At 37.9% G+C, this 57,671-nt stretch carries 39 protein-coding genes and 4 pseudogenes (1 of these 43 only partly in view); 18 read left to right on the top strand and 25 right to left on the bottom strand.

The features are described from left to right. Positions 1-37 precede the first annotated feature (37 nt). From G0028_RS07195 to G0028_RS07185, 3 genes are all read left to right on the top strand, one after another. On the top strand, positions 38-946 hold the full coding sequence (locus G0028_RS07195) for a pseudouridine synthase (RefSeq protein ID WP_180045337.1): 909 nt from the start codon (positions 38-40) through the stop codon (positions 944-946). A gap of 102 nt (positions 947-1,048) precedes the next feature. After that, complete coding sequence (locus G0028_RS07190) at positions 1,049-1,360, top strand: type II toxin-antitoxin system RelB/DinJ family antitoxin (protein WP_180045336.1); 312 nt, start codon at positions 1,049-1,051, stop codon at positions 1,358-1,360. Between the two features lie 92 nt (positions 1,361-1,452). Next, entirely contained in the window at positions 1,453-1,896 is a 444-nt protein-coding gene (locus G0028_RS07185) for a GNAT family N-acetyltransferase (RefSeq protein ID WP_130072638.1), read from the top strand. 34 nt (positions 1,897-1,930) lie between these two features. Here G0028_RS07185 and G0028_RS07180 read toward each other — a convergent pair whose 3' ends face one another. Continuing rightward, a complete protein-coding gene (locus tag G0028_RS07180; RefSeq protein WP_180045382.1) occupies positions 1,931-2,656 on the bottom strand; it encodes a pseudouridine synthase in 726 nt (241 codons plus the stop codon). 138 nt (positions 2,657-2,794) lie between these two features. Here G0028_RS07180 and G0028_RS07175 point away from each other — a divergent pair, with 138 nt between their 5' ends. Further along, positions 2,795-3,256 carry a DUF441 domain-containing protein gene (locus G0028_RS07175; protein WP_174492909.1) on the top strand — a complete coding sequence of 154 codons (462 nt, stop codon included), beginning with the start codon at positions 2,795-2,797 and terminating at the stop codon, positions 3,254-3,256. A 95-nt stretch (positions 3,257-3,351) separates the two neighbouring features. On the opposite strand, the gene G0028_RS07170 is transcribed toward G0028_RS07175, so the two are convergent. Then, positions 3,352-4,335, bottom strand: coding sequence for an ion transporter (locus tag G0028_RS07170; RefSeq protein WP_180045335.1), 984 nt, complete (start codon positions 4,333-4,335; stop codon positions 3,352-3,354). A gap of 224 nt (positions 4,336-4,559) precedes the next feature. Here G0028_RS07170 and G0028_RS07165 point away from each other — a divergent pair, with 224 nt between their 5' ends. Further along, positions 4,560-5,906, top strand: a complete 1,347-nt coding sequence (locus tag G0028_RS07165; protein ID WP_180045334.1) for an amino acid permease — start codon at positions 4,560-4,562, stop codon at positions 5,904-5,906. Between the two features lie 350 nt (positions 5,907-6,256). Here G0028_RS07165 and G0028_RS07160 read toward each other — a convergent pair whose 3' ends face one another. Then, positions 6,257-7,276 (bottom strand): sensor domain-containing diguanylate cyclase, encoded by a 1,020-nt coding sequence (locus G0028_RS07160; RefSeq protein ID WP_180045333.1) that lies wholly within the window; start codon positions 7,274-7,276, stop codon positions 6,257-6,259. Positions 7,277-7,499: 223 nt separating this feature from the next. Here G0028_RS07160 and G0028_RS07155 point away from each other — a divergent pair, with 223 nt between their 5' ends. Next, on the top strand, positions 7,500-7,985 hold the full coding sequence (locus G0028_RS07155) for an Lrp/AsnC family transcriptional regulator (protein ID WP_130072648.1): 486 nt from the start codon (positions 7,500-7,502) through the stop codon (positions 7,983-7,985). Positions 7,986-8,110: 125 nt separating this feature from the next. Here G0028_RS07155 and G0028_RS07150 read toward each other — a convergent pair whose 3' ends face one another. From G0028_RS07150 to G0028_RS07100, 11 genes are all read right to left on the bottom strand, one after another. Further along, complete coding sequence (locus G0028_RS07150) at positions 8,111-8,854, bottom strand: SDR family NAD(P)-dependent oxidoreductase (RefSeq protein ID WP_180045332.1); 744 nt, start codon at positions 8,852-8,854, stop codon at positions 8,111-8,113. A gap of 243 nt (positions 8,855-9,097) precedes the next feature. Then, positions 9,098-9,313 carry a hypothetical protein gene (locus tag G0028_RS07145; RefSeq protein ID WP_130072652.1) on the bottom strand — a complete coding sequence of 72 codons (216 nt, stop codon included), beginning with the start codon at positions 9,311-9,313 and terminating at the stop codon, positions 9,098-9,100. Positions 9,314-9,399: 86 nt separating this feature from the next. Continuing rightward, a complete protein-coding gene (locus G0028_RS07140) occupies positions 9,400-10,497 on the bottom strand; it encodes a hypothetical protein (RefSeq protein WP_180045331.1) in 1,098 nt (365 codons plus the stop codon). A gap of 123 nt (positions 10,498-10,620) precedes the next feature. Beyond that, positions 10,621-11,205 carry a hypothetical protein gene (locus G0028_RS07135; protein WP_130072656.1) on the bottom strand — a complete coding sequence of 195 codons (585 nt, stop codon included), beginning with the start codon at positions 11,203-11,205 and terminating at the stop codon, positions 10,621-10,623. 68 nt (positions 11,206-11,273) lie between these two features. Beyond that, positions 11,274-13,913, bottom strand: coding sequence for a bifunctional aconitate hydratase 2/2-methylisocitrate dehydratase (locus G0028_RS07130; RefSeq protein ID WP_180045330.1), 2,640 nt, complete (start codon positions 13,911-13,913; stop codon positions 11,274-11,276). 305 nt (positions 13,914-14,218) lie between these two features. Beyond that, on the bottom strand, positions 14,219-14,488 hold the full coding sequence (locus G0028_RS07125) for a hypothetical protein (protein WP_174492915.1): 270 nt from the start codon (positions 14,486-14,488) through the stop codon (positions 14,219-14,221). 162 nt (positions 14,489-14,650) lie between these two features. Next, entirely contained in the window at positions 14,651-15,874 is a 1,224-nt protein-coding gene (locus G0028_RS07120) for a tetratricopeptide repeat protein (protein WP_227554787.1), read from the bottom strand. Positions 15,875-16,088: 214 nt separating this feature from the next. Further along, positions 16,089-16,994 (bottom strand): tetratricopeptide repeat protein, encoded by a 906-nt coding sequence (locus G0028_RS07115; RefSeq protein ID WP_130072662.1) that lies wholly within the window; start codon positions 16,992-16,994, stop codon positions 16,089-16,091. A gap of 112 nt (positions 16,995-17,106) precedes the next feature. After that, on the bottom strand, positions 17,107-17,481 hold the full coding sequence (locus G0028_RS07110; protein WP_174492916.1) for a hypothetical protein: 375 nt from the start codon (positions 17,479-17,481) through the stop codon (positions 17,107-17,109). 186 nt (positions 17,482-17,667) lie between these two features. Further along, positions 17,668-22,206: a translocation/assembly module TamB domain-containing protein gene (locus tag G0028_RS07105; RefSeq protein ID WP_180045329.1), complete on the bottom strand. Its 4,539-nt coding sequence runs from the start codon at positions 22,204-22,206 to the stop codon at positions 17,668-17,670. 33 nt (positions 22,207-22,239) lie between these two features. After that, positions 22,240-24,957 (bottom strand): autotransporter assembly complex protein TamA, encoded by a 2,718-nt coding sequence (locus G0028_RS07100; protein ID WP_180045328.1) that lies wholly within the window; start codon positions 24,955-24,957, stop codon positions 22,240-22,242. A gap of 180 nt (positions 24,958-25,137) precedes the next feature. On the opposite strand from G0028_RS07100, the gene G0028_RS07095 reads away from it, so the two are divergent. Then, on the top strand, positions 25,138-26,457 hold the full coding sequence (locus G0028_RS07095) for an MFS transporter (protein ID WP_174492920.1): 1,320 nt from the start codon (positions 25,138-25,140) through the stop codon (positions 26,455-26,457). Between the two features lies 1 nt (position 26,458). Next, the gene (gene coq7, locus G0028_RS07090) at positions 26,459-27,094 is read left to right on the top strand and encodes a 2-polyprenyl-3-methyl-6-methoxy-1,4-benzoquinone monooxygenase (RefSeq protein ID WP_180045327.1); all 636 of its coding nucleotides are present in this window, start codon (positions 26,459-26,461) and stop codon (positions 27,092-27,094) included. A gap of 84 nt (positions 27,095-27,178) precedes the next feature. On the opposite strand, the gene G0028_RS07085 is transcribed toward coq7, so the two are convergent. Beyond that, positions 27,179-36,181, bottom strand: coding sequence for an ESPR-type extended signal peptide-containing protein (locus tag G0028_RS07085; RefSeq protein WP_180045326.1), 9,003 nt, complete (start codon positions 36,179-36,181; stop codon positions 27,179-27,181). Positions 36,182-36,432: 251 nt separating this feature from the next. Here G0028_RS07085 and G0028_RS07080 point away from each other — a divergent pair, with 251 nt between their 5' ends. Together G0028_RS07080 and G0028_RS07075 are read left to right on the top strand one after the other, a co-directional pair. Further along, positions 36,433-37,128, top strand: coding sequence for a response regulator (locus G0028_RS07080; protein WP_130072676.1), 696 nt, complete (start codon positions 36,433-36,435; stop codon positions 37,126-37,128). Then, complete coding sequence (locus tag G0028_RS07075; RefSeq protein ID WP_218946276.1) at positions 37,125-38,993, top strand: ATP-binding protein; 1,869 nt, start codon at positions 37,125-37,127, stop codon at positions 38,991-38,993. The genes G0028_RS07080 and G0028_RS07075 overlap by 4 nt, the downstream gene beginning before the upstream one ends. A 76-nt stretch (positions 38,994-39,069) precedes the next feature. Here G0028_RS07075 and G0028_RS07070 read toward each other — a convergent pair whose 3' ends face one another. Further along, positions 39,070-39,402, bottom strand: coding sequence for a hypothetical protein (locus G0028_RS07070; protein ID WP_130072680.1), 333 nt, complete (start codon positions 39,400-39,402; stop codon positions 39,070-39,072). 328 nt (positions 39,403-39,730) lie between these two features. On the opposite strand from G0028_RS07070, the gene trmB reads away from it, so the two are divergent. Together trmB and G0028_RS07060 are read left to right on the top strand one after the other, a co-directional pair. Beyond that, on the top strand, positions 39,731-40,447 hold the full coding sequence (trmB, locus tag G0028_RS07065) for a tRNA (guanosine(46)-N7)-methyltransferase TrmB (protein WP_174492924.1): 717 nt from the start codon (positions 39,731-39,733) through the stop codon (positions 40,445-40,447). Between the two features lie 193 nt (positions 40,448-40,640). Further along, positions 40,641-41,450: a tyrosine-type recombinase/integrase gene (locus G0028_RS07060; protein WP_180045325.1), complete on the top strand. Its 810-nt coding sequence runs from the start codon at positions 40,641-40,643 to the stop codon at positions 41,448-41,450. On the opposite strand, the pseudogene G0028_RS07055 reads toward G0028_RS07060, so the two are convergent. The 3 genes and pseudogenes from G0028_RS07055 to G0028_RS07045 form a co-directional block, all read right to left on the bottom strand. Further along, a pseudogene (locus G0028_RS07055) lies at positions 41,401-41,895 on the bottom strand (IS3 family transposase); the annotation flags it as partial. The gene G0028_RS07060 and the pseudogene G0028_RS07055 overlap by 50 nt on opposite strands. A gap of 64 nt (positions 41,896-41,959) precedes the next feature. Next, the gene (ltrA, locus tag G0028_RS07050; RefSeq protein WP_180047752.1) at positions 41,960-43,201 is read right to left on the bottom strand and encodes a group II intron reverse transcriptase/maturase; all 1,242 of its coding nucleotides are present in this window, start codon (positions 43,199-43,201) and stop codon (positions 41,960-41,962) included. A 513-nt stretch (positions 43,202-43,714) separates the two neighbouring features. Next, positions 43,715-44,415, bottom strand: a pseudogene (locus G0028_RS07045) (IS3 family transposase); the annotation flags it as partial. Between the two features lie 229 nt (positions 44,416-44,644). On the opposite strand from G0028_RS07045, the gene G0028_RS07040 reads away from it, so the two are divergent. Beyond that, positions 44,645-45,232 (top strand): hypothetical protein, encoded by a 588-nt coding sequence (locus G0028_RS07040; protein WP_180047983.1) that lies wholly within the window; start codon positions 44,645-44,647, stop codon positions 45,230-45,232. Positions 45,233-45,463: 231 nt separating this feature from the next. On the opposite strand, the gene G0028_RS07035 is transcribed toward G0028_RS07040, so the two are convergent. Then, the gene (locus G0028_RS07035; protein ID WP_180047981.1) at positions 45,464-46,447 is read right to left on the bottom strand and encodes a TniQ family protein; all 984 of its coding nucleotides are present in this window, start codon (positions 46,445-46,447) and stop codon (positions 45,464-45,466) included. 21 nt (positions 46,448-46,468) lie between these two features. Beyond that, on the bottom strand, positions 46,469-46,822 hold the full coding sequence (locus G0028_RS07030) for an ATP-binding protein (protein ID WP_180047979.1): 354 nt from the start codon (positions 46,820-46,822) through the stop codon (positions 46,469-46,471). Here G0028_RS07030 and G0028_RS07025 point away from each other — a divergent pair, their 5' ends adjacent. Beyond that, positions 46,823-47,755, top strand: a complete 933-nt coding sequence (locus tag G0028_RS07025) for an IS5 family transposase (protein WP_180047977.1) — start codon at positions 46,823-46,825, stop codon at positions 47,753-47,755. It abuts the gene before it with no gap. 53 nt (positions 47,756-47,808) lie between these two features. Here the strand turns inward: G0028_RS07025 and G0028_RS07020 are convergent. Together G0028_RS07020 and G0028_RS07015 are read right to left on the bottom strand one after the other, a co-directional pair. Continuing rightward, positions 47,809-48,240 (bottom strand): annotated as a pseudogene (locus tag G0028_RS07020) (alpha/beta fold hydrolase); the annotation flags it as partial. 264 nt (positions 48,241-48,504) lie between these two features. Further along, positions 48,505-49,091, bottom strand: a pseudogene (locus G0028_RS07015) (transposase); the annotation flags it as partial. 93 nt (positions 49,092-49,184) lie between these two features. Between G0028_RS07015 and G0028_RS07010 the strand changes: the two are divergent. Continuing rightward, the gene (locus G0028_RS07010; protein ID WP_194088734.1) at positions 49,185-50,090 is read left to right on the top strand and encodes an IS982 family transposase; all 906 of its coding nucleotides are present in this window, start codon (positions 49,185-49,187) and stop codon (positions 50,088-50,090) included. A gap of 434 nt (positions 50,091-50,524) precedes the next feature. Here the strand turns inward: G0028_RS07010 and clpB are convergent, their stop codons facing one another. Both clpB and epsC read right to left on the bottom strand, forming a co-directional pair. Further along, positions 50,525-53,104 (bottom strand): ATP-dependent chaperone ClpB, encoded by a 2,580-nt coding sequence (clpB, locus tag G0028_RS07005; protein ID WP_180044730.1) that lies wholly within the window; start codon positions 53,102-53,104, stop codon positions 50,525-50,527. Between the two features lie 367 nt (positions 53,105-53,471). Beyond that, positions 53,472-54,380, bottom strand: coding sequence for a serine O-acetyltransferase EpsC (gene epsC / locus G0028_RS07000; RefSeq protein ID WP_130072688.1), 909 nt, complete (start codon positions 54,378-54,380; stop codon positions 53,472-53,474). A gap of 374 nt (positions 54,381-54,754) precedes the next feature. Between epsC and G0028_RS06995 the strand changes: the two genes are divergently transcribed. From G0028_RS06995 to G0028_RS06985, 3 genes are all read left to right on the top strand, one after another. Next, a complete protein-coding gene (locus G0028_RS06995; RefSeq protein WP_174492930.1) occupies positions 54,755-55,243 on the top strand; it encodes a rhodanese-like domain-containing protein in 489 nt (162 codons plus the stop codon). A 225-nt stretch (positions 55,244-55,468) separates the two neighbouring features. Further along, positions 55,469-56,401 carry a family 2A encapsulin nanocompartment shell protein gene (locus G0028_RS06990; RefSeq protein ID WP_180044731.1) on the top strand — a complete coding sequence of 311 codons (933 nt, stop codon included), beginning with the start codon at positions 55,469-55,471 and terminating at the stop codon, positions 56,399-56,401. Next, positions 56,376-57,671, top strand: partial view of a family 2A encapsulin nanocompartment cargo protein cysteine desulfurase gene (locus G0028_RS06985; RefSeq protein ID WP_180044732.1) — the 5' portion only. It continues 675 nt past the right edge of the window; the window shows 1,296 of its 1,971 coding nt (coding positions 1-1,296); its start codon is at positions 56,376-56,378; its stop codon lies beyond the right edge, outside the window. The genes G0028_RS06990 and G0028_RS06985 overlap by 26 nt, the downstream gene beginning before the upstream one ends.

Here is a 57,671-nt window from a genome sequence, read left to right as displayed (position 1 = left end):
AATTGATACGACCTTTTTAGCTTAAAATTACCGATTTATGTCCACCGCAAAATTTAAGCCACCGATGATTGACGGGGTAAATGCCAGTCAAGTCTATCTTCCTAAACTTACACAACCCACGGGAAAATTATTTGATTATTTATGTGAAAAATTTCCACATATTGCAGCACACGAATGGCAACAACGTTTCCAAGATCAACTTATTTTTGATGAATATGGTCAGATCTTAACGCTCAATACGCCTTATCTTGAAAATAGTCATATTTTTTATTATCGTTTTTTAGAACATGAAATTCATGTTCCATTTCAAGCACACATATTATTTGAAAATGATCATTTTATTGCAGTCGATAAACCACATTTTTTAACCATCAGCCCTACAGGGCAATATCTGCAAGAAACTTTATTGGTACGGTTAAAAAAAGCCACCAATAATCCTGATTTAACCCCAATCCATCGTTTAGATCGTGAAACAGCAGGCATTGTTTTAATCTCAAAATGTGCTCAGACACGGGGAATATATCAGCAATTATTTGCTGAACGACAAGTGCAAAAAGTCTATCATTCCATTGCAGCTTATCGCCCTGAACTCATATTTCCTCAAGAAGTTAAGCTTAGAATGGAAAAAGGGCAGCCCTTTTATACCATGCGTATCGTTGATGGCGAGATCAACTCTAGTACAAAAATTCAATTACTAGACCATAATCACACTTGGGCAAAATACCAACTTCATCCTGAAACAGGTAAACAACATCAACTGCGTGTGCACTTAAATCACTTACATATTCCTATAAAAAATGATCCGTTTTACCCCACCGTGATGCATAAGAATGAGGCTGATTTTTCTCATCCACTGCAACTGCTTGCAAAAGAATTATGGTTTAAAGACCCGATCAGCCAAAAAGAAATGCACTTCACTTCTTTAAAAGAACTGACAATTGAATGACATTGTAATGACAATATTGTGTTTTTTCATGTCTAATCATTGAAATTACATTTAGTTTGATTAAAATGAAACATCCAAACGACAGCAAATTTTGGCTCATTCATGCGAAAAACCGAAGTCTATCAAGTACGCCTTGATTCACAAGAAAAAAAACAGGCTTTTGCTGTTTTCAAGCAATTAGGCATTACGCCTGCACAAGCAGTTCGTCTTTTTTTCAAACAAGTGGTTTTAACCAAATCCATCCCTTTTGCGATTGAAAATCAAAATATCAATATGGAACAGTTATTGAAATTAAAAAAAATCAAACAAGAGCAAGCGCAACCTATAGAAGACAGCCCTCTTTCACATTTAGATGAAGACGATATTTTTGCTGAGTTGAATGCGATCCTGAATGAAAAAAGTGACAAAACTTAACAGTGTCTTATTTCTAAACAATTTTTTTGATTGAATATTCATTTTTTTCGTTATGCTCTCTTTACCACGATAACAAAACAAAGAGAGAAAAAATGATCGTAAAACGTGCTACTGAAAGTGACTTGCAACAACTTGCAATTTTGTTTGATGAGTATCGCCAGTTTTATGGTGCATCTTCAAATACATCTGAATCTTATCATTTTTTAAAACAACGTTTTGAAAATCAACAAAGTGTTATTTTTATTCATATTAAAGATGATGTCATTACTGGTTTTATTTTACTTTATCTTGGCTTTTCATCTTTAGCATGTTCAACCTATTATATTTTAGATGACGTCTATGTTACACCGATCTATCGACGCCAAGGTTCAGCAAAACAGTTGATCGATACTGCCATTTTATTTGCCCGACATGAAAATGCTTTACGCATTAGTTTAGAAACCCAAAAATCCAATTACCAATCTCATCAATTATACGAACAAATGGGTTTTGTGCGTGACGATGAGTTTTGTACCTATCATTGTTTTCTCAAATAAATAGACATTGGTACGTATTATTTTATGTGAATATTCATCCTAAATATTCGATACATTCACTTTGATTTTTTGCAGCTTGAATCTGTTGTTCATTTAAATAGACATATTGCCCTTGTTCGAGTTGTCCTAAATCTAGCAAACCCACTTGCTGACGATGCAAAGTGATAACTTTATTACCCACAGCAGCCAACATACGTTTGACTTGGTGATATACACCTTGATGAATCGTTAAAGACAGTTTATTTTCTGCAAGTTTTTCAGCCTGACTTGCCGCATAAATGCCTTTTTCATTGCGCAATTCCACACCTTGCAATAACTGTTCAATTTGTATTGGGCTGATCGGATCTGCAGTTTCTACAATATACACTTTAGGTACATGTTTTTTAGGATGAGTTAAAGCCTGTAAAAATTGACCATCGTCTGTCAACAACAACATGCCCGTTGTATCTTGATCTAAACGACCAATGCACTGCACACCTCGATTTAACAACAACTCATCCATTAAGTCGAAAACACTAAAATGATGGGTAGCTTGATGTGAGCATTCATAGTCTTGTGGTTTATGTAGTGCTAAATAAACCTTTTCACGGTACTGATATTGTTGAGCGAAAACCTGAAACTTTAATTGCTGTTCTGCTATTTTAAATTTTACATCCGTGATCACTTGCCCATCTATCTGAACCGCACCACTTTTGATTAAGTGTTGACAATGTTTACGACTACCAAAACCTTGTGACTGTAAAATTTTTTCCAATAACATCATCTATGCACCATGAATCAAGCCTCGCTATTGTAACGGAATCATGCTGGATTTTGTGATTTGAGATAAAAATTCGGTTTATTGTGATGATATCGCTATACTATTCATGTTTCCCACCAACACTTTTGCATCAGAATTATGAATTTTGCATCACATCTTGATTTAAACTTAATTGTACTTTTGGTTTTATTGGCATGTGGTCTTTTTAGTCATAATAGTGCTGTGACCATTGCTGCTGCCGTACTGATCATCTTTCGGATCACCCCTTTAAGCGAATATTTTTATTTATTGCAAAATCATGGTTTAAATATCGGGATTGTCATCTTAACCATTGGCGTACTTACCCCCATCGCGAGTGGTAAAATTCCTGGTGATGCGATTTTAAAATCATTTCTTAGTTGGAAATCTCTACTTGCTATCGCTGTCGGTCTTTTAGTGGCATGGTTAGGAGGACGTGGTGTCAAACTCATGACCAATCAACCCAATATTGTCGCAGGGTTGCTGATCGGTACTGTTGCAGGCGTTGCTGTTTTACGTGGCGTACCTGTTGGCCCCCTGATTGCAGCAGGAATTTTATCAATCATCATTGGGCTGTCTTAAGGCTTTAACCCCCATCTTGCTCAATGAAGACTTGTCTTATGCTCAATACCAATATACTTCATCAAGCTCTAGCTTTCTTATAGAGAGCAACAAACCTATTCAGGTAATTTATGCCCGCAATGTGGACAAAAACAATATTTATTCCGCTCACGTTCTAATGCTGCTTCGCGGCGTTCACGAATCAGTTGTAATACAATATCTTGCGTTTGTTCTGTAGATAATCCGACTTCTCTACGAATATTGTCTATTTTTTCTTCATCATCAATGATGTCAATTTCACAACTTTCCAATAAATCACGAAACTTTAATTCAAGTTGTTGTTTTCGCAATTCTAATTCATTGGCTAAACCATTGGCTAAAATACCCGCGGGTAATGCAGCCAAACCTACGCCAAGAATCGTAATAAGTGCACCTAAAAAACGCCCTAAAGGAGTGATCGGAGTGACATCACCATAACCGACGGTGGTCAATGTCACTACAGCCCACCACATGGAGGCAGGAATAGAACTAAATACTTCAGGTTGTACACGACTTTCAACCACATAAATGCCTGCGGCTGCCATCACAATCATGATCAATAAAATAAAAATTACGGCTTGAAATGAGCCTCTTTCTCGTTCAATCACACGCAGTAAAATCTGTAATGAAACAAAATAACGCGTTAATTTTAATAATCGCAATAATCTTAAAATTCGTAGAAAACGTAAATCGATATGCACAAAGAAGTTAATATACGCAGGTAAAATTGCTAATAAATCAATAATTGCTGCACCACTAGTCACATAGTGCCAACGCTGTTTCCATTCCGACTCAAAAGGCTTCTCTTCAACTACGCTCCAAAAACGCAAAATATACTCGAGACTAAACACCACGATGGAAATATTTTCAAAAGTATCAAAATAAACGCGATATACCTTATAAATATCATTAATGGATTCGAGTAAAACAGCGATCACATTACCAATAATCAAAAAAATCAGTAAGAAGTTCACTGCACGGCTAAACTTGGTTTCGTAGTCATCATTATGTAAGTTGTTGTAGACAAATCTGCGAAATGTATACCAAGCGGTTATTCTCATGCGTCATGCTTTGGAATGTATTTAAATTCTTATTATGGTAATACGCAGTTTTTCGCTTTACAAATGTTCATATCCTCACGACATACATTTTATACATTTTTAGATAATGCATACCGAACATTTATAAATAAAATTTTATAAATGTATAAATTTTTATTATAGTATCAATTACACTTATTTCTGTGCTGCTGCACAATCTCACCTACTACATAAATGGATCATTTATGTCATCGCAAAAGCAAAGCCAACTTCAACATGGCTTAAGTAACCGTCACATTCAACTCATTGCTTTGGGCGGCTCGATCGGGACTGGGCTTTTTCTTGGTATTTCACAAACCATTAAACTTGCAGGTCCCTCGGTTATTTTAGGTTATGCCATCGCAGGTTTAATCGCCTTTTTTATGATGCGCCAACTTGGTGAAATGGTGGTCGAAGAACCTGTTAGCGGCTCTTTTAGTTATTTTGCCTATAAATTTTGGAGCCCTTTTGCAGGCTTTATGTCAGGTTGGAATTATTGGGTACTCAATATTTTAGTGTGTATGGCAGAACTCAGCGCTATCGGTTTATATATACATTATTGGTGGCCTGACATTCCAACATGGATGTCTGCACTTGCTTTTTTTGTCTTAATCAATGCAATCAACTTAGTGCATGTCAAAGTTTTTGGTGAAATGGAGTTTTTATTTTCAATCATCAAAATTGTCGCAATCATCGGTATGATCGGCTTCGGTGCTTGGCTGCTCGCGAGCGGTCACGCAGGTGAAACCGCATCCATTTCCAATTTATGGGCTTTGGGCGGCTTTTTTCCGAATAGTTTGACTGGCTTAGTCATGGCAATGGCGATTATCATGTTCTCCTTTGGTGGTATTGAATTGGTCGGGATTGCTGCAGCAGAAACCAAAGACCCAACCAAAACCATTCCTAAAGCAGTCAATCAGATCGTTTATCGTGTTTTACTCTTTTATGTCTTAACCATTGTAGTTTTACTATCGTTATTTCCTTGGAATCAAATCGCTGAAGGTGGTAGTCCCTTTGTCTTGATTTTTGACTCTTTGGGCAGTCAAGGTGTTGCCACTGTTTTAAATTTTGTCGTGCTCACAGCAGCTATTTCAGTCTATAACGGAACAAGTTATGGTACGAGTCGCATGTTACTTGGACTCGCAGAACAAGGCAATGCACCCAAGTTCCTTCGTAAAATTAATCAACGTGGTATTCCCTATGCCGCGATTTTGACGTCGGCATTCGTCACTTTAATTTGTGTTGTGTTGAATTATATTTTCCCCGAAAAAGCTTTTAAATTACTGATGAGTTTGGTCGTATCCGCCATTGTGATCAATTGGATGATGTTGGCATGTACCCATCTTAAATTTAAACAGAAAATGCAAAAACTTAAGCACAATACGCTTTTTCCCACCATTGCCTATCCACTGAGTAATTATATTTGTATCGCCTTTATGCTCAGTATTTTAGTCATCATGTGGTTAACACCCGATATGCGTATTGCGGTTTTATTGATTCCTGTATGGATCATCTGTTTGAGTTTAGCGTATGGGTTAAAGCGGAAAAAATGAATGTTATTTTAAAAAATCTAATTCAATATTGACTAAAAATAAATTGCGGACAGTATATTTAAAGGCACCCTTCCTCTAAAGATACTGTCCGCAGAATCAAAACCAGTCTCCCAAATGGCTTTGATTGAATAAATTTAGTATATTGAAATAGTAAGTAAAATGTTTCTCTTATTTCAGTTTTATTTCTCTGTTTTTTGAAAATATTTTCCCTCGATTTAAATTATATTGAAAATATTTTCTAAATTTAAATAAACTAACAATAATTATCTTAAATTAATCCTTATCGTTTGAAAATTTTTCAAAAACAACAATCTCAATTTTTAAAATACTTAAACTCAGCATCCAACCCCTTATTCATGGTTGATCATCTTCACTGATTTTCTTTCACGCTTGTCTTCATACATATTTAAGTCGGCACATTCAATCAGCTGATCTATGCTCTGTGCATCTTTTGGGAAAATTGCCAAGCCTAAACTTGCCCCTATTTTTAAATCAATATTTTCAAATACAAAAGGCAAACCACATGCTTCAGAAATACGGTTCATCGCAGTTTTTGCTAAAGCTTGATTTTCCACTGAAGATAAAATCACAGCAAATTCATCGCCACCTAAACGTGCAACTAAGTCATCATGTCGAATAGACTTTTTGATTCGATCTGCAATTTCTTTTAAAGCAATATCCCCTAGTCGATGCCCATATTCATCATTGATATGTTTTAAACCATCCATATCAATCATTAAAACACCTAATTTTTTATTATTTTGCTTTGCTGTAAGCAGTCCTTGACGCAAACAATCTAAAAATAATGCCCGATTTGCCAAACCTGTCAGTTGGTCTTGCGTCGCTAACTTATACAGCTCTTGTGCCCCAAAGCGAGTGGCATGATACATTGCAGCTGCGATCAGTTCCGACATTAAAGTTAAAAGTTGTAGGTCACCTTCTTTAAATGCTGACACTTTTTCTGCATAAATTTTTAGCACACCAATCGCATCCCCACAATGAATCAGGGGAACGACCGCCATTGAACGCAGTCCAACTTTTCGACAAGCGACTTTATCTACCCGTGCATCGAGTTCACTATCTTCACAATATAAAATTTTGTTTTGTATAACACATAAGCCCGACAAACTATTTTCTTGACTTAAACGTAAGCCCAATAAATGTGCTGCCCCACCTGATACCGCACGATAGACCATCTCACCCTCTTCTGCCAACTCCACCACAGCCCCTTTTGCTTGAGTCATCAATTGGGCTTGTTCTGCGACCAACGTCATTACAGCATTTAAATCGAGTCCCAATTTCGCAATTGCAGTTTGGGTTTGAATGACAGCCATCAGTTGTGTTTGTGTCGGTTGTTTGGATTTAGGCATATTGTGAAAGAGAGAATTTAGCGATGATTTCATTCTAAAAATAATTTCATTTTTTGTATAGCGGCTTTCAATATGGTTATTTGCTATTCTTTGACAAGTTGCAAACTTTCAAGCATTTAATGTTGTTTTTTACAGCACTTCGACACGGATTTGTAGTTTTGCATTTCATAACGAGCAAGAGTGTTATAAGCTTTTTTTAATTAAAATATCATTTGATTTTGTCATGACTGATACTGTTTACCAACTTGATCGTATTGATCGAAAAATTTTATCTGAGCTTCGTAAAGATGGTCGTTTGAGTGTGACCGAACTGGCTGAAAAGGTAAATCTGTCGACTTCTCCGTGTTGGACACGTTTAAAGCGTTTAGAAAATGCCCATATCATTGATGGTTATACCGCAAATATTAATCCAAAAGCTTTGGGCATTAATGAGTTATTTTTTATTGAAATTACACTTGAACGGCATGATGATGAAATTTTAGATGAGTTTAGTCATGCCCTTGCCAATATGCCTGAAGTTGTTGAAGCGCATTTAGTCACAGGGGATTATGATTATTTAGTGAAAGTTGCAGTAAAAAATGCAGAGCATTATGAGCGTTTTTTACGGAAAAACTTATACTCTATGAAAGGGATTCGTCATACTCGTTCTATTTTTGCGTTAAGACCGTTAAAGCTGGCAAATAGTGCGGATTTGTTAATGATTGAATAAATTTCAATTATTCATGATCATCGTTCTATTATAATAGGTTTCTATTTTTCTCATTTTAAAATAAATGAAGCATTAGCACAGATACATATATCTAGCTGTGCTAATTACACTATGGTTTATTTACTTTATTGAGCAGTATAACCACCATCTACTAAGATCGCTGTACCATTCACAAAAGAAGCTTTATCACTTGCAAGAAATAGAACAACATTTGCGACTTCTTCAGGCTGACCCAAGCGTCCAATTGGATGTAGTTTAGCGAGTGTTTCTTTTTGGCGTTCATCAGCCGCACTCAACAATGGCGTATCAATATACCCTGGACATACGGCATTAATACGTATTCCTTTGGCTGCATAATCAATAGCAAGTGTTTGGGTGAGTAGTTTTACACCAGCTTTTGCTGCTGCATATGCAGTTACTCCCTTTTTACCGACCCAACTATGGATTGAACCACAATTCACAATCACGCCTTGTTTATTTTCTGCTAGCCAATATTCAATGGCATATTTATCCACTAAATACACTGCTGTTAAGTTAATATCTATAGTTTTTTGCCAACGATCTACGGGTAACTGGTCAATTGGTGCATCCATCGCTACACCAGCATTGGCAAAAATAATATCCAGACTAGAAAATGTATCCACTGTGTGTTGGATCAAGGCTTTATTTTCTTGTTCGTTGCGTACATCTATTTGGAAATAACTGGTGGTAAAACCTTGTTGATTAAGTTCATCACTCACTGTTTGTCCCTGCTGACTTAAATCAGCAATAACTACTTTAGCACCATTTTTGCAAAATGCCTTTACCGTTGCTAAGCCAATCCCACTTGCACCACCTGTTACAATCACTACTTTATTGTTAAAACTCATCTTTTTCATCCTTAAGCCATTACCTGTTTTATAAATAACATATCTCAGGCTAAAAACCCATTAAGTAAGTATGGTGTGTTCTGATTTATTTTTCTCAATTCTTAGCATCTTGTTTTGGCTAAATTTCTTGTTTTATGTTTTAATGGAAACAGTATGAGATGAGCCTTATATGAGTATCACGCGAGTGATACGACTAGCCCCTAACCATGGGGCTTTTTAATGCCTAAAATTGAGGTTTTTCAATCATTGAATGTCAAAGACCCATTTTTTAGCGTCTAAATCGCTCGTGGTTTCACAGACATAATAGTCATGATCCCAAGCATCTTGATTAAAGATTTCTTTCTTAAAGTAAGTGATTTTTTTGCCATTTTCAATACAAACAAAGCTTTCGCCTTGGTCTTTGACTTGGGTTCCGTTGAGGAAACCACCGATACAGAGAAAGCGGGGTTGTGGAGGCATTGTATAAACCTATTTTTTATACTTATTTAACGAATTAAATAAGTATAAATTTTTCACTCTAAAGAGTGAAACTATATTTTGGGATTTCAATATTTATTTTTTCTAGTTGAGGAACAGACTAAACTATTAGTATCATTTAAATCTTTACTTCCAGCTGTTGAACCACCAATTATTTTTTTCTTTAAATCATATACGAGGCTAACCGCAACTCCATCATTATTTGCAGCAGCAATAAGCAAACTATCACCTGCTATTTTAGCTGATGGAATAACTGCAAAGTCATTTTCTTCACTATTTAATAAGGCAGTTACAGCAATCTTACCATTAGACAATACTAATTTGTCATTAACTTTCGTTAATGTACATTGTTCCCCCATCGGTGTGATTAATTGATTTTCCACAAAATCATTAATAACTGTCGAATTACAATGATCATAATTGATTTCATCAATTTTTATACAAGCATTTGGGTTTATTTGTAAACTAGGTAAATTCTCGCTTATAGAAGTCTTATTAGGAATTTGACCAATATTTCCATCTTTTATTAATAAAAGTAGTTCATTAAAATCTTTAATTGTTATGCTTTTTTCTATTGTAGAAATCAAATCTTTTGTGACCTGATATTCATCAGAATTTAAGTCACTCACAGTACCAATTAAATCTTTTGACTCATCGATATTATACCCTTTACTTTTTAATGTTTTAAGTAGAGCGGTATTTGATGTTTTTAATCTAGTTTCATCAATAGCACTACCAGTTTTATACCAAATAGAGGGTAACTGACTTGTTGCATTTGCTATAAGTAAATCAGTTAATGGATTTAAATTGACATTTCCAGCCTTTGTTGCATATCCATGATACTGTTTCTGGCTCGAAGTAACTTCCAAACGACAGGGTAATTGTGTTGAATTTACATCACCTTTCCATTTCCCTTGAGCATCCGTAATAACTTTTTCTTTAAAACCACCCCCATCTTTACATATAGCAGTAATCAATGCAGATTGTAAAGGTGTTGTAGAAAATGTCGTACCCACTAATTGACTATAGGTCATTTGGGGATCTTTAGGTGTATCTTTTACAGGAGTATTATCATTATTACTACTCCCACCCCCACATGCTGTAAGAAGTACTGTTACTACAGCTATCCCCAAATTCATTTTGATATTATTAAAACTATAATTCATTTTTTTTATCCTTGTTTTGATAAGAGATTAAATTTTATTTCATCAATTAATAAAATACAATAATTTCACAAAATTAAAAATAAAGTTGATTTAAATCACAATTAATCTTAAATAAAAGATAATTTAAACATATTTATAGAAATTCTCACGTTCAATTAATTCATTCCATTCTTTATATGTATAAATTTTTAAATTCTCCACACTTGTACCCACTAATACAAACCGATCATCCCACGTTAATACCTCATTTAAATCATCGGGTATTGTTTCAGAAAATTTAGGGAAAATTTCAGGCTCAAAGTTCATCAAACCATTTTCAAGCAAGGTTTTCACTTCTTTTGGATTTTCAGGAGTTGAATGAAATGCTGGAATACTCTTTAAAATTTGCTCTGCAACTTCATTAACATCACTATATAAATCATCTAAATACCACTTTTGGTCTACACATCGCCATAAATAAAGATCACATTTTTCTTGGTGAATATTTAAAGTTTCAGTAATTGCATTAGGTTCTTGGTACCAAACTGAAAATTTCAAACTTCCTGTTAAAATAATTTGAAAATTTGGCAATTTCATATACGAAAAATTGAATAAAATTTTAGTAAACAATAGCCTTATTTTTTCTAATAAGACTTCTACTTCTTTTGACTGCTGAAATATCTGCGCTAACTCAACTTTATAATCATATAGATTTGGAATAGTTTTCATTTTTATCATTCACAAATTCAAAAAATAAGGGCTGAATAATCAGCCCTTATTTTCAACTACTTAATCAATTAAGACAATTGAGCAGCAGCAATTTTTTTCGTATCTACATCAGCAGCAGCATCTGTATAAGTTTCCATCTTATCAAAGTTCAAGTATTGATAGATGTCAGCAGACATGCTGTCGATTTGAGCAGCATATTGTTGATATTCTTCTGGAGTTGGTAATTTACCAAGTACAGCAGCAACAGAAGCAAGCTCAGCAGACGCTAAGTAAACGTTCGCACCTTGACCTAAACGGTTCGGGAAGTTACGAGTAGATGTCGATACACAAGTCGTGTTCGGTGCTACACGTGCTTGGTTACCCATACATAATGAACAACCTGGCATTTCAGTACGCGCACCAGCTTTACCATAAGTATTATAGAAACCTTCTTCCATCAATTGGCGTTCGTCCATACGCGTTGGAGGAGCTAACCAAAGACGAGTAGACAATGAACCGCCTGGAACTGTTTCTAACAATTTACCCGCTGCACGGAAGTGACCGATGTTCGTCATACATGAACCAACGAATACTTCGTCAATTTTCACGCCTTGAACGTCAGATAACAATTTCGCATCATCTGGATCATTCGGGCAGCAAAGAACTGGTTCAGTGATCGTAGAAAGGTCGATTTCATACACTTTCGTATATTCAGCGTCAGGATCCGCTTTAAGAAGTGATGGGTTCGCCAACCATTTTTCCATGTTTTCAACACGGCGTGCCATAGTACGTGCATCGCCATAACCTTCAGAAATCATCCATTTCAACATCGTGATGTTTGATTTCAGGTATTCAGCAACTTTCTCTTCAGAAAGTGTGATTGAACAACCAGCAGCTGAACGTTCAGCAGAAGCATCAGAAAGTTCGAATGCTTGCTCAACAGTTAAGTCAGTTTCCATTTCTGTTAAGTCGATCTCTAAGATACGACCAGAGAAGATGTTTTTCTTACCTTTCTTCTCTACAGTTAAGTCACCTTGCTGAATCGCAACATAAGGAATTGCATGTACAAGGTCACGTAGTGTGATACCAGGTTGCATTTTACCTTTGAATTTCACAAGTACAGATTCAGGCATATCGAGTGGCATAACACCAGTCGCAGCAGCGAACGCTACAAGACCAGAACCCGCTGGGAATGAAATACCAATTGGGAAACGCGTATGTGAGTCACCACCAGTACCTACTGTATCTGGAAGAAGCATACGGTTTAACCAAGAGTGAATAATACCGTCACCTGGACGTAGTGATACACCACCACGGTTCATGATGAAATCAGGAAGCGAGTGTTGCATTTGAACGTCAACTGGTTTTGGATACGCAGCTGTATGACAGAAAGACTGCATAACAAGGTCAGCAGAGAAACCTAGGCAAGCTAAGTCTTTCAATTCATCACGTGTCATTGGACCTGTTGTATCTTGCGAACCAACAGTGGTCATCTTAGGTTCACAGTAAGTACCTGGAAGTACACCTTGACCTTCAGGAAGACCACAAGCGCGACCGACCATTTTTTGAGCTTGAGTGAAGCCTTTACCTGTTGCAGCAGGTTGAACTGGTGTACGGAACAATGTAGAAGGTGCAAGACCTAATTCTTCACGTGCTTTTGCAGTTAAACCACGACCAACGATCAAGTTGATACGACCACCCGCACGTACTTCATCTAGAAGAACTGGAGTTTTAAGTTCAGCTTCAGCGATTTGAGCACCATCTTTGAATGCAGTTACTTTTGCAGCAGCATGATCAATCTTAAGAACAATTTCGTCACCCATGTTCATGTTTTGAACATCGATTTCTACAGGTAATGCACCTGCATCTTCCATTGTATTGAAGAAAATCGGAGCGATTTTAGAACCTAAACAGTAGCCACCGTCTTTTTTGTTCGGGATGTGAGCAATTTCATCACCAAAGAACCAAAGCACAGAGTTCGTTGCAGATTTACGAGATGAACCTGTACCCACAACATCACCAACATATGCAACTTGGTTGCCTTTTGCGATGAGATCTTTGATTTGGCTTAATGGACCAACTTCACCTGGTTTTTCAGGGTTGATGCCATCACGTTCGTTTTTCAACATTGCATTTGCATGCAATGGAATGTCTGGACGGCTCCAAGCGTCTTGTGCAGGTGACAAGTCGTCAGTGTTGGTTTCGCCAGTCACTTTGAAAACAGTCAGTTTAATTTCTTCAGGAACATCTTTACGACTTGTGAACCATTCAGCGTCAGCCCAAGATTGAAGAACTGCTTTTGCATTTGCATTGCCCGCTTTTGCTTTATCAGCAACGTCATGGAACGCATCAAATACAAGAAGTGTTTTTTTCAATGCTTCAGCAGCGAGTTCACCTAAGGCAGCATCATCAAGCAATGCAACTAATGGTGCAACGTTATAACCACCAAGCATCGTACCTAGTAAGTAAACCGCACGTTCTTTAGAAACCAAAGGAGAAGTTGCTTCACCCTTTGCCACAGCAGCTAAGAAAGCAGCTTTTACATAAGCAGCTTGGTCAACGCCCGCTGGAACACGATTTTCAAGCAAGTCAACTAAAAAAGCTTCTTCACCAGCAGGTGGGTTTTTTAATAATTCAACTAATGCAGCAGTTTGAGCATCGTCAAGTGGCTTCGGTGGGACTCCGAGTGCGGCACGTTCTTCAACGTGTTGGCGGTAAGCTTCTAGCACGGTGTTATTCCTCTTTTTTAAAAAATTACTTACGAATGTTTTGCTTCCTTGAAAGCTTCATAAGCAATATGGACAATCAAATTTTACTAAAAATCAAGCCAAAAGTTAATGCAAGCAGCGTGTTAATTCGTGATGACCGTTATTTTGTAAATAAATAGTGGCTGCTTTTTGCTACTTTTATATCCAATATATCTCTCACAAACTCATTTTTTAAAATGAATGTGCTTGCATTACGTTTAACAGATCTTAAACCGTAAAAAAGGCAACCTATTGTTGCCTGAATGGGTGAAATTTAGAATACCACCTTAGTGGACTGTGGTGCTACGTAAATAGTCTTGAAAAGCATTTCTAGAGCCTTCAAATTTGATAAAAATTTCATCCTCATGCAACATAGCATGTTCAGCACTCGCAAATGAAATATGCACTTGGTAAATTTTTGCAGGCTCATCAATCACTTGGCGAATATGCACCTGATCACCTAAACTTAAAACATAGTGACTTCCACTAATCACTGCAACGCCTTGTTCATCCTCTAAGAGCAAGTCTGCATTATGTAGGTACGCAATAACTTCCATTTTCTCACTCCTCTACATTATGTAATTTTCTATTTCTATATTTTATATATGCTTTTCACTTTTTATGCTAATCATTTTTTATTGCAATATTTAAGGCTTTTGCCCCATATTTACGATATGCTTCAATTGAATGGTTATGCATTGCGATCTTAAGATTTTTATTTAAAATAAAGGACATTCTATGGCATACATGGATTTGTCTTTAACCATTCGTGTTTCTAAGCGACAAATATCATATTTTTTCATGGCAAGCTGATCTACACTTTTACCCTCTTGCGATGCCTGTATCAGTATTTCTAAGGCTTTGTCTTTGTCTGCTAAAACACCCTTACCTTGATAATATGCATCTCCTAAAAAGAATTTTGCCCGTGTATTTCCACTATCAACAGCTTTTGAGTAATAATCAAAGGCCCGCTTAGGATCTCGCTCCACCCCTTGTCCGCGTGCATATAAAATTCCTAAATACAACATCGCATCTGCACTTTTGGACTCAGCAGCTTTTTGCAACATTTGCATTCCTTTATTCAGATCTTTTTTGACGACTTCGCCTTGGGTATACATCCACCCTAAATCTGCCAAAGCCTTTAAATGACCATTTTTAGCCGCTTTTTCAGTCCATTTAAATGATAATTCTGGATCTAATTCTACATATTCGCCACTACTGTAGAGCGAACCTAACATAGCTTGTGCATCCACATGTCCTTGTTCAGCTGCAAGTGCAAAATATCGAAGACTTTCTTGAATATTCTTTTTTACATAATTCCCATAAAACAATAAACTTCCATAATAATATTGACCAAGTGCAAAACCTTGATCGGCAGATTTTTTTAAATACTCAGCTGCTTTGGTTTTATCCTGCACTACGCCCAGACCATGTGCGTAACAATTAGATAAATTAAATGTCGCCTCTGCTAATCCTTGCGCTGAAGCATATTTTAATAATTCAAAAGCCTTTTTTTCATCTTTAGCAGCAATATCACCACGTTGATATATGGTCGCCAAGTTGACATACGCCAATAGTGAACCTTTTTCCCTGGCTTGATTTAAATAAAACAGCGCTTTACTACTATTTTTAGCTACATTTTCACCTTTATAGTAAAACCAACCTATTGCATTTAATGCTGGTGGATACTCTTGTTCTACGGCTAAATTTAAATATTTCAGCGCCTTTGCCTTGTCATGCTCATAATAATATTCAAAAACTTGATACTGTGCTTTAACATGTCCTGCCTCAGCATCCGCAATAAGTTGTGTTATTTGAGATTGTGATGCAACTGCAGATGGTTTGGATTCGACTGCTTCAACTTGTTGTGACTGACTGCATGCCGCTAAACTAAGACACAGTAAACTCATACTCATTTTGGTATAAATTTGTTTTTTATACATGATGCAATGCCCTTAATTATTCAAACTTTCTCATAAAATATGCACGATTTTTTTGTTTGAATCTTTTCGATTTCCCCTTGTGCAGACGTCTTTTCCATTGCCCAATAACGATGATCTAGACCTTAGCCATCAAGGGAAAATATTAATTTTTTAAAACGATCATTTCACCCCTTAACAATAAAATGAAATCGCTTGCAAGATTTTTCGACTTAACTCAGCTCATCGGGCACTCGATGGCGGTGTACACTTTACCATCGACCATACTTTTGACTTCACGACAGCCCTTTGAATCCGTTTCTGTACCTTGTAACATGGCAATGGCTTGTGGCACACCGGCTTGTGCTGCCTCTTGTATTAAGCGATAGGCTTTATCCTGATCTTTTTTCGTGCCAACACCGTTGTAATATGCCAAAGCAAGATTGACTTTCGCCATTGGTTCTCCAAGTTCAACTGACTTTTCTAACAACTCAACTGCTTTTTGGTCATTTTGTTTTACACCATCGCCACGGCTATAAAGTGTTGCTAAGTTTGCATAAGCCAAAGCATTATTTTGTTTTACGCCTTTTTCCAGGTACTCTACGGCTTTCTTATAATCTTGTTTTAGCCCCGTACCTTTGTAATACATCCAACCCAGATTGTTTAAAGCAAGACCATGATTTTGTTTGGCTGCAGCCTCTGTCCACCGAATCCCTTGTTCAATATTTTTCGGTAAAAGCTCACCTGTTAAATAATAACTCCCTAGAGTCGCCTGGGTGTGTGCATGTCCTGATTCAGCAACCTCAGTTAACAGTTTTGTTGCTTCCACAATATCTTGTTTTGAAACGTCTGGACGATGTAATAAGATCATACCCGCCATATATTTTGACTGAGCATCCCCCAAAGCCGCACCTTTTCTTGAATATTGCAATGCTTTTTGCTCATCTTTAGCAACTGTTTCTCCTTTGCCATACATGGCAATCAGTTGGTGAATCGCATCAAGATCCCCCTGATCCGCTTTTTTAACCAATTGTTGAACATTATCTAAATATACTTTTCCATCGGCATAAGTCACAACAGAACATCCGAGTAAAAATAAAAAACCAAGTGTATGAATACAGCGTTGAATTTTAATAAGTTGCATAATAACCTTCTGGTGTTTTTAAAAAATTTTAATAAATTACATGTATATATTTATAATAGTATTTGAATTATTGCTATTATTTCAATCTTTACATACATAAAAAACCGTTCTATTAGAACGGTTTGTAATCTGGCATTTTTTTCGGGTCATGCGGTGTATTTAAACATTGTTCATATGCCTGCTGCTTAAACTTCGCTTGTACAGCCTCATGGTCTGCCTTTAACTCAGCATTTGGCATCGCATAAATTTTTTCAAGATACTGCAATATAAAGCCTTTAGTGGTTGGATCTGTGACTTTATTGGCATAATCCAAAGCTTCTTTTTTGCTAATACCATTTTGACGGTCTAAAGTGATTGAACGTGCTGCATTCCCAATACTCGTACAGTAACCTTTCCAAATTTCTTCAGGGGTAGCAGGTTTTTTTTCAGCACAACCCGATAAGACCACAACTGTACCAAGCACAGCGCAGGTGAATAAGTTTTTCATATATATCTCCTATCGGAGCTTATCATACTGAATTTGGCATCGATTGGCAGTTTTAATTGCACTTTTCTACCTATGCGAAATTCTCAGTACATCCAAGCAGCAGTGCTTAATCCTTTTTCCATCTCCAAATTCCCTACCTAGAAGTTAAATTGATTTCGTCAATCCAACTTCTGATCGTCGTAAATTTTAGAAACGCCAATGATAGAACAAGTCGATGGCTTTTTCTAAAGACTGACTTGCTTCTAAGTACAAGCGTTTATTCATTTGATAACGTAAGGTCAGTTTATTGACTGGTGTAAATACACCCACCCCATAACGAATATATAAGTCAGGGGTAATATAACCCGTTAAACTTACTTGGGTATCATCACCTGTACCTTGTGCATCTAATGCCAAACCACTTAAACCAAACGTTTGCCCTATTTGATTGGTAAAGGCACGAGTACCCCCCAAGCCTAAACTGATTCCTGCTGCTGCAATGGTATTGTTGACATCTGATTTAAAGCCCGCTTCATTACTTAAACCACTTGAACCTTCATTAATACGTCCTGTAATCAGCGCATTCATCGCCTCTTGGTCAGATAAACCAGCATCATTATAAACTTGGATATTTGGGCTGCTTGCAGTACCTGTGACCCGTAAGCCAACAGTACTTCCTGAAATCGTTTTATTGGCATCAACATCGAGTGTTGGATTTGCCAATGCGCCATTAAAACGAGCAATGGCACGATTAAGATCAAGTTTTTGCCCATAGGCTTCGATAGTCACTTTTTGACTAACACCAATGGCACCATTGGCACGCATTGCAGTCTCTAAGCCACGTTGAGATAAATACACACGCCCAATCAATGGAATACGACTATTAAAGCCTTGGAAGATAACTTTATTGCCTAGTTTAACATCAATATCTGCACGAATATCCCAAGGTTTAGCTGCTTTTAAAATCGCCAACTGATCATCCCCCTCATGTACAACACGTACATCAGAAGAAACATTGACTACTGGCGCACTCGACTCGGGCATTGAAATTAAGGCATTCGGTACATCGACTTTACCTTTGACTGTAATACGCTTACTCAAAGGATAAGCATCCATACTCATATCGGTATCTACAACAGCTGTAATCAACGGCGCTTGACGAACCAGTAATTTGTCACCTTTGAGTGACAATTGAATACGAGGATCATTCTTCCAATCAATGTTCCCTGTCAGTTTACCCACACCACGACCACTGTTGAATGCGCCATCGATAGTGGCTTGATTTTGTTGAATATGTGAATATAACTGTACATTGGTCAAATTTACAGGCAATGAAATCATACTGATTTCACCATTTTTTAACCGCAATGCACCATCAAACAAAGGCTGTGACAAAGTACCACTGATTTTCCCTGCAAGAGAAAGCGTACCATCTAATTTACGTACATCTGCAATAAATGGTTTTAAGATTTTTAATTGCACTTCATTAAAGGCAACCTCACCACGCATATTTTTTTGCGCAGAATATGGATCAATCACCACACTCGCATAGCCTGTACCCACATTTGGCGCTTTCAGATCTACACGTGTTAATAAACCTTCTGCAATACTTTTCACAATAACACTGGCTTCATCATAGTTCATTGAGGTTGCGGGATCATCGGGATTTTCCGCAGCAATCCCAATTTGACCTTTACGTGTAATGAGTTTTGCATCAATTTTTGGACGTGAGCCTTGTGCCCAAGCAGCTTTGGCATAGCCATTTAGTTCACCTGTTAATGCTAAGCCTTCAGGCATAAATGCAGCAAAGTCATTTAAATCTAATTTTTGGGTAATAAATGAGACATTTCCTTTGGCTGGACTAACCCGTACAGGTTGATCAAAACATAATTTACTTTGTTTACTCGACCAACAATGCTGTCCAACGTAAACCTCAGATTTTGCGGATGTAAAAATAACAGGCGCTGCTTGATCTTGTAATAAATGCGCCCGTACCGAGTCAAACTCACCTTTTTGAATCTGACCTAGCCAATCATTTTGTGCATTAAAGCCACCTGCCAATTGCACATAGAATTTTGAGTAATAATTCCAACCTTGTAGTTGTAATAAATGTGCTTTACGTGTGCCTGTTAAGGTGATCCCTGCATATTGAATCTGACGTGTACCACTACGTAAATTATCCATACGTGCCACCATTTTTGCAGGTGCGGTATCTGACGTTGGTAACTCACCAATTAAACTCATTTTTTCGATACTGAAGCTATTATTCAAGCCCAATTTATCGACTTTAAGATTTGCTGTAGCACTTAAATGAGGCTGCGCTTGTAGGTTTAAATAACCATATGCTGTTCCCCTTAAACCGGGGTATAGCTCATATAAAGCAGGTGCATTAATTTTTAAACGTAAATTTTGTGCATTGCCTGTCGCTTGCACTTGATTTTGCGCATAAGATAAAAATAAATTATTGGCTTCAAACTGCTGCGGCATAAAGCCTTTCTCATTTGAATTAAGTACTACAGCCAAATTACCTTTTCCACGTAAAGGTTTATTGTTAATAATCCCTGCCAGATTCAAATTTTGAATATTGATACGTTTTAAACGATCTGACCATGTGCCTTGTGTTTTCACATTGCCAGACACTTCACCACGTACAGAAGACACAAAATATTGTGGTTTAAAGCGTACCAACGAGGCGTTTACATCCCAACCAATTCCATTGCTCAGATGAACCAAACCACTGGCAAAAATTTTCCCTGCAATACCATCATGTTGTAATTCTGCGATTTTGATCAGTTCAGGTGTGCCTGAAACACGCGCTTTAAGTACACCACTGCCTTGTTTAAACTGTGAAGCATTTAAAGTCCCATCATAATTGACCGCAAAACTTTTAAAACCACCACCGGCTTTTTCATCATGAAAAATGACTGCTGCCGTACTTGTACCTTTGAGTTGAATGGTTTCAGCTTTGGCTTGATCTGCCATCCGTCCAGTTAAATTAATGCCTGTTAAATGAATAATTTGTTGATTTGGCTTTGCATAGCCATTGGCTTTAATTTGACCATTTAACAGATTAACAGGTGCAGCAGGAACAACCGTTTGTGGATTAAAATCCTGAGCATTAAGTAATGCATTCCACTTTAACTGACGTTTTTCATTGGGTAACTCGACCACCGCATTACCCGTTAAACTGCCTTTACCTGCAACATAACGGAATGCTGGGACATGTAAATTATTGCCTTTAAGGTCAAGTTGGGCATTGTATTGCCCTGCAGGCAATGCACCTTTTTCGTGCTGACGTACAACTGTCGCCACATGAATATTTTGCTTTCCTTCCACCAATGCCAGTTTCACTTGACCATTTTCACTACTCAACCAACCAATATACGGCACTGCACGATCAATATTTTTCCACTGCACATCCATAAGCATTGGCTCAGGCGTTTTCTTTTTCTGCTCTGCCTGATCAAGTTTGAGATTCCATGCTTCATATTTGTCAAAATTAACATTGGCAGTTAAATGCATACCCTTTTGTAAAATACCTTTGGACGCAATATTGGCATCCAAACTTGGGGGTAAAAAATCTTGAATTGCTTGGGGAATCAATTTATCTTTGGGGTTAATACGGTCTAAACGCCCTTTCACATCCCAATTCACATGATCTTTCCAACTCACTAAGCCAGCGACATTGACTGCGCCCCCCATGACTTGACCATTGAAATTTTTGATATTTAACTGATTGATTAAATCGGTATGCGCTAAAGCACTATATTGACCTTGTGGAATATTTGCACCACTCAAGTCAGTATTTAAGTCTAAATCTAAACCTTGAATGTCGCCGTTAAACTTGGCAATCCCGTCTTTTGCGAAGAGTTTTTGTTCAGGTAAAATAGGTAAATGGTAATTTTTTAAAATCAATGCACCTTGCATCGGTACATGTGGACGCATCGGATGCAAGACTGCCCAAGCAGTTAATAATTCTGGTGTATGGGTTGCAACACCTGCTTGAATAGTATCGAGCGTTCCTCGTGCATGCACATAAATATCTTGAATATTTAAATGACTTAATGCAGGTAGATTTAAAATTGCTTTGGCTTTGAGTGGATATTTGCCTTTAAAATCCATCATCCCTTCGGCATTTTTAACTGCCAAATAGCCCATGTCCATACTCGAATTTTTAAACTTTAACTCAGTCCCAGACCATAAGGCATCTTCTAAATGCACATCTTTAAAATCAACCTTGCTGCTTGAGCTTTGAATCTGCAAATGATCAACATCTGCTTGGTCTAAACGCAGTACAAAAGGTAATTTGATTTCACTAAACTTAAAAGGCTCATTACTCGGTGGGGTTTTACTGATCACTCTAAGATTACGAACATCTGCATGACTCAAATGAATTTCTTTATCCAAAATCGCACGCCAACCCAAAGACACATCAGCCCGATCAATTTTGACATCCACAGCAGCCAAGGTCACTAAAACATTTTTTAAAATAATCCCTTGTAATAAATTCCCACCTTCATATTCATAGTGGATAATTTTTTGACTGGCTGCAACTCGATCTAATAAAAACTTACTGCCTTTATCCGTTGAAAACATCACAACCAACGCAGCAACTAATAAAACAATAACCAAGCCGATCGACAACAATACATTACGCAATATATTGTGCTTTTTCGGTGTCTGCTCAGCTTGTTGCGGAGGCTTTTGATCATTATTTTGAAGCGCTTGCTGTTTATCGTCAGCCATAATTATCCCAAATGTAAATTTTTATTGAATGAATTAAAGTTGTGAACCAATAAAGAAGTGTAAACGAATTGGATGATCAGGATCGGAAATACCTGATGCAACATCTAAACGAATAGGACCAATCGGTGATTTCCAACGAATCCCGACCCCTACGCCATATTCTGGATCATTGGAAAATTTTTCATCAAAGGCATTACCAAAGTCACTAAAGATCGCTGCACGCCATCCCTCTTTAAATTGATAATTGTATTCTAAAGAACCTACAGCCAAAGCTTGCCCCCCCATTTTATAGCCATATTCTTCTGGGGATAAACTCTTATAGTCAAAACCGCGTAAGCTTTGGTCACCTCCCGCAAAGAAGCGCAAGTTATAGGGGACTTGATCAAATTTTTTGGCAAAAATATAGCCTGTTTCTAAACCTGCCACAAATTGATGATCATCATTTTCCCCGAGTGAATACAATCCTTTCCACGTCGCGTTGACAATTGCCATATCCGTATCAGACAGTAAGCTTTCACTACCGAGTTGTACTTTATAAGATTGTTTAAAACCTCGCGTTGGATTGAGACGATTATCACTGCTGGTTTTCGATGCTTCATAACCCACCAATAAAGATTCTTGCTCTTGGTTCGCACCAGGCACTAAGAATGCTTCAGGAATTTTATCTATGTCCACAATACCTGATTGGGTCACTCGGTCTAAACGATAACGCAGTCCAAAGACATGTTGCCATTCCTTACGAGAACCTTTAATGATACGGTCTGCCCCTGCCACCGCAGACTCAATCACCAAGTTCATATCATTCCCGATACCATCACGTTGTTCGCGCTCATATCCCCCGACTAAACTAATATAGTCATTGAGTGGATGGTTATAAGGAATGTTGTAGCGACCATCAAAAGATTGACGAATTTGTGATAATTCCATATTGGCATCAAATGAATGACCATAATGGTTCACAATGGCACGGCGATATTGTCCACGTAAACGTACACCTGTATCCGTACCATAACCAATACCCGCTTCCACACTATTGAGACGGTCGGCATTTAAAGTGACAATAACAGGAATGACTTTTTCGTCACGAGCTTTTTGCTGTAATAGCTCTGTTTCCGATTGTTTTTCTTGTTGCTGCACTTGTGCAATACGCGCATTTGGATTGATTTCGCTAGCGCTTGTCCCCGCAAATTGCTTTTCATCTACGACGTTTTGTGTCACTTCTTTCGCGGAGAATTGCTGTTTTTGAGTTTCCTTTTGATCTGCAAATGCTGCTTCTGAAACTTTCTCTTGATCCACTAAAGCTTGCAAATCAGGCGGTAATTCTAACGGTTTTTCAATTGGATCTGGCTTAACTGCATCCACTAAGGTGTAGTTAAAATAACGTGAGTTGGTTAAGTTATTCGCTAAAGCATTTACACGCCAAGCGGTATAATCTGCTCCTGCACTCCAAGGTGCCATAGATTTTAAGACTTTTAAATCTATGGGCAATGGCTTGCTTGGATCACTCATTCTAAATTCAACTTCACCGATCTTATAACGCTCACCCGTTTCATAACGTAAGTTAATTTCGGCTTTGTTTTGTGGTTGCGTCACTTTAACATCATGCAAACGCCAGTAGCTGTCAAAGAAACCATTGTTATTGGCAGCATCTACAATCCGTGATTTGGTGGTTTCATATAAACCATGATGTAAAATGTCACCTTCTTCTTGTTCAGGCAAAACACGAATCACTTGGAATTGGGCAAGATTTTGTCCTGCACCCGAATATTCTATCTCTTGTTTTTCAATGGTTACTGGGTCATTGGGTGTGACTAAAACTTTGACTTTATTTTCATTTAATTTCTGAAATTTAAACTGTGCATTATAATAGCCTACTGCTTGTGCGGCTTGATTAGCTAAAGTACGTAATTGTGGAACTGCAGAATTAAAATCAGAAAAAGCTTCTGTGGTAAAACTTGAAAGTTTCGCCTTAATATTATCACCAAGGATTGTAGGTGCACCCTCGACTTCAGCACTGATTCGAGAGACTTTTGCCGTATCAAATTTAGGTGGACGAATACGATATAAAGCCCGTTTGAAAATATTGGCTTCTTTTTGTTCCGTTTTTTGCTCGTTTGAATGATCGGTTAAAGTTTTACCTGATTCATTTTCCTGTACAATAATTTTATTATCTGATTCAATCGATTGCATCAATTGTTCAACATTTACAGGTGCTTGGGTAATTTCGCTAATTTCTTGCTGTGTTGCATCATTGACTGTAATTTCAGGTGCTTTTGCTACCCCATTACGAAAATTTTGTGCCTCGACTTTAGCTTCTTCTGCGACTTTAAAAATTTCATTGGCTAAATTTAAATCAACTGTATTATCAGGCAACTCTTCTAATTGTTCAAACGTTATTGGTTTAAATTCATTTAACTGACCTGCTGCTTGCTCTTGTTGTTGCAACATATCCACGCTATCTATAGCGATGGTTTTTTGATTTAGTTCAGCAACATTCTCGTCTATTTTATCAATTTTTACCTGACTTAAACCTTGTTGTTCTGCCGCTTTTTCAAGTTGTTCTGGCGTATTTCCTGCAACTGTATTTGTAGTTTCTGTTGTTTCAGGTCTGTCCGCAGAGTGTGTAATTTGTGCTAAAAACACACTCAAAAAAACACTTGCACACAACAGTTTATTCCGTTCATTTGTGCTAAAAATATGCTGCATACAATGTGCAAGCACTGATTTTTTAAATTTGATTTTTGCTAGCATAGCAAGCTCTAAACACCCTAAAATATGAATGGAAAATAACAGTAATGAACGTCCCCAGACTACAACTTAAATCACTTGGTTTTTCACATTATCTTGGAAGTTAAAATATCATACATGATTTTGCGATATAGTTACTAAATCTCCACACTTCTTAATATAACTTAAATGAATGGTTTTCCGATGGAAAAAAATGAACATATCTTAGCAACACGGCGTTTTTTGCCCATGTTTATGACCCAATTTTTCGGGGCATTAAATGATAATGTGTTTAAAGGCTCATTACTCCTTGTGATTACCTACGGCTGGATTCATTTACATGGTACAGCGATTAGCACTTTAAATAATCTTGCTGCCCTGTTATTTATTTTGCCGTATTTTATTTTTTCTGCCACGGCGGGACAAATTGCAGACAAATATGAACGTTCTTCTTTGGTTCGTGCCATTAAAATCTTAGAAATTATCATCATGCTACTGGCAACAGTTGGTTTTATGATGGGCAATTTATGGGTTTTACTTTTTGCACTGTTTTTAATGGGCACCCACAGTACCTTTTTTGGTCCAATTAAATATGCGATTTTACCTGAGATTTTAAAACCGAATGAATTAATGTCAGGGAATGCTTTATTTCAGTCAGGCACTTCGATTGCGATTTTATTGGGAACGATCATAGGCGGTGCTGTGATTTCTGTCTCTGCAGGCAATTTAATTTGGATCAGTCTGACGGTTGTGGCGATCGCAGTACTAGGTTTTGTCGCGAGTCTTTTTATTCTTAAACAACCGACTTCAAATACACAGTTAAAAATAGATTGGAATTTTGTGCGTACCAGTTATCAGACCATAAAATATGCGAAAAGTTTACCTTTGGTATTTTTAGTCTTATTAGGAAATTCATGGTATTGGTTTTATGGTGCGACCTATTTAACGCAAATACCACAAGTGACTTTGCAAAACTTACATGCCAATGAAAATGTTTCAAGCCTATTATTGACGTTCTTTTCTGTTGGTATCGGCGTGGGTTCTTTATTATGCCGTAAATTTGGTGGTCGTGAAGTCAATATTAAAATGGTCCCGATTGGTGCAATCGGTTTAACCATTTTCGCTTTTTATTTTGCGGCAAGTTTGGCATTTATTCCACACTATACAGGCGAGTTATTAGGCATTGCACAGGTATTTCAAGCAGGTTGGGCGTATTATCATGTCATGCTTGCTGTCACATTACTTGGTATTTGTGGTGGTTTTTATATCGTACCACTCTATGCCATGATGCAAGCGTATACCCCAAAATCACATCGCGCTCGTGTCGTTGCTGCTAACAATATTTTTAATGCGATATTTATGGTTTCATCAGCAATTTTCTCTATACTTATTTTAAGTGTACTCAAACTTGATATTAAAATATTATTTAGCATTACAGCAATTTTAAGCGGCATATTCTGTATTGGGTTATTAATGCGTTTAAAACCATTAATCGCAACAACTCAAATCACATTGGAGGACTAACATGCGTCATTACACTGGCATCGACAAATTGATTCACTCTTTTGATCAAGCCTTAAGAAGTTTAGTTCCCGGCACGACTTCCGCACAGCGTAGCAATCCTTCTGAAAACACTGAAACCAAGCTTGCTGTCAGTGAAGCACGTCATGTAGCAGGTTTAATGCGTGTCAATCATAGTGGCGAAGTGTGTGCACAAGCACTGTATCATGGACAAGCTTTGACCGCGAAATTGCCCAATGTACGCCGTGAAATGGAGTTTGCTGCGATTGAAGAGCAAGATCATTTGGCATGGTGCGAAGATCGTTTAAAAGAGTTAGACAGTCACACAAGTTTATTGAATCCTGTTTGGTATGGTTTATCTTTTGGTATGGGAGCGATTGCAGGAATTGCAGGAGACAAATACAGCTTAGGATTTGTCGCTGAAACTGAACGTCAAGTGAGTTTGCATTTACAACATCATATTAGCCAACTGCCACCGCAAGATGAGCGTTCACGTAAAATTTTGATACAAATGAATGAAGATGAGTTACATCATCGAGACACAGCATTAAAGGCAGGTGGGGTAGATTTACCAATTCCAGTGAAAATTACAATGACTGCGATTTCTAAGCTAATGACCAAGACCAGTTATTTTATTTAATTTTTTTGTATTTTAATTTTTTAAAATAAGCAATAAAAAGAGCATCCTAGGATGCTCTTTGATCTAAATCAAGTAGAATATGTTTTACCAACTAAAGCCAACACCCACACCACCAGATTTTTCTTCCTCGGTCATAGCACCGCCTAAACTGATGCTGGTATTGTCATTAATCATACGTTGGTAACCCACAGCAACTGCTTTTTCATCCCCTTGAAAGCCTGCACCCACCCCCACTCGATTACGCCCTTTAAGACCTGAAGTACTATTTGCCATGTTCATCATTGCTGCTGTCATCGCCCCCTGACGATCAAAACGTTTATCAACCTCATGGAAACGACGATCTGTTTCTAAACGATGGTCTGAGAATGCACGCTCTAAACGATTAAATTGAGTATCTGTATATTCTTTCGAAGATTTTAAAGTTTCTGCCTCAGCTGCTTGCATTTGTCTTAAGTTCACAGCATCAGTTGCTTCGGTTGCATCTGCCACATGAATGATTTGTCGTTCAGCATCTTTTGCTCCAACAGATACTGTATTATCTCGATCTGATGCTGAATTATTACCTAGAACCACGGCATTTTTGGCTTCAGTGTTGATATTATTTCCTAATACAAAAGTACCATCACCTTTAATTGCATTGTCATTACCAACAGCATAACTATTATTGCCTGACACCTTGTTTGGATCACCAAAAGCACCTGAACGCTCACCAGCCACAATATTCCCTTTGCCCACAGCAGTAGATTGATGACCTGTGACTGTAGAACCTTGCCCAATGGAAGTAGATTGATTGCCTGAAGCCACTGCACCATCACCAATTGCAACAGAACCTGAACCAGTAGCTTGTGCAGGAGTTAAATTATTTTGATCTGCATTTACAGTAACCAAAGGATTACTCTGACTATTGAGCCACTGTTGTTCCGTTCCTTTGTACCCATTTTTTACTGCAACATCATAAGCACTAAGACCTTGATCACCTTTATCGCCTTTCGCACCATCTTTGCCATTTAAACCATCAAGACCATTGCTACCGTCTTTACCGTTTAGACCATCTTTGCCCGACGCACCTGTTAAGCCTTGATCACCTTTATCGCCTTTCGCACCATCTTTGCCATTTAAACCATCAAGACCATTGCTACCGTCTTTACCGTTTAGACCATCTTTGCCCGACGCACCTGTTAAGCCTTGATCTCCCTTATCGCCCTTCGCGCCATCTTTACCATTCAAGCCATCAACACCATTGGCACCTGTATCGCCTTTCGCACCTTGAAGTGAACTAAGCCACTGTGTTTCTGTTCCTGTAAATCCGTTATTTTTTGCAATATCATACGCACTTAAACCATTTGCACCTGCCACTCCACCTGTAATTTCAACTTTAGATAATCGGGTATCTAAATTTGTCAGCTTCGTATCTACAGCAGTCAATGCGCTTCCTACATCTCTGTAATTTCGATTTTGAATCGTAAAGCTTGGTGCAACAAAGTTGCCATTATTAAATGCGGCTCCTCCTCCTAATGATGAAACGAATGCATTTTCATTACGTTGCACTTGGTTCTGTGTCGCTGCAACATTACCACTCAGATTAAAAAGATCCGCTTGAGCTTGCCCTACATCACTCTGCAAATTGGTGATCTGGCTTTCTGCTGTGCCGACACGACCATCTAGGGTGGTCAAATTCGTTTGAGTCGTACCTAAGTTAGTTTGCAAGGTAACAATATCTGTTTCTGTTTGTGTTACACGCGTATCTAGACCTGTAATCGCTGTGCTATTCGTTGTAATGTCTGACTGCGCTTGTACCACATCCCCCTTTAAATTGGTGATATTGCTTTCTGCCGTGCCGACACGACCATCTAGGGTAGTCAAATTCGTTTGAGTCGTACCTAAGTTAGTTTGCAAGGTACCAATATCTGTTTCTGTTTGTGTTACTCGAGTATCTAAGGCCGTTACATTGCTATTGGCGGCATTTAACTGACGGCCTGTCACCGCATCAGTTGAAGTAATATCTAAAGTCGCATCTTGTAAGTTAGTCAGTTTGGTTCCGTTGGTACCTTGTAGACGCACAATATCTTTGTTGACTGTGTCATAAACAACGGCATTCGCTGAAATTCCAACTAAACCATTTTGTAAAGCAGTAATATCATTTGTATTGGTCGTAACTCGCCCATCCAACGCATTCACTGTACTTTGGTCAGCTTTCACCTTTAATTGTCCAAAGTTCACAGCATCATCATCATTAACGCCTGCTTTAAGATTACTAATGATCGTGCCTGCTGTACCTGCTAAAGTAATGTGTTCTTTGTTTGAGCCTGTATCATACAATACAGCATCTGCGGTTTTCTGATCTGTATAGCCTTTAGCAGTGCTTAATGTCGATGCAACTTCTTGATCGGTATAACCTTTGGCAGTGCTTAATGTTGATGTAGTTTCTTGATCTGTATAGCCTTTGGCAGTGCTTAATGTTGATGCAACTTCTTGATCGGTATAACCTTTGGCAGTGCTTAATGTCGATGCAGTTTCTTGATCTGTATAGCCTTTGGCAGTGGTTAAAGTCGATGCAACTTCTTGATCTGTATAGCCTTTTGCAGTGCTTAATGTCGATGCAACTTCTTGATCGGTATAGCCTTTGGCAGTGCTTAATGTTGTGGTTAAACCTGTATTCAAATCCGTAGTGGATGCTTTGGTTGCTAAACCTGTATTTGCATCATTCACTTGATTATTTAATGCCGTGAAATCAGTTTTATCGGTTTTTAAAGCCAAGCCAGCATTTAAATCCGTTGTTGATGCTTTCGTTGCAACTACATCATTGGTTGCATTTAACTGTTTACCTGTTACTGCATCAGTTGATGCTATATCTAAAGTTGCATCTTGTAGATTAGTAATTTTAGTACCTGTTGTACCACCTGCAAGGGTAATTTTCGCTTTGTTTGAACCTGTATCATACAATACAGTATCAGCACTCGGCGCAATCGAACTCAGTGCATTATCCACATACTTTTTATTCGCAGCGTCTGTTGCATTTACCGCATCTGCAACATTGGTTATACGTTTTTCTGCACCTGCTTTGCCTACAGAAACCGTATTTTCTTCACTCGCAACTGAATTATAACCAATCGCCGTAGCATTTTTGGCAGTTGCGATGCTTGCAACACCAAATACACTGCTATTCTCAGCTGCCGCAATGTTTTGGCTACCCACTGCATTACTTGCTTTACCTAATGCGATATTACCGCCTGTTTTTAGGCTATTAATCACACTGGCTTGATTTTCTGTACTTAATGTAACGCCATTGATGGATGTCAATTTAGAAGGATTAGATTTTAGATCATTCCAATTTGTTGCTGTTGTAACAACTGCCACACCATCAATACGATCTACAGTACCTGAAGAGGTAGTCGTTGCAGGTGTTCTAGCACCTAACTCACTTGACAACGGCGCTGGTAAAGTGACCATTAAATGAGAACTACTACCAATGGCTGATGAACCCTGACCTACAGCTGTATTGTTAGAACCCATCGCACTACTTAAATTACCTGTACTACTATTACCCGCACCAATCGCACTCGCATCTTTACTCGTACTCGATGTTCGGTTATTTGAACCAATGGCATTGCTACCTTTGCCATCTGCAAAGTTTCTTAGACCTAAAGCAGAATTGCTTTCACCCAAAGCACTATTACCAAAACCAACTGCACTACTTTGTTTACCAACAATAGTGTTTTGGCTACCGATTGCACTATTTGCATTGCCAATCACCGTATTTGCGCCTTGTTGTAATCCTTGTAAAAATGCTTGTTTTTCGGCTAATGTTAAGGTTGTATTGCCATTCACAGATGTCAGTTTACTTGGGTCATTGATTAAATCTGCCCAGCTACTTGCGGTGGTTGCTACCGTAATGCCTGCAATTTCAGTGATATTTGTAGCTAAACCATAAGGTTTTAATACAATTTCATTCATATCACTCATCGTTGATGACATTGGACCATTGTTAGAAACCAATCGGCCCGCTACAGAAGATGCACCACCGATTGCAGATGAACCTTCTCCACTGACATAGTTATGCGCACCCATTGCACTACTTTGCTGACCCACAGAAGTATTCGCATAGCCTACAGCACTACTGTTTTTAGCAGATGCAAGGTTTTGTACACCAACAGCTGTACTTGATGTTCCAACTGCAATGTTACCACCCTGTTTTGCTGCGGCAATAAAATTTGCAACACGCATTGTATCTGTAACAGGAACACCATTGGCAGTAAAGCCTGTAATATCATCAATGGATGTCCCTGCACCTGTCGTGGTGACAGTCACACCATCGACTGCGGTAATTTTACCTGTGTTGTCTTTTTGCACTGTATGCGCTGTACCACTATAAGCACCTAAAGCATTATCACTGACATCATGGGCATAGTTCTTGGTAATACCTGTACCACCTGTAACGCTAGTCAATGCTTGGTTTAGGGTATTTAAATTCACCGCATCAGTGCCTTTAGTAGCATTTGCCACATTGGTAATGCGTTTTTCTGCACCACTACGCCCAACTGATACTGTATTGGCTTCATCTGCTAATGAGTCAAACCCTAATGCTGTGGCATTTTGTGCGGTTGCCTGACTACCCACCCCAAATACACTACTACGATCAGCTGTTGCACTCACGCCTGCGCCAATAGCAACGGCACTGACACCTGTTGCTGCTGCGGTTTCTGAGTTCGTCAAATTTCTATTATCAATACTCTGATTTGCATTTTGGTCATACCATCCACCAAAGGCAAGCGCACCTGTTTTATTGGCAACTGCACCTGTACCAAAAGCACTACTTACTGTACCAGATGCTGTATTTTTTAAACCCACTGCTGTTGCGCCAGCTCCGGTTGCAGTATTAACTCTACCAATTGCAATTGCTGCACCATAGGAGTAGCCATCAGAAAAAAATGGACTATAACCAGCTTGGTTTATTGGTTGATCTAAACTTGCATCCGCTGTATTCATATTACCTATTGCAACACTTCCTACACTTAGAGCATTATTCTCCCACCCCACCGCACTGCTCCAATCCCCTGAGGCTTGACTTCTCACCCCAACAGCTAATGAACCAATACCTGTCGCCATTTCACCATTAACATTAGAACCTGTGCTTGTATTAGTAGAGTTCACACCAAAGTATTTGGTTTTACTGTCTTTAAGCTGTTTAACATTTACCGCATCGGTATCTGCTACACCTGCTGTTAAGTTAGAAATGGTTGTACCATTAACACCTCGCAACGTAATCACATCGGTGTTGCTGCTGTCATAACCAATTTTTGTTGCCAAACCTGCGGTTAAATCGGCTTGTGATGCTTTAGTAGCTAGGCCTGTTGCAGTATCGGTCACAATATCATTTAATGCGGTTAAATCGGCTGCTGATGCTTTAGTGGCTAAGCCTGTTGCTGTGTCATTAATCGCTGCATCTAAACTTGCAATATCTGTTTTTGCTGCATTTAACTGTTTACCAGTGACAGCATCTGTTGAGTTTGCATCTAAAGTTGCATCTTGTAGATTGGTAATTTTGGTGCCTGCTGTTCCACCTGCAAGGGTAATTGTCGCTTTATTTGAACCTGTGTCATACAACACACTGTCCGCATTTGCTCCCCCTGTTGGAATGGCTGAAATTAACCCTTGTACTTGTGATAAGTTCACAGCATCTTTGGCTTGCGTACCGTCCGCCACATTGCTAATGGTTGTACCTGCTGTACCACCTAGGGTAATTTTGTCTACATTGCCTGCATCATAACCAATTCTTGTTGCTAAACCTGCGGTTAAATCGGCTGCTGATGCTTTAGTTGCCAAGCCTGTTGCGGTATCAGTCACGATGTCTGTTAAATCAGCCAAATTGGTATTGGTTGTATTTAGCTGTTTACCTGTTACCGCATCCATTGATGCGGTATCTAAAGTTGCATCTTGTAGATTAGTCAGCTTTGTACCTGCTGTACCACCTAGCGTTACAGTGTCTTTTGTGGCTGCATCATACAAAACTGCAAGCCCTGCACCACCACCTGCAATAAGACTTTGTACCTGTGATAAGTTCACAGCATCTTTAGCTTGTGTACCATCGGCGACGTTGGTAATTTGTTTTTCTGCACCTGCTTTACCTACCGATATACTATTGACTCGGTCAGTTTCTGAACCATTACCCAATGCTGTAGCACCTTCATGGCTTGCAATGCTGTTACTACCAAATGCGCTGCTATTTAATGCCGTAGCTTGGTTGTTAAACCCGACGGCATTACTCATATGTCCCGATGCAGTATTTTGTACACCCATGGCACTACTTTGTGTACCTGAAGCAATATTGCCTACGCCTAATGCATTCGACAACATGCCATAAGCATCATTAAAACGAGGGGGTTGGTTATGTAGCAAATCTATAAAAATTTGTTTTTCTTCTAAACTCAAACTTTGACCGTTAATTGTATCGATATCCGTAGCAGTCAAGGTTTGAGCAACATTCTGCGCATTAGGATCGGTGATATCATTCTGCGTAATAACATCAATACCATCTATTGTGATTCTTTTTGCATTATTTGAATCGAGTTCAACCCGCATTTTAGGTATATTCGTAATGCTATTCCCCACCGCATTTGAAAGAATGCCTGCGGACGTATTGCCAAAACCCATTGCAGTACTTACAAAGCCTGTAGACTGATTTCCAAAACCTATTGCAGTACTTGCAAAACCTGTAGATGTATTCTGAGTACCAACCGAATTTGCAAACATTCCTGAAGCAGTATTGTTCACACCGACCGCATTGGCCATCAATTCTGAAGCAATATTATTCATACCGACTGCATTGGTTTGTATTCCTATAGCCAAGTTCCCTCCTTTCTTGGCTGCATTTTTAAAGGCAGCAAGTTCTGTCGGGTCTGTAACGGTTAAATAACCTCCACTCATAGGATTTTTTATTTTATATGAAATAATATCATCTATATTTAGACCGTTTGCAGTAACGTCTATTCCTGCAACTTTGGTTAATGTTGTTCCATCATTTTCAGTCAAATGTTGGTTGCCTGTAGCTACGCCTAATGCATTACTACCAGAATTACTTAATACATAGTTATCATTTACAACCGTACTCCCTGTTGGAATGGCGGCAATTAAAGTTTGTACTTGTCCTAAATTCACAGCGTCAGTGTTGGCTGTACCCGCTTTCACATGGGTAATTTGTTTTTCTGCACCTGCTTTACCAACAGATACACTATTTGCACGGTCTGTTTCGGCCTGATAACCAATCGCTGTGGCATTGGCATGATTGGCAACGCTTTGATACCCAATTGCTGTACTAAAATTTGCTTGCGCCTTATTTTCAGCACCAATTGCTGTACTCGATTGTCCAATAGCCTCATTTTTATAACCCACTGCTGTGGTGTCCCAATGGGAGGCCTTATTCTCTACACCTATGGCAGTACTTCCAGCCCCAGAGGCAATATTTTGATAACCTAAAGCAACATCATGATACGATTCAGCTTTATTCTCTAATCCCACAGCAATGCTTTCTGTTCCTGCGACAATATTATTAAGCCCAAGTGCAGTGCTTGATGTACCTGCAGCAATATTCCCCACTTGCCAACTTTGCGCTAAAGCGATCACATTGCGCTTATCATCATCAGATAATAAATTTCCTGATAAACCATTAAATTCTGAAATTTGATTAATATCATTTAAATCATCAATATCAGTGACTGTTGAGGTAATTTGAATCCCAAAAAGAGAACTTAATGTACCCCCTGTACCGTTATATTCTGGATCAGCACTTAAAGTAAATTGTCCAGAGCCACCTAAAGCAACAGAAAAATCGCCTAAAGCCGCATTCCATGAACCTACCGCATTGGCTTGTGAGCCTGTAATATTGTTTCTGCCTAATCCTGTACCTGTATTACCTACCGTATTATTACGGCCTACCGCAATACCAGAATTTTGTACTGAATTATTGCGTCCAACACCTAATGCACTGTCTCCAACAATATTATTTGTTCCCATCGCATCGGAATCTGATTCCACAGTATTTTTTAGTCCAAACGCCGTGCTAGTCGATGACATAAAACCATTCACGGTATTCAGTGTACCCACACCAATGGATAAATTTCCCGAAACATGATTACTTGTTCCAATAGCATTGGCACCAATACCATTGGCAATATTTTTACCACCATTTTTAATCAGTGCTAAAAATGCATCCTTATCAAAAGACCAAATTAGACCACTTGTTTGGTCAAATTCATACAAAGTATTTGCATTTAATTCTGCCAATGTTGTAGCTGAAGTATTCACTCGAATACCATCTATGGCAATAATATATCCATTTACATCCTTCGTTAATTTGGAGGTATCAATCCCCGCACCTATTGCATTAGACAATGTATTTGAAGCCTGATTATTATTCCCTATTGCATTAGAATTACCACCTGAAGCTAAATTCGATGACCCCATACTGCTACTATTAACGCCACTTGCCCAATTGTTATTGCCAACCGCAGTGCTATTTTTCCCAAGTGCTAAATTTCCACCTTGCGTCATTTTTAATAATAAATTTTGAGCTTCAATCGGTGTAATGGCTTTACCATCAATATGGGTTAAATTGGCAGGATTAGCCAAAATATCAGCCCAAGTTAAATTTACGTTATTACTGGCTAAAGTAATGGCCAAACCATTGATATGTGTTATCGCATTTAAGGTATAACTCTTTGAAAGTACAGGTGTTGTAGAAGTCACAAAAGGGCTTGCACCCATTGCAGTACTACCTGTATTAAAAGTTGTATTATTGATACCACAAGTAAAATTCGTAGGATCTAGGGATGGACTTGACGGTGGTACAGACGATAAGCATTCCACAGCCCAACTGCTATTTAATCCGAGTAACAACATGGTGGTTGCCAATAAAGTACGACTTAAAGGCACCGCTAACCCTACAGATGTATGAACACTGTTGAGTTGTGTAATTTTTTCAGAAACACCGCCTTCTGTATGCTGTTTTTTTCCTGAATTTTTGGCATTTTCAGACACAACAACCATACGTCCTAAAGACTTATTCCAAATTTTTTTAAAAATGTGATTCATGACTTAAACTTCCATTTATGTAGTAATTGTTATTATTTCAGTACATATTTGTTATTTTTTATATCCCTGAGATCAGGTATTCTGACTAACATTATTTAAAATAAATAAAAATTAATATTTCCCAACGACAACAATATTATCTTTAAACTTTGTTAAATTACGCCAAAAAACCATCAAATACCCAATTTCAGGGATATGCAAAGCATAAGAATAAAGGCACAGTATAGAAAATAAATTATTAGAGAGTTGTGATGATTAATAATGAGTTAAGTTTACCTGTTCCTGTCATTATTGTTGAAGATGAACCACTTATCCAAGTTCGCCTCAAAGAAATATTACTCAACATTGGCTATATGCCTGAAAATTTGTTTTTTGCAACCAATTTAAAACAAGCCCATTCCTTATTACAAAGGCATTCTGTTTCATTTGCACTCATCGATCTCGGTTTGCCTGATGGCAATGGCATAGATTTTATTAAAACTTTAAAAAAATATGATCCGAGTATTTTAGTGCTCGTTGTGTCAGCATGGAGTACAGAAGATGCGATTCTCATGGCGATCAGTGCAGGTGCAACAGGCTATGTGTTAAAAGAACGAGATAACCTTGAAGTTATGCTCTCTATCCGCAGTGTACTTCGTGGCGGTGCTCCGATTGATCCTTTTATTGCACAAAAAATCTTACAAAAATTGCATTTAGATGAATCATCAAGCCAAGTCATGTCAATTGAATCAACTAAAAAACAAGAAAATACCGAAGTTTTATCCAAACGTGAACAAGAGATTTTAATTTTAGTTTCACAAGGTTTAAGCAATAAAGAAATTGCGGAACAGCTCAATCTTTCTCGTTATACCATAGAGTCACATGTCAAACATATTTATAGAAAATTATCGGTATCGACGCGTATTATGGCTGTAGATGTTGGACGAAATTTAGGAATTTTAGATTGATTTTACGTCTAATTTTAAGCTTTGCTTTATATTTTATTTTTCACCTCACTTATGCACAGCCTTTGGTAGAAACACCCACAACATTAAATAACTGTGATTTTAAAATCATCAGCACACAAGTGGTTAAAGTCACCGATAACTCAGACCAGATTCCTCAAACAGGATGGGAAAATATAGCTTTGCCACACAATTGGGATATAGCATGGAAAAACTACTCAGGTACAGCATGGTATAAAATTCTTTGGCAACGTCATTGCAACTCAAAAGTTGCTCAAGTACAGCCTGCTGCTTTTGTTGTCGATCGGATTAACATGGCAGGAGCAGTCTATAGTAATCATGAACTCCTTTGGCATGATCAATCTATGGTTGAGCCTTTATCTCGTAGTTGGAATATTCCACGGATGTGGATCTTACCCGCTTCCACCCTGAACTCAGATACAAATGAAATTTTGATTAAAGTCATTGGAGTACAAACTCAAGCGTCAGGTTTAAATAAAATTGTGTTTAACTCAGTCGATTATATTACTCAGTTGCATCAACAATATATTCTTGAAAGACGTAGCACTTATTTTATTAATCTAATTATTACTTTGGTTTTAGGCTTAACAGGTTTGTTTATATGGTTATTCCGTCGTAAGGAAGATGCTTTTGGTTGGTTTGCTTTAACATCGCTATTTTGGATTTTATTTATTAGCAATATTTTAATGACCAAACCATTGCCATTTACAGATACATTGCTGACATCTCGTCTAAATATAATATTTCTATTGGGCTATGTAAGCTGTTTATGTTTATTTTCATGGCGCTTTGCCAAACAGCGCTATCAAAGAACAGAATATATCTTGTTTGGTATCAGTATATGCCTCGCTATTTTATTATTAGTTGTACCGCTACCATATTTAAAAAATACCCTTCTATTTTGTTTTATTTATAGTGCTTTAGTATTTTTTAGCAACTGCCTATACTTTCAATGGCTGGCGTATAAAAATCGTAGTGCCGAAATATTTATGTTAGCAGCAGTTTTTATTATTTTTATAGTGATTTGCCTACATGACGTTGTAATCTATCAAGCTAATATTCATGCGTTTTTGTGGTTACCATTTGCAGCACCTGTGACCAGTTTGGCGATCTCCTGTATTTTAGCATGGCGCATTGCACAAAATATTAACCAAGTGGAGCTATTTAATAAAAAATTGAGTAAGACAGTTGAAACAATTACCTTAGATTTAGAACAATCATTAAGTAAAAAATATCAACTTGAAGCCAATAATATGCGACTCCAAGAACGTTTAAACCTTGCGCATGAATTGCATGATGGTTTAGGTGGCTCAATTTCCCGTTCAATGATTTTGCTCGATTTAAATGACAATATCGACAAAGCACAAATGATGTCGATACTTAAACTATTACGTAATGATTTACGTCAAGTTATAGACTCAGGTTCTAGCTTTGGCTCTAAAGTTCCTGACAATCCTGTACTTTGGGCAGCTCCCGTACGCCATCGTTTTGTACAAATTTTTGAAGAAATGGATATACATTCAACATGGCAAATGCCAACTGCATGGAAAAACACACCAAGTATGATTCAATCTCTTACTTTGGCACGTGTCGCTGAAGAAGCTCTCAATAACATTGTCAAACACAGTCAAGCCACAGAAGTGAAAGTGACCTTATATGAAAATGAACAAGCATGTTTAATTTTAGAAATTCAAGATAATGGCGTTGGCTTTGATGCGGCTTCGGTACAGCAAGGTTTTCATGTCGGTTTACACAGTATGCAAGTGCGTGTGCAGCGCTTAGGCGGTGATTTTGAAATGTTATCAACAGTAGGAGAAACCATCATTCGTACATCCATTCAACTGTAAAACCAACTCAACCTGTGTATACACCAAAAGATAAGAGAGGATGTCATCCTCTCTTTGGGCATCTATATGAGATTTTTTAAATTGATGATTGTTTGCGTCTATCAAGCGGTGCAATCATCACTATACTCGCCAAGACAAATATCGCCGCCAAAAACACAAGCGCTTTTTTATGTTCAGTTTCAGGTTTTTGTGGTGTGCTTGGAGAGTTAAAATCTAAATCAACAATGATCGGCTCATGATCTGAGCAACGGAATGCATCAGCTGTATAAAAATCTGCTTTGTGAGATTCAGTTTTATATTCTTCATTATAATCCAATGCTGTAGGTTCATTAGCATTGATATACCATGCACATTTTGGATTTGATTCCCCTGCTCGCAAAGTATTTTTCGCATTGAAAGCATCAGGCATAGTGCTTTATTTGGGTTACGATAACCATCATCCAAAATAATTTTAGACAATATATTATATTGGCTGAACATCAATTGTGCATGTGCTGAAAAGAAACAACCTAATAGGCTCAGCGCAAAATATTGTAGTTTTAATATTTTCATCGTTTTGACTTTTTGTTCAATCAATTTTATTCAGTTGCTAAGCAATATCATTTTAATAAATGCCATATCATATACAGCTTCGCGCTAAATCTCAGTATTTCCCCTACATAAATGACAAAAAAGTTTGACTTGATAAGTAGAGGTCTTAAAATACGCCTTTTGAATTTTTGGTAATCCCCAAGCTTATGTCGAACGATCAAATTGAAGCGCAAGTTGTAGAGTTAGACAATTTGCATGAGCACCGCGAAATTGTGACGTTTATGCGCCGTTCTGCGCCATTAAATACCTCACAACGATCTGCGCTTGAACAACATCGTGATCTAATTTTGGAATACCCTGTTGGCGATTTACGTCAGCATTTTCCACATCCTGAACGTCCTTTAACGGTAGAAATCGGTTTTGGCATGGGGCGTTCTTTGGTACTGATGGCAAAAGCAAATCCTGAACGCAACTTTGTTGGCATCGAGGTGCATGTTCCAGGTATTGCACAATGTGTCTATGAAGCAGGTGTAGCCGAGGTGAAAAACTTACGTGTTTTAGATGCCGATGCCATCCAAGTATTACGTGAAATGCCAGATAATAGCATCAACACTGTACAATTATATTTCCCTGATCCTTGGCAAAAGAAACGCCATTTTAAACGTCGTTTTGTTTCTCATGATCGTATGCCATTGGTTGAAGAAAAATTGGAAATTGGCGGTACATTCCATGCTGCAACGGATTGGGAACCGTATGCTGAATGGATGCTTGACGTTTTAGACAATCGTCCACGTTTAGAAAACTTAGCAGGTAAAGGCAACAGCTACCCACGTCCTGACTGGCGTCCACAGACCAAATTTGAACGTCGTGGCATCGAAGCTGGTCACAAAATTAATGATTTTATTTTTAAGAAAATAAGTTAATAGTTTACTGTTATTCAGTAGATTCTAGTAAGTTATAATAACAATATAAAATACGCTATTTATTATATATTTAGCGTATTTTTTTATTTCTTTATTATTCAGCTATATTCAATAAATTCAGTTAGTGCTATGCTTTTTTTAGTTGCAGATAAGTTGCAACTTAACTTAACAACCACTTTGCACCTAAAAAATTATGCCTAAAGACAATGGATATTCTTTTGGAACACCGAGAGAAATAGATGCTTTAAAAGCACTTGAAAAACGCTATATGGCAAAGGACAAGCTAAATAACGGCTTGTTTATAGAAGTGAAACCGACTGGAAGCAAAGTATGGTTATATCGCTACACATATAATGGAAAACAAGAGCGTTTAACGATTGGTCGTTACCCTGATATTTCTCTAAAAGATGCAAGAGCAAAGCGAGATGAAACAGCTTCATTAGTTGCCAAAGGTATATCGCCAAAATTAGAACAACAAAAAAATGAAAAGTATCAACTCACCTTTAGACATTATGGCGAGCAATACATTAACGAGGTCGTTGCCAAAGATCGTGTGACAACTACAATCATGGAGCTATATTTAAACAATGATATATATCCAGTCATTGGAGATTTAGCATTTAATCAAATTACCATTGAACATATACGTTCTATTATTTGGAAGAAAAAAGACGAGGGCAAAGACCCTACAGCGTGGCAGATTCGCAGCCTACTTAGTCGCATGTTTGAGTATGCCATTACAAAAGGCTTAGCAGAGTACAATCTAGTCCTAGCTATTCAAGCAAAGCATGTCTATAAAGCAAAACCAAGAAACCGTCATTTATCTATTGCAGAAATACGAGTGTTCTACACCACTCTTTTTGAAATGCCAAAAATTCAGGAAAGCTACAAACTGGGGTTACTCCTTTCTTTGATGTGTGCTGAAATAACAGGACACTTCCACTTGGGAGATTCTAGGCAACTAACTTGTAAAAGCCCTCTGCCATTTGATTTGGTGTCTTAAAATTCAGTCCTTTCTGAATTCTCTGCTGATTATAGAAGAGCTCTATGTATTTTGTAATATCTGCCTTAGCTTCTTCCCTCGTTTTATAGTTCCGATGATGTACAAGTTCGTTCTTACTTGCGGAACGTTGTTCCTCACCCGAGAAACTTTCAATTGGTGCATTATCAAAACAGTCACCCTTTTTACTCATCGAACCTTGAAAACTATATTTTTCAAGCATATTCCGATATTCATGACTACAATATTGACTGCCTCTGTCCGAATGAATAATTAAGTTTCGAGGTGGTTTATGATTGCGAATAGCCATACTCAGTGCATTACAAACAAGTTGTGTTGTCATCCTTGCACTCAAGCTATACCCAACTACTTGTTTAGTGCAAAGGTCTTTTAACGCAGCTAAATACAGCCAGCCTTCAGCTGTCCATATATATGGGTGAGTAGACCAAGGGAATCTCACCCTTAGCCCCTCGCAGAACCGGACGTGAACCTCTCAGCTCATCCGGCTCCCATTATCCAACCGTTGGTAAACATCCCATTTTCCAGTGCACAAAGGCATTTGGAAAATCACGCGCAAGTCGCCCTAAGGCATATCTAGCCCGTCTTTTATGACGGGCCAAGTTTTTATACTTACGCCTCATCCAGCGTATAAGATAAGCATTCATGTGTTGCCAGATCGCTGACATTGCTGAACCATGGAATCGACCATAGTATTGCTGCCAACCTTGAAGAATTGGATTGAATATTGCAGATAAATCACTTAATTCGCGATTACACATCAGATGTAGATGCCATTTCCGAATAGTCTGTCGCATTGCTTTAAGTGCATCACGACTGACTGCAGGAGAGAAATTTACATAAACTCTTTTATACTTGTCCACAGCCTTACGGGGCCTAAACGTGTACCCGAGAAAAGTAAATTGAACATCGGGATATGCTTGGCGACGATTCACATCTTGGCAATAAACAATCTTTGTCTTATCTGGATGTAATTCGAGTCCACATTCACGAAATCGTGCACCAATCTTTTGTAAAACAAGTTTGGCTTGAGATAAACTTCGGCAATGAATTACTCCATCATCCGCATAGCGGCAGAATCTTACACTCGCAAGATTCTTGGTAATCCACATGTCAAAAGCATAATGCATAAATAAATTAGCCAATAGAGGACTGATAACTCCACCTTGCGGTGTGCCGCGATTCCTTTCTAAAACTTGACCATCTACATTTTGCATAGGTGCTTTTAACCAGCGTTCTACATAGAGAAGAATCCATGGAATTTCGCAGTGTTTCTTAAGTGCACGCATGAGTAGATTATGATCAATGTTATCAAATAAACCTTTGATATCAAATTCCACAACCCAGTCATACTCCCAACTTCGTCGCCTCACCATAGCTATCGCATCATGGGCAGAACGCCCTGGACGATAGCCATAAGAGTTTGGATGAAATAGAGGATCAATCCGTGGCTCCAATATAAGCTTGACAGCTGTTTGTGCTACTCGATCCGCTACTGTTGGAATGCCTAACATACGTACCCCACCTGATTTCTTTGGAATCGGTACACCTTTGACTGGCGATGGAAAATAACTGCCTGAACAAAGTCGATTCCATAGTTTATACAGGTTGCCTTTTAAGTGGTGTTCGAATTGCTCAATAGATTCATGATCGATGCCTGCAGCACCGCCATTCTCTTTGACTTTCTTAAATGCCTCCCAGATTAACGCTTTAGGAATGTTAAATGGTTTGGTCATAAAGTTTTGCTCCTCCTGCTTGCACAGTTGACAAATCCGTAGACCTGGATAATGCAACCCCTTCGCTCCATTACCATTACAGTAACTTCAACACTACTACGAGTTGCTCCGCCCCTTGGTGACGCATTGCTATTATCAGCCTTGCCTTTTGAGCTTGTGCCTTTCGCTTGACATCGCCACCGAAGGTTCCCGCAGTTCAACGTAAGAGCCTGAATTAGGATCGCGCTGCCTCTACGCCGGACACCGAATGGCCCGTAAGCAGGTAACGGCCAAACTGATCGCGGGGCAACATCCATCCCCGGTTTTGATGTCATTTGAGTACTTTCGACACTTGAACGGCAGTTCACTGGTGTTCGCCTTCCTAATTCTTACCTGACGCCTATACAACGCCTTTTCCATAACGCTCACGACCGGGACTTTTGATCCAAGCCGCTTATGGTGGTTTGCTACCTGCTCCTGCAAGCCGATAGCGAGGGGCCATACCCTCATCTCTTACGCCGCTTGCTGCGGCACACTAATGTCACTTACCCACGCAATGTTTGGGGTAGTCTCTATAAAGTTTTGCTCTAACAAATTATTGTAAACAGAACGATTGTGATCGCTATTTGTTGTCCTTTTGAAACGCTTATGACGCTTACAATACAGATGATTCTGCTGTTTAATGCAACGTACTGCATACTCGCTAATTTGAATGCCTTGTGACTGTAAATACCTTGTTAAGCGAATATGTCCATAACTTTCTTTAGTTTCTTGATGGGCAATTTTGACCAAGATGGTCTGTTGGTTTCTTTGAATAACTCGTTTACTTAAGCCCCGCTTTAACCAATCATAAAACCTTGATATTGAAATTTTTAGCAACCTAGCCATCATTATTGTTGGATATGTGTTTTTATGCTCTTTCATATAAGCGTACTTCACTGATTTTCCTTGGCAAAGTACGCCGCTGCTTTTTTTAGAAATTCTCTTTCCATTTCGGAAGTTTTAAGTTGTTGTTTCAGCTTCTTATTTTCTTCGAGTAGAGCAACGAGATCAGGCGAATATTGTTGTGTGCCAGCTAATGTTCCTGCCTTTGCTTTTTTATGCCAATTCGATAGCGTTTGCATGGAAATACCGAGTTGTCGTGCTGTTTCGGAAACATTACCTTTGTTTTCTTCAATGGCTTTTATTGCTTCAGCTTTAAATTCTGTTGTATAAATTTTTTGCTTTTTACTCATGGTAAACTCCTGTTGAGTAAGTTTAGTTTACCAAGTTAAAGTCTCCATTTTTATCAGCACACATCAGAATGGCCGATGGCAATGTTTAAGGAGGGTGGAGCTGGATCAAGTGTAAAATATAGACCCATCTGATAATCAAGGTGCAGGCTCATCCATTCGATGGGGGCTGCATGATGCAGGAGTTCAACCAGGTGACAAAATTAAAATTTTTGTAAAATAGAGGTGTAATATGGCTATCAATTTAGAGCTTTTAAAAGAACTTTTAAAATATGATTATCAACATAAATATTTTAAGTCATTGGCTAATAATTTTGATATAAATGATACGGACAAAAGTTTACAACTAATTAGATTGGTTTATAACCTATTTGTGCAAGAATTTGATAATTATACTGTATTCAAAGAGTTTTTAGATGGTTTTGAATTTAGTGATTTTAATCGTAAAAATTCAACTCAATGGAGCTGTTTATGCTATATATATCAAGTCAAATATATTGTAAATGATGATGCTGAATTAAGAAAAGAAATTTTCTCTATTTTAGTGAAGGATCTCAAGGATAATAAAATAATGGAGGAAAAGCGTTTTAATCGAGTGATGAATGGAAATGAAATAGCTTATAATATTGAAATTAGAGATAATAATAAAAGTGAGGGTTTGGATCTTTATTACTCAGATTCAATTGAATTAATAATTAATATGATTAGGAAGAATATATATGAATATAAGGATAATGAAAGTTCCTTTTCCTTATCAATAGATACAATAAATGAAATAAAAGAATTACAAAGGGTAATTCCAAGGCTTAAAGAGCTTTAATGTTATAAGCACTTCGGAAGTAAACATGTATTAAACATCACAACACCTATTTTTACATTATGGAAAGCTTATTGCATGTTTACTTCAACTATTACAGCACTCATTGATATTCTATAAAAATCAAAGAAATTTTTATGAAATGTGATAACCCTAAAGAACTTCAATCAGTTAAATAAAATTTCTAGAAATGACATCAATTCCTCTTAAATTTAAATCGATTTCTTTAGAGAACTAAAATGGTAAATTCTCTGATCTTGTAATTCTCGATGCTGTTATTTCATTATGCTTACATATATCCACTATCCTAATGGGCCAATTCTCAAGTAACCAAATAGTACTAACTAATAAGTTAAATCTCTCTTCTATTCTGCGAACTTCAAAAACTTGATTTTTTCGATTTTGAAGGCACAACGATTCATCTAAATTTAACCCAATCAGAGCCTCTCTATACAAAGGCATACCCACCTTAGAATTCAAAAATGAACATAAATAATGAATTACATCATAATATGCAAAACTATATGGCAATATATTTCGAGATTGTTTTAAATACCACCATCCCCAAGTGTGTTTCTTAATTAAATCAAAAAGATTCTGAATTATTTTAAAGTCAATCAATTCTATTAATCTAATATTTGAGTTTCTTAAATCAAATTTACAATAAGCACATTCTACAATTGAGTTTACAATATACTTTGAACGAGTACCCAACTCTTGTCTAAAGACATTTATAGGATAGTTACACTTAGGACAACTATCTAACATATGAATATGATGAATTGGACAAACAAGGGAAAAGGATAAACGCCAACTTTTTCTGAAATAAGGAGTTTGATCAGCAGCTATACATAAGGGACAATATGCGATCCAATTAGTTTTTCTAGTTCGATGATAAATTCCACATGGCAATATCCATCTATTAAAACCTCGGTTTAAATTAGTAAAAAGAACTCCTTCGTAGCTTTTGATTGTTGTCTCAAATATTTCAGTCACATTTATTCCAGTACGTTTGGATATTTTCAATAAATGTTCTTGATCTATAAAACAATCAACATCTCGACTCCAGAAACTATAACCATATGATCGCCCAAATATTTCTACTGCAAATGAGTGAACTTTTGACATATTGTCAAAAGCTAATCGGCTAAACCACGATGAAAATAACTCATCATTTAAAGGATGAGGATGGGCTGGTAAAATATCGAAAAATCTCATGATAAAATCCCAAAATTAAACTTATCTTCTACGAGAAGGGGCTTCCCAATTCAATTCATTTAAAATAGATAGATCTATTTTTTCTGTCCCTTTTTCAATTGCCAATACAGCTGCTTCTACAAGAATTTGAGACACTTCACCTAAATACCCTTCAGATAAAAGAAATATCCTATTTGCTATTTGAGGTGTAATTAAATTTGATGATTTTTTTAATGGTAACAATCTCTCAAAACTCACAAGTAATCGTAGAAAATCATCGTTGTTTTTCCAAAGTGGTAATTCAATTCGTTTAAAACGATTTGACAATTGAGGATCTGTTGCGGCTTTGTTGCACAAACCTATCGTTAAGGGCTTATTCCACAATATAATTTTCAAATGAATAAGCCCACATCTAAAATTTACCGTACTCTCAATTGGTCTACATACAACCAAGCACTCATTAATCGTGGAAATATTGCCATTTGGTTTGATTCAAAAACTCAGTGGTATGCACAATCACAAGGCAAGCAAGGTCGAAATAAAAATTACTCTGACACAGCTATTCAATGCTGTTTAATGATCAAATCTTTATTCAGACTCTCTTTACGTATAGTCACAGGTTTTGTTCAGAGCCTGATTAAACTTTGCGGGTTAGATTGGGCAGCACCAGATTACACCACGCTTTGTAGAAGACAAAAGCATATTGATATTTCGATTAATTATCAGAAAAGTAACGATGGACTTCACCTACTCGTGGACTCCACTGGTTTGAAGTTTTTAGGTGAAGGTGAATGGAAACGAAAGAAACATCAGCCTGAATATCGTCGCCAATGGAGAAAACTTCATATTGGGATAGATGCTGAAACTCTGCAGATACGCGCTATTCAGCTTACAACAAACAACGTAAGTGATTCACAGGTACTTGGTGACTTACTCGATCAAATTCCACAAGATGAGCAGATTGACTCTGTTTATACCGATGGAGCTTATGACACCAAGAAATGCCGTCAGGTCATAGCAGATCGGCAAGCGCATGCGGTGATTCCACCTAGAAAAAATGCGAAACCATGGAAAGATACAAAGAGCAGCTCGTTAGAGCGAAATGAATTACTTCGAACAGTTAAACGTTTAGGCAGGACACTATGGAAAAAATGGTCAGGCTATCATCGGCGAAGTTTGGTTGAAACTAAGATGCATTGCATCAAGTTATTAGGCGATAAACTGAGTGCTAGGAATTTTGACAGCCAAGTGAATGAGATCCATGCACGCGTAGCCGTATTAAATAAATTTACAGAATTAGGTAGATCTCACACCCAAGTTGTAACCTAAATTTTAGCAACTTAGGAAAATTCTACCGTCAAAGGCTTTATGCAACAAAGCCAATCATCAAAGACTGCTTTTGGTAAACCATTTGGATTTTTGTCTGTTTTAACCATCAATGGCGGAACAGCACTGACCAATACAGCTTTTGACACATGCGCTTCACCATGTTTTGCGATGTAATGCGCTACTTCACCACCACCCGTTGAGTGACCAATGTGAACTGCTTTTTGAATCCCTAAATGCTTTACTACTGCTGCATCATCCGCATAATGATCCATGTCATGTCCATCCCACACTTGAGATGAGCGACCATGTCCACGACGATCATGTGCAACGACTCGGTAGCCTTTTCCAAGAAAATATAATAATTGTGCATCCCAATCATCAGAACTGAGTGGCCAACCATGATGGAAAAACAACACTTCCGCATCACGAGGTCCCCAATCTTTATAGAAAATTTCCACACCGTCATTAGTCTTTACATAGCTCATAATGTGACTCCTTGATAACCATTTAGATGAGTTGAACAATAATTTCATTTTTGCTCAACCATCATCCTAAGCTTAAAGTACACTTTAGAGTCAATAGAGGTTGCTTAGTAAAAATATTATTTGTAAGTAGAATATGCAAAGTTAATTTTTTGTACAGTATGTTTGTTTTTATGTGACTTTTGACATTTGTTAAAGCGGTTTTTTAGTTTTAAACTGCTTTTTTACAAAGATTTAGAAATTAAGATTTCACATACCTACTCAGATTTAAGTTACAACTCGGGTATAAGGTCTGCCTAATTTTGTGAATTTATTTAATACGACTACTCGTGCATGAATTTCATTAAATTGGCTGTCAAAATTTCTTGAGCAGAGTTTATATCCTAATAATTTGATGCAATGCATCTTGGTTTCAACCGAACTTCGCCAACGATCGCCTGACCATGTTTTCCATAGTGTCCTGCCGAAATGTTTAACCGTTTGAAGTAGTTCATTTCACTCTCGTAAATGAGCTTTTATATCTTTCCAAGGCTTTGCATTTTTTCTGGATGGAATCACTGCATACGCTTGCCGATATGCAATGATTAGACGGCATTGTTTTGCTTCATAAGCAATCTTTTTATGCCTTTGTCTTCTGCACAGTATAGAATAATATGGCGGTATCCAATCTCTAATCCGCAAAGCTTAATCAGACTTTAGACAAAGCCAGTGACCATTCGCAAAGACAATTTAAATAAAGATTTGATCCTTAAGCAGCATTTAATAGCTGTATCCAAGTAAGTTTGATTTCGTCCATGTTTTCCTTGCGGATGAACATACCATTGAGTCAAAGGATCAAACCAGATAGAAATATTATCTCAATTAACGTGAATTCGGGATAAGAAATTTGATAAAGAATAGGCATTTGAGTCACAATTTAATCACGACAAAAAACTGAATAACCTCAAATGCCTATCGATACACAGCTTACAACACTTTTTTGTTTAATTGATGATTTTTGTGCTGATATTACCAACAATGTTGAACAATATAGGCTTACTTCAGGACAAGCTAAGCGATTGCGCCAAAGTAAAATCAGTGCTTCTGAAGTTCTCACTTTATTATTGTGGTTTCATCTAACAGGGAGTAGAAACTTCAAGGCTTTTTATCTTTATTGGGCTAAGCCTTTTCTTTGCTCTTACTTTCCAAACTTACCTAGCTATAACCGATTCATTGAATTAAAAGCAAAATATGTGATGTATTTTGTCGCTCTTATTGAGAGTTTAAAGGTGCAATCCTCTGGAATTGCTTTTATTGATTCTACCAAATTAGCTGTGTGTCATAATAAACGTATTCAGCAACACCGTGTATTTGTAGACAGCGCAAGTCGGGGGAAAACCTCTGTAGATTGGTTTTATGGTTTCAAAATTCATTTGATTTGCGATCATGTTGGACGCTTAGTTTCTTATTGTATAACAACAGGTAACGTTGATGACCGTAAAGTATTACCAGAATTAATAGAACACTCAAAATTAAAAGGTAAGTTGTTTGGTGATCGTGGCTATATTGGTAAGAATTGGAAGGATCGCCTTGCAGAAGTTGGTGTTCAACTGATTACACGTGTAAAAAGAAATATGAAACCACAAGTTTTAGATCCATTTGATCATGCTGTATTAAAAAAACGTGGAATTATTGAAGCACCATTTAATTTGATGAAAAGTCAATTTGATCTTGAACACACTCGCCATAGATCAAAAATAGGATTATTGACGACAATATTCTCAGCTTTAACCTTATATGCGTTGGTACTTGTGAATGGATATAATTCAGGAATTCAGCAGATTTTAAAACCTATTGAATTAAAATCTGCTTAAGCCGAATTCACGTTCAATTAATCAGGCTCGGCTATATGTGGACCAATTGGTTGTAAGATAGAATTTAGATATAGGCTTATTCATTTGCGAATTATATTGCGGAATGAGACCTTATCGGTAGATTTGTGCACCAAAGCCGATACAACTATCAAAATCAATAATTAACGCTTTCTTATCATTGTAATGGTAAATCCATCTTTTGTTTTTTTAGTTGCAAATTAGTTGCAAAACAAAAAATTAAAAAACAAGTGATTGTTTTTAAATTAAAAAAAATAAAAAATTACTTTCTTTTTAAGAAAATCAACTAGTTTTTAAAATCTGAAAAAATGCCAAATCATCTGATTTGGCATTTTTATTGACTTCCATGTTTTTAATCAAAAAGCCAACCACTCGAAAGTGATTGGCTTTTAGTTATGACATATTCAGTGAATCTATCAACTTAATTTTAATTTAGAAAAATCAAGTTGGCCATTTTCAGCACTAATCAAAATCGTATCACCTGCGCTAAAATCACCCGCCAAGATACGTTGTGCCAAAGTATTCTCGATCTGTTGTTGAATAGCTCTTTTTAAAGGACGCGCACCATACACAGGATCAAATCCTGCATCAATCAAGATATCGAATGCTTGATCATCCACAGTCAACCCAATATCACGTTCAGCTAAACGAGAACGTAAACGATCCAACTGAATATCGGCAATGCCACGAATTTGTGATTTTTTCAACGAATGGAAAACCACAAGCTCGTCAATACGGTTGATGAATTCAGGGCGGAAATGTTGTGAAACTGCTCCCATCACCACCGCACGAACTTCTTCATCCGTTGCACCATCACCCAACTCACGTACATCGCTTGAACCTAAGTTTGAAGTCATCACAATCACGGTATTTTTAAAGTCAATTAAACGACCTTGCGAATCAGTCAAACGACCGTCATCCAACACTTGTAAAAGAATATTGAATACATCGGGATGTGCTTTTTCAACCTCATCAAACAATACAATGCTATACGGTTTACGGCGCACTGCTTCGGTTAATACACCACCTTCTTCATAACCCACATAGCCCGGAGGTGCACCGACCAAACGGCTCACCGAATGCTTTTCCATAAATTCAGACATATCGATACGAATAATTGCATCATCACTGTCAAATAGGAAATTACCCAATGCTTTAGTCAATTCAGTTTTACCAACACCTGTTGGCCCAAGGAATAAGAATGAACCACTTGGACGGTTCGGATCGGACAAGCCTGCACGTGAACGACGCACAGCATTGGATACGGCTACGACTGCCTCATCCTGACCCACCACACGGTTATGTAAGAATTCTTCCATATGAAGCAATTTCTCGCGTTCACCTTGCAGCATTTTCGATACAGGAATACCCGTTGCAGCACTGACCACTTCAGCAATTTCGTTTTCAGTCACTTTGGTACGAATCAATTTCGGTTCTTCATTGACTTCCGCAACTTCTTCTTCATTCAAGCGCTTTTGTAATTCAGGAATCACACCATATTGCAAACGACTTGCTTCTGCCAAGTCACCTTCACGTTGTGCTTTTTCAAAGGCTGTACGTGCTTTATCTAACTCAATTTGAGCTTGATTTGTCCCGTCAACTAAGCGTTTTTCAGCAATCCACACCTCTTCCATATCACTGTATTCTTTCTGAACTTCAGCAATTTGTTTTTCAAGATGTTCAACTTCAGCTTTGCTGACAGAATCAGCATCTTTTTTCACTGCTTCCAACTGCATTTTGAGTTGAATTAATCGACGATCTAAACGGTCAAGTGGCTCAGGTTTTGAGTCAATTTCCATTTTAATACGTGATGCAGCTTCATCAATCAGGTCAATGGCTTTATCGGGCAATTGACGGTCTGTGATATAGCGATGCGACATTTTCGCCGCAGCAATAATGGCTGAGTCAAGAATTTGCACACCATGATGGGTTGCATACTTGTCTTTAAGACCACGAAGAATCGCAATGGTATCTTCAACACTCGGTTCATCGACCAATACTTTTTGGAAACGACGCTCTAAAGCTGCATCTTTTTCAATGAATTGACGATATTCATCTAATGTTGTTGCACCAACACAGCGTAACTCACCACGTGCCAATGCAGGTTTCAACATATTACCTGCATCCATTGCACCATCACCCTTACCTGCACCAACAAGTGTATGTAACTCGTCAATAAATAGGATGATTTCACCATCGTATTTAGCAAGGTCTTTTAACACTGCTTTTAGGCGTTCTTCAAACTCACCACGATATTTCGCACCTGCAAGTAAAGAACCTAAATCAAGTGATAAAACACGTTTACCTTTCAAGCTTTCAGGCACTTCCCCATTGACAATACGTTGTGCCAAACCTTCTACAATCGCGGTTTTACCTACACCAGGTTCACCGATCAATACAGGGTTATTCTTGGTACGGCGTGACAATACTTGAATGGTACGACGAATTTCTTCATCACGACCAATCACTGGGTCTAACTTGCCTGACAATGCTCGCTCAGTCAGGTCAATGGTGTATTTATTTAACGAATCACGTTGATCTTCATGGTTATTTGCCATCACTTGTTCGCCACCTCGAATATTTTCAATTGCTTTGCGTAGCTTATCAGTTGTTACACCTACGCTTGTTAATAATGTTTTGGTTGCGCCTGTTTCAGCGAGTGCCAATATCACCCAATCGGTAGACAGGAATTCATCTCCTGCTTTTTGCGCGAAACTATCTGCTAAATTCAGCGCACGTACCGCCTCAGGATTAAGGTTTATATCACCTGTAGGTGTTCCAATTTTGGGTGCATCATTGAGTGCTTGTTGTAGTTTATTTTTAAGTTCAGGTAAATTTGCACCTGATTGTTGCAATAAACTGAGATTAGAAGGTTCTTCTAATAACGCTGAAAGAATGTGAATTCCTTCAATGGCTGTATGGTCTTTGCCCATCGCTAAAGATTGTGCATCTGATAACGCTTGCTGTAGGCGGTTTGTAAATTTTTCAAAACGCATTCTTGTTATTCCTCACAACAAATTTTGTACTTGAATATTAAATGGGAACGCTTTTTTAGATTTCAACACCAATTTTAAATTATTTAATATATTTTTCAAAAGCTTACTAAAACACTCAAGATAAATTTCAGTACTAATATGCGCCCTGAATGTTTCTTTTTCAAGTCAACTGTTTAGAAAAATATAGCGTTGATATTGAAAATTTATCTGAATGGATCTCTACCTTAGAGTAAGGATAAATGAGCGATTTTAGAATAACGATAATGTTGACTTTAAGTAATGAAAAATATAGACGTGTGTATTGTATTCTTTTAATAGATCAATTTTCCAATGCCACAATTGATGACATTGGAATTTTTAATGCAAACTAAACTTTCGATTTGGTTGCTGAACTTTGCGATACCGCACTATTGGCAGGCACACTTTGCGTAATCCAAACATTTCCACCAATAATTGCGCCTTGACCAATGGTAATACGCCCTAAAATCGTCGCACCTGCGTAAATCACCACATTATCTTCAACGATTGGATGACGTGCATACTCTTTCTGCAAACGACCATCACCGTCCACTTCAAAACGTTTTGCACCTAAAGTCACTGCCTGATAAATACGGACATTTTTACCAATAATGCAGGTTTCACCAATCACGACACCTGTTCCATGATCAATAAAGAATCCTTGATCCACTTGTGCACCAGGATGGATATCAATCCCTGTTTTAGAATGGGCAATTTCAGCAATTAATCGTGCTAATAAAGATAAATCTTTTTTATAAAACTCATGGGCGATACGGTGGTAAATGATCGCTAAAACACCCGGATAGCACAGTAAAACTTCATCAACACTGCGTGCAGCAGGATCCCCCTCATAAGCAGCGATAACATCTGTATCTAAAATACGGCGTAACTCAGGCAATTTCTGTGCAAACTCAGTCACTAAACGTTGTGCAAGAATATCTGCAGCCTCAACATCTTCCTGCTGCTTTTTATATTTATAATCATAGCTTAGATTTAATTTCACCTGTTCTCGTAAAGCATACAACGTTTTTTCTAGTGTATGTGCGATATAAAAATTTTCACTTTGTTGGCGTAAGTCATGTGGTCCTAAACGCATAGGAAATAAAATTCCACATAGATCATTCATGATTTTTTTGATTTCTTCTTTTGAGGGTAATTCTCTCCCACCAAAATCTTTAAGGCTTTTCTGTTTTGTACGCCATTCATTACGTGCTTGCTGTAATGCTGTGACAATATCTTGGATGTTCCATTGAGTCATGGGCTTACCTGCATGAGATTTCTTTTTTCATTATATGAATAAAGTGCTGTCAACAACATTCCTTATTCAATTGTTGTAGATAATCTTATTTTATTTGCCAAGTTTTAGATAAACATTGTTGATATATTCATATCTGAATTTTGCATTTAACAGCAGAGCATTGTACTGATCGCTTGCAATTTATCATCACTGGATTTACAAAACTCGATACGATCTTCTTTTTCAAAAATAAGAATAAGCAATTCAATTTTTATTCATTTTCAGAATATAAAAAATCATTATATTTAATATCAACTCCTCTAATAAATTATTTCAAATGTTGGAAAGCTCCGCTTGAAAGCGACTTTGCCTAGCATTGAATTTAGGTATATGACATGAACAGCATAACTCAAATTGAACTCCCAACGTTGAATGATCATAGCATTCAACAAATCTTTGCTGATGCAAAGCAACGTGTTGAAGATCATTATCTAGAATTTACAGGGACAGTGTTACCACATGAAGCATGGGCTTTATTTCAAGCTGGACATGCAGTGATTGTGGATGTACGTACCAATGAAGAACGTAAATTTGTGGGCTATGTTGAAGATACCATACATATTCCTTGGGCGACAGGCACTGCACTAAATCGTAATCCTCGATTTGCGAAAGAACTCGAAAATAAGGTTGGCAAGGACAAAATCATTCTTCTACTGTGCCGAAGTGGTAAACGTTCAGCTGCTGCTGCAAATGTGGCATTTAATGCAGGTTTTGAAAATATTTATAATATTGAACAAGGTTTTGAAGGTGATCTCGATGAAAACAATCATCGTGGTGTTTTCAATGGTTGGCGTTTCCACAATCTGCCTTGGCGACAAGAATAAATTTGGGACATAGGAATAAAACAAAGCTTTATTCCTTATATCTAAAGTATTTTTTATGAAATATTAAGATTGATTAAATTTAAAGCATAAATACAATCAATTTAATCCAATAAAAAAACAAAAATGAAAATTTAACATACTCATTAAATTATTGGAGAAGATAAAAAAGTAACACCGTTTCAAACAGCAATAAATAACGAATTAAATACAACCAAGGATTTATACATGGCTAAGAACCAAGAAGTGGCACGCCAAGCGCTGAACGATCAGGCAGCTCGTCAACTTGCCAATGCAACAAAAACCGTTCCTCAACTCTCGACCATCACACCACGTTGGTTAACGCATTTATTACAATGGACGCCTGTTGAAGCAGGTATCTACCGTGTCAACAAAGTCAGCAATACCGATGATATTCAAGTGGCTTGTACACAACGTGATGAAGCAACTTTGCCACAAACTTTTGTCGATTATGAAGTAAATCCTCGTGAATATTTTCTAAATGGCGTTTCAACTGTTCTAGATATCCATACCCGTGTTTCCGACTTATATAGCAGTCCGCATGATCAAATTAAAGAACAATTACGCTTAACCATTGAAACCATTAAAGAGCGTCAAGAAAGTGAACTGATCAATAACCCTGAATACGGTTTATTGGCAAGTGTTGCAGACGAGCAACGTATTTCTACATTGACAGGCGCACCGACACCTGACGACTTGGACGATTTGTTACGTAAAGTATGGAAAGAACCAGGGTTCTTCCTTGCTCATCCTGATGCAATTGCTGCATTTGGTCGTGAATGTACACGTCGTGGTGTTCCGCCTCCTACAGTTAGCCTATTTGGTTCGCAATTTATTACTTGGCGTGGTATTCCTCTTATTCCATCGAACAAGATCCCAGTTGAAGATGGTAAAACCAAAATTATCCTGCTTCGTGTAGGTGAAAAACGTCAAGGTGTAGTCGGTCTATTCCAACCAGGTCTTGCAGGTGAACAAGCACCAGGCTTATCTGTACGCTTCATGGGAATCAACCGTAATGCCATCGCATCTTACTTAATCTCATTGTACTGTTCTCTTGCGGTACTTACAGATGATGCGCTTGCTGTACTTGAAGATGTGGAGGTAGACAAATACCATGACTATCCAACAACTTACAAGTAATCAACCCACAGTAGATATTTCTTCGGGTACACCTGATGCACCGATCAGTGAATCTATAATTGCACAGTTGGCTGCTGAGTTTTTCACTGCATTACCAAAGCAAAACCCACAAGGTTTTAACTTTGATTTGCCAAGCCACCAACCACAGCCCAAAGATCCTATTGCAGCACTTTCAGGTCGAGTGCCTGCTGTCGTTCAACAAACCAGTTTAAATCCTGCTTCGACGCAGCATTTTGTTGAACCTACGGCTGACCATCCTGAGCGTAGAATCTTGTCTTCTGCTCCCGTGATTGGTGGTGCAAATACGCCTGACCCTTTGGCAGCAACACATGGTCTTGATTTGTCTTTTGCGTCTACAGCATTAACAAACTCAGTGCCACAGCAAGCTACACCAGCAAATGTACCTGCTGCGACACCAAGCCCTGCTCAACCAAACAGTGCATCGTCAAATTACTACTTTTTGGATTTACCTCAACCTGAGGCTGTGAATCCGCAAACTGTAAATAGCAATGCGAGTCAAGTTGATGTATTGAAAAATCCGTATGCTTTTGACAATTTTCATGTGACTGATGACCATCAATTACGTGGTGTTTTGCAAGATCGTAATGACAAACCTGCTACAGCAGCATCTGGTTATTATTTTCTACAGTCTCCAACAATTGAAACGGTTCGTCCACATTCAGATTTGCAAATCCCAACGACAGCACAAAGCTATCAACCGATTGATATTTTGCAAATTCGTAAAGATTTTCCAATCTTGCAAGAACGCGTCAATGGTAAGCAATTGGTTTGGCTAGACAATGCTGCTACAACGCATAAGCCAAAAGCCGTGATTGATCGAATTTCATATTTTTATGAGCATGAAAACTCGAACATTCACCGTGCTGCACATGAACTTGCAGCTCGCGCCAGTGATGCTTACGAACATGCACGTGATGTGGTTGCTCGATTTATTGGTGCACCTGCTGCAAAGAATATCGTCTTTGTGCGTGGTACAACTGAAGGCATTAATTTAATTGCTAAATCATGGGGCAAGCAAAATATTCAAGCGGGAGATGAAATTATTGTCTCTCATCTTGAACACCATGCAAATATTGTCCCTTGGTATCAATTAACCAAAGAAACAGGTGCTAAACTGCGTGTGATTCCTGTTGATGATACAGGTCAAATTCAGATTGAGGAGTTTGTAAAACTGCTTAATCCAAGAACTAAACTTGTTTCAATCACTCAGGTTTCCAATGCCTTAGGTACTGTCACACCAACTCAAGAA

Source organism: Acinetobacter piscicola, assembly GCF_015218165.1.
Classification (GTDB): domain Bacteria; phylum Pseudomonadota; class Gammaproteobacteria; order Pseudomonadales; family Moraxellaceae; genus Acinetobacter; species Acinetobacter piscicola_A.
This window is presented reverse-complemented; position numbering and strand designations above follow the sequence as displayed.

Excerpts from the sequence above, each read along its gene's own strand:
- G0028_RS07195 (WP_180045337.1), top strand. The coding sequence starts at position 38 with ATGTCCACCGCAAAATTTAAGCCACCGATGATTGACGGGGTAAATGCC.
- G0028_RS07190 (WP_180045336.1), top strand. The coding sequence starts at position 1,049 with ATGCGAAAAACCGAAGTCTATCAAGTACGCCTTGATTCACAAGAAAAA.
- G0028_RS07185 (WP_130072638.1), top strand. The coding sequence starts at position 1,453 with ATGATCGTAAAACGTGCTACTGAAAGTGACTTGCAACAACTTGCAATT.
- G0028_RS07180 (WP_180045382.1), bottom strand. The coding sequence starts at position 2,656 with ATGTTATTGGAAAAAATTTTACAGTCACAAGGTTTTGGTAGTCGTAAA.
- G0028_RS07175 (WP_174492909.1), top strand. The coding sequence starts at position 2,795 with ATGAATTTTGCATCACATCTTGATTTAAACTTAATTGTACTTTTGGTT.
- G0028_RS07170 (WP_180045335.1), bottom strand. The coding sequence starts at position 4,335 with ATGAGAATAACCGCTTGGTATACATTTCGCAGATTTGTCTACAACAAC.
- G0028_RS07165 (WP_180045334.1), top strand. The coding sequence starts at position 4,560 with ATGTCATCGCAAAAGCAAAGCCAACTTCAACATGGCTTAAGTAACCGT.
- G0028_RS07160 (WP_180045333.1), bottom strand. The coding sequence starts at position 7,276 with ATGCCTAAATCCAAACAACCGACACAAACACAACTGATGGCTGTCATT.
- G0028_RS07155 (WP_130072648.1), top strand. The coding sequence starts at position 7,500 with ATGACTGATACTGTTTACCAACTTGATCGTATTGATCGAAAAATTTTA.
- G0028_RS07150 (WP_180045332.1), bottom strand. The coding sequence starts at position 8,854 with ATGAGTTTTAACAATAAAGTAGTGATTGTAACAGGTGGTGCAAGTGGG.
- G0028_RS07145 (WP_130072652.1), bottom strand. The coding sequence starts at position 9,313 with ATGCCTCCACAACCCCGCTTTCTCTGTATCGGTGGTTTCCTCAACGGA.
- G0028_RS07140 (WP_180045331.1), bottom strand. The coding sequence starts at position 10,497 with ATGAATTATAGTTTTAATAATATCAAAATGAATTTGGGGATAGCTGTA.
- G0028_RS07135 (WP_130072656.1), bottom strand. The coding sequence starts at position 11,205 with ATGAAAACTATTCCAAATCTATATGATTATAAAGTTGAGTTAGCGCAG.
- G0028_RS07125 (WP_174492915.1), bottom strand. The coding sequence starts at position 14,488 with ATGGAAGTTATTGCGTACCTACATAATGCAGACTTGCTCTTAGAGGAT.
- G0028_RS07120 (WP_227554787.1), bottom strand. The coding sequence starts at position 15,874 with ATGTATAAAAAACAAATTTATACCAAAATGAGTATGAGTTTACTGTGT.
- G0028_RS07115 (WP_130072662.1), bottom strand. The coding sequence starts at position 16,994 with ATGCAACTTATTAAAATTCAACGCTGTATTCATACACTTGGTTTTTTA.
- G0028_RS07110 (WP_174492916.1), bottom strand. The coding sequence starts at position 17,481 with ATGAAAAACTTATTCACCTGCGCTGTGCTTGGTACAGTTGTGGTCTTA.
- G0028_RS07105 (WP_180045329.1), bottom strand. The coding sequence starts at position 22,206 with ATGGCTGACGATAAACAGCAAGCGCTTCAAAATAATGATCAAAAGCCT.
- G0028_RS07100 (WP_180045328.1), bottom strand. The coding sequence starts at position 24,957 with ATGCTAGCAAAAATCAAATTTAAAAAATCAGTGCTTGCACATTGTATG.
- G0028_RS07095 (WP_174492920.1), top strand. The coding sequence starts at position 25,138 with ATGGAAAAAAATGAACATATCTTAGCAACACGGCGTTTTTTGCCCATG.
- coq7 (WP_180045327.1), top strand. The coding sequence starts at position 26,459 with ATGCGTCATTACACTGGCATCGACAAATTGATTCACTCTTTTGATCAA.
- G0028_RS07085 (WP_180045326.1), bottom strand. The coding sequence starts at position 36,181 with ATGAATCACATTTTTAAAAAAATTTGGAATAAGTCTTTAGGACGTATG.
- G0028_RS07080 (WP_130072676.1), top strand. The coding sequence starts at position 36,433 with ATGATTAATAATGAGTTAAGTTTACCTGTTCCTGTCATTATTGTTGAA.
- G0028_RS07070 (WP_130072680.1), bottom strand. The coding sequence starts at position 39,402 with ATGCCTGATGCTTTCAATGCGAAAAATACTTTGCGAGCAGGGGAATCA.
- trmB (WP_174492924.1), top strand. The coding sequence starts at position 39,731 with ATGTCGAACGATCAAATTGAAGCGCAAGTTGTAGAGTTAGACAATTTG.
- G0028_RS07060 (WP_180045325.1), top strand. The coding sequence starts at position 40,641 with ATGCCTAAAGACAATGGATATTCTTTTGGAACACCGAGAGAAATAGAT.
- ltrA (WP_180047752.1), bottom strand. The coding sequence starts at position 43,201 with ATGACCAAACCATTTAACATTCCTAAAGCGTTAATCTGGGAGGCATTT.
- G0028_RS07040 (WP_180047983.1), top strand. The coding sequence starts at position 44,645 with ATGGCTATCAATTTAGAGCTTTTAAAAGAACTTTTAAAATATGATTAT.
- G0028_RS07035 (WP_180047981.1), bottom strand. The coding sequence starts at position 46,447 with ATGAGATTTTTCGATATTTTACCAGCCCATCCTCATCCTTTAAATGAT.
- G0028_RS07025 (WP_180047977.1), top strand. The coding sequence starts at position 46,823 with ATGAATAAGCCCACATCTAAAATTTACCGTACTCTCAATTGGTCTACA.
- G0028_RS07010 (WP_194088734.1), top strand. The coding sequence starts at position 49,185 with ATGCCTATCGATACACAGCTTACAACACTTTTTTGTTTAATTGATGAT.
- clpB (WP_180044730.1), bottom strand. The coding sequence starts at position 53,104 with ATGCGTTTTGAAAAATTTACAAACCGCCTACAGCAAGCGTTATCAGAT.
- epsC (WP_130072688.1), bottom strand. The coding sequence starts at position 54,380 with ATGACTCAATGGAACATCCAAGATATTGTCACAGCATTACAGCAAGCA.
- G0028_RS06995 (WP_174492930.1), top strand. The coding sequence starts at position 54,755 with ATGAACAGCATAACTCAAATTGAACTCCCAACGTTGAATGATCATAGC.
- G0028_RS06990 (WP_180044731.1), top strand. The coding sequence starts at position 55,469 with ATGGCTAAGAACCAAGAAGTGGCACGCCAAGCGCTGAACGATCAGGCA.